Source organism: Halobacteriovorax sp. ZH5_bin.2 (assembly GCF_043196375.1).
In the GTDB taxonomy this organism is placed as follows: domain Bacteria; phylum Bdellovibrionota; class Bacteriovoracia; order Bacteriovoracales; family Bacteriovoracaceae; genus Halobacteriovorax_A.
Genome location: NZ_JBEBMJ010000001.1, coordinates 712,098 through 769,768, shown reverse-complemented (window position 1 = coordinate 769,768; position 57,671 = coordinate 712,098). Strand labels below are relative to the sequence as shown.

The window sequence follows — 57,671 nt, the reverse complement described above, 5'->3', positions numbered from 1 at the left end:
TCAAGATATTCATATGCTTCTGTTAAGTTATTAGATGAATGAACCTCAAAGCCAAAGCCTTCTAAGTGTTTCTTTACGATCTTAATGAATCGATTATCGTCATCAACAACAAGTATACTCTTACCTGAAAAATCCACTTACTCTCCTTTGCTTGCAAGCACTTTATTAATCAGCTTTATGACACCATCTTTTTTTACTGGCTTAATTAAGTATTCATCACATCCAATTTCAAAACAACGCTCCTTATCTTCTTTTAAGGCATAAGCTGTTAAGGCAATAATTGAAGCTCGACTAATATTCTCACTTCTTTCCAAGTCTCTAATCTTTTCAATCGCCTCAAAGCCATCCATGATAGGCATTTGTAAATCCATTAAGATTATATCAAAGTTATTCTCTTTCTTATAAAGATCAAATGCTTCTTGGCCATTTTCGGCTTCGATAATAGTCGCATTCTCATTTTTTAAATAAACCTTAATCAAATTACGATTATTAATAGCATCATCGACGAGAAGTATCTTGAGTTCACTAGCGTCTAATTTTTCTTCCTTATTAGGGCCTTCATTTTGAACGAAAGGTGCTTGCTGATTTTTTTCAACCTCAAGCGCTAAGGAAATCACAAATTCGCTACCGATGCCTTCCCTACTTTTAACATGGATACTTCCTCCCATTAACTCCACTAACTCTTTAGTAATGGCCAGCCCTAGGCCTGTGCCACCATGCTCTCGAGTTGTCGATTTCTTCCCTTGGTCAAATGCCTTGAAAATATTATCTTTCACATCTTCCGGGATACCAATACCAGAATCAATGACATTAATAATTAAGTTCCCAGGAAGATCGGCGCTTGTATTTTCTTGGACTTTAACAAGAATACTTCCCTCGTCAGTAAACTTAATAGCATTACTAATTAGGTTAATTAAGATTTGCATGATTCGAGAAGAATCGCCGATGAAAAAGTGAGCTAAGCTCTCTTCGATAGAATAAGAGAGGGAAATATTTTTCTTCTTGGCCGGCCATGTAAAGATATCCATCACTTCTATTAATAAGTCTTTTAAGTTAAAAGTTCTTTTATCAAGAGAGATGGCCGAGGCTTCAATTTTTGAAATATCTAAAATATCATTTACAAGATTTAATAAAACCTCACTAGAGCTTTTAAGAGAACTAGCATATTCGACATACTCATTTGAAATATCGGCCTTCGATAGAAGATCAGAAAAGCCAACAATTGAGTTAAGTGGAGTTCTGATTTCATGGCTCATATTCGCCAAGAATAAAGACTTTGCCTTTGAAGCCTCCTGCGCACTCTTTGTTGCATCTCTTAGGCTTTTTTCATACTCTAGTTGTTTAGTCGTATCGAGATTAACACCAATATGGCCATAAACTTGACCATCGTTATTTCTTAAAGGGGTTGCAATTGTTTTTGTGAAAGTTATTTCACCTGTCTTTACATTACAAAATTTAATATCGAGATCAAATTCTTTAGAGTTTGCAGCTGCTTGTGCCCACTTCTTACCAACCTCTTGCCTTTGTTCAGCATAAATTGCCTTAATCCAACCTTCACCAAGGGCCTCTTCTTTTGTCATCCCTGCATATTCGAGCCAACGTCTATTCTGATATCGGGCCAAACCATCTTCTGTTGTTAAGAAGACACCAACAGGGAGTAGTTCAGACAGTGTTTGGAATTCATTCAAACTTTCTTGCAGCTCAGAGAACGCCTTCTCTCTTTCTTTTAATGCATTCCAAACTTCAATTTTCTTAGAAATAAGCTGTGATAAAATTTCAACAAACCTTACCTCTTCTTTACTGAAGCCTCTTTTCTTTATAATACGTGATGAATAATTTAACGTTCCATAGATTTCATTATTAACTCGTATTGGTGTCCCAATAAAGGACTCGAGCTTCATATTTACGTAAACAGGGTGAGCACACATTTGCTCATCTTCACCAACATTCTCAAAAACAATTGTCTTATTCTTTTTTATGACTAGATCACAATACGTATCCGTTATACTTGCTTCAAAGCCCTTCTCGATTTGATTATCAGGACCAACAACTTCCACAACATGATAAATGCCATCGTTAATATGACTAATGATACCGTACTCTAAATCAAGAACATCCACTCCCCTTGATAAGAAAATTGGAAAAAAGTCAAACGGATCACCTGTTGAAGCAAGATTCAATCGTTGAATCTCCTCCATCATAAGAGAGAATTTACTGACATTATTTAAGTCACTTCTAAGTCTTAGGAGTTGACATATTTGATTGGCCAAAGTCTTTAACATCGAAATTTGAGATTCATCTAAGCTTCGAGGTTTTGTATCGATAATACATAATGTACCTAAGCGATGCCCATCTAATATCTCAAGAGGAAAACCTGCATAGAAGACTATTTTAGGGCCATCGCAAACAAGAGGATTACCTTTAAACCGATCATCAACTCTAGCGTCTTCTACAATCAAAGGTTCACTTGAGTGAATTGCATGAGCACAAAAAGATAACTCACGTTGCGTTTCACAAATATCGGCCCCTACTTTTGATTTAAACCATTGCCTTTCCTTATCAACAAAGGAAAGTAAGGCAGTAGGAGTATTCGTTATTTCAGAAGCTAATTGAGTGACATTATCAAAAACATCTTCATCTTCTGTATCTAGTATTTTCAAAGACTCTAGTAACGATAGTCTTTCTTTCTCATTCTTTGTTTCTTTGGCCGTTATCATTTTTCTACTTTCTTAAAAAATACTACTCTACTTCACACCATTCTTAATTTCTTCAACCACTGATGGGTCAAGAAGAGTTGAAGTGTCGCCAAAATTATTGAAGTCATGGGCCGCAATCTTTCTAAGAATTCGACGCATGATTTTTCCAGAACGTGTCTTTGGAAGTCCAGGAACAATTTGAATTTTATCAGGGCGAGCAACCGCACCGATCTCTTTCACAACTGTCGCATTAATTAGCTTCGTTACCTCGGCTTCGTCAGTAAGGTCAGTCACAACGTAAGCATAAATACCTTCACCTTTAACGTCGTGAGGATAACCAACAACCGCACTTTCAGCGATAGCATGATTCTTTCCAATGGCGTTTTCAATTTCTGCTGTCCCGAAACGGTGTCCAGAAACATTGATGACATCATCCACACGTCCAGTGATTCTAAAGTAGCCTTCAACGTCACGTTTTGCGCCATCACCTGAGAAGTAATAACCCTTATACGTTCTTAAGTAGGCATTCATAAAACGCTCATGATTCTTATAAACCGTACGTAGCATTCCAGGCCACGGATACTTAATACAAAGCTTTCCTTCGGCCATTGTTTCACCAATCTCATGGCCATTATCATCAACTAGAACAGGAACAATTCCAGGAAGCGGAAGTGTTGCCTTACAAGGCTTCGTTTTAGTGAGTCCTGCAAGTGGAGAGATTAAAATCCCACCCGTTTCAGTCTGCCACCAAGTATCAACAATTGGACATTTCTTCTTTCCAATAAATTCATTATACCAGTGCCAAGCTTCGGCATTGATTGGCTCACCTACTGAACCAAGAACCTTTAGGCTTGAAAGGTCGTACTTAGCTGGAATATTATCTCCTGCTGCCATAAGAGCACGGACTGCAGTTGGTGCAGTATAGAAATGTGTCACCTTATTCTTTTCAACGATATCCCAAAAACGTCCAGCATCTGGATACGTTGGAACACCTTCAAACATCATTGTTGTGGCACCATTTAAAAGTGGCCCATAAGTAATATAAGTGTGACCAGTGATCCAACCAATATCGGCCGTACACCAGTACATATCTTGCTCATCGACTTGGAAAACATTCGCAAATGTATAAGCGGCCCAGATCATGTAACCAGCTTGCGTATGAAGAACACCCTTAGGTGTTCCTGTTGATCCTGACGTATAAAGAATGAATAATGGATCTTCGGCGTCATGTTGTGGGGCCTCGTGTTTGTCTGATGCCTTATCAAAAAGCTCATGCCACCAAACATCGCGACCTTCTTTCATCTCCACTTCATTTCCTGCACGTTTGTGAACTAAAACGCTCTTTACGCTTTTGCAGGCCTTATCTTCAAGCGCCTCATCAACAATTGACTTAAGCTCAGTCACTTTTGTTCCGCGAAGTCCTCCGTCATTTGTAACAACGAGATTACACTGAGCATCTTCAATTCTTCCGGCCAGAGCTTGGGCAGAAAAACCACCAAAGACGACAGAGTGGATTGCGCCAATTCTTGCACAGGCAAGAACTGTAAACATAAGCTCTGGAACCATCGACATATAGATACAAACGCGGTCCCCTTTTTTAACACCAAGTCCTTCCAGCATATTTGCTGTTTTACAAACTTGAGCATGAAGTTCTTTATAAGTAAATTCTTGGTTAGCTTCATTGGGATCGTTTGCCACAAAGACCATCGCCTTCTTATCACCACGAGTTGCAAGGTGGCGATCAAGGCAGTTTTCAGTGATATTTAATTTCGCTCCATGAAACCAACGGATATCACCGTCTTTAAAATTACCTAGAGTTACTTCATCCCATTTTTTTGAGAATTGAAAATTCTCAGCAATTGATCCCCAATACTCAGATGGGTTATTCTTGGCCTGCTCATAGGCAGCTTCGTATTCTTCGAAAGTTTTTAGACGAATATCCATATTCATTACCTCACTTAAATTCTTTAAATAGAGGTAAATTTTCTCGCAACTTTTAAGATTCGTCTAGTAAACGTATGGATTCTTAACTTCTATTATCTTAGATAGTAAGGCCCTTAAATCGTTCATTTGCCCATACCAGTAATTTGGCGATTCAAAATAGCCAAAAGTATACTTAAATGAAGGGTCATCCCAACGTTTTGCGATCCACGCACTAAAGTGAATTAGCCTTAGAGCACGTAGTGAAGGGATCAGCTTAAGTTGCTCGTATGGGAATGAGCGAATGCTATCATACGCTTCTAAAAAGATATTGCGATCGATAACAGACTGCTGATCATCACCGGGGCAAATTGGCCAAACGTCTTGAACGACAGGGCCCATTACCATATCGTCGAAATCAACAAAGAATGAGTCATCACCTCTTAAGATGATATTTCCCTTATGAAAGTCACCGTGGACTCTTTGATAATTTACATTTTCAAAGAGCGGTTTGGACTCACTGATGATTTGCTCGCAAATTGTTAAGAAGTGCTCGCGAATATCGACAGGTATATAATTTGTGGAAGCAAGAAATTTTAAATTCGCGACTCCATAAGTCTCAGGAGTCAGCTTAATTCTGTGATCTGCATTTTTTAAAGCACCGACACTATGAATACGGGCCAGAGAACGCCCCATAATTTCAAGCTGTTCGATATTCATTTCCTCAGGGTTTCTGCCCCCTCTCTTTTCATAGAGGCAATAGAAAATCTTGTGATCTGGCATCTCAAATAGAGTTGTGCCCTCAATTTCAAGTGGGGCGATCACAGGAATCTCCGCATCATCAAGATCCTTTATGAAATTATGCTCATCAATGATCTGATCCTTCGTCCAACGTCCAGGACGATAGAACTTGGCAACAATAAAGTGGTCACTTGGGGAATTGATCTCAGAGTCAGGGCGGTCCACCTCAATCTCATAGACTCGGTTTTCGATACTATTTAACGGTAGGCAGCGCCCCGTCGTCTTAAAACCGACTGCATCAATAGCATCTAAAATGGCCTCTGGATTTAATTGGAAGAAATATTGGGTCTCTTCGCTGCCCCATACATAATCACTCATGTAAAAAATCATATGCTTGCGCACAGTGCCATGGCAATAAAAACCTCGGGTGCTAGAAAGCCTTATACTTAGGAGAGATTATGTACAAATTTGCACTTTTAGCACTTATTTCAACTTTTAGCTTTGCCACAACTTTTGAGTTTGTAGGCCCTTGTAAAAGAGGCGCACTCTTTAAAACAGAGATGCAGCTAAAAAATGGTTCAACTGTTGGAAGCGCGACGATTGATCTTCTCAATAATTTTGGTATTGCCTACAAAGGAACTCAAAGGGCGATGAACTCGATCTTTGATACGCCAACGGGGCTTGATGCCATGGAAGTTTTAAGTGACACTCAAATGAATGCACATGGTTGGTGTTATTCAGTAAATGGCCAAAGCCCAGAAGTATATCCAGATGAAGTTCCACTAGGAAACGGAGACCACGTGATGTGGTGGTTTGGCTATGCACACTACGACAGCGGTGAATGGCTAACTCAATGTGAGCCAACTTGGAAGCGTGCTCCTGCTCAATTTTGTCATTAACTAGAACAACTCAGAGTCGAGCAACCAGGCCTTGATGTCGACCAATCAGGTGCCTTAACAAGAAAAGGCCTTGTGAATTCATTTAACTCGTATGGATTTGCAATGGCCTTTTCAAGATTTCTTAGAGATGCCTCATCCCCTTTTTCTAAATCATCTAAAACCATCTGCACAATATAATTACGTGGAATAAAAACAGGATTTGCTTCGTTCATTACTCCAAAAGCAATCATTGGATCGATTCTTTGAAGCTTCTGCTCTCTTTGCCACTTAGCGACCCAAGTACTGATACGAGAAAGATCAGAGTCACTTAAATCTTTATAGAAAGCATCTTGCCAAGAGACTTCCTTGCCTTCCATCACAGATATAAGTGTTCGATAAAAGAGAGTCATATCAGCTTGTAGCTCATATTTTAAATCAAATAGCTCATCGATAAATTCACGCGTACAAGTCTTAAGCCCTAGCTTCTTTGCCACACTCTCCTGATAAAAGCCGTGAAAGTATTCTGGAAATTGGTCAAAAACTTCATCTAAGCTTTCAAGGCATACAGTCTGCAGAGCTTCTTTAAGTTGCGCAAGATTCCAATAAGCAATGCTAACTTGATTAATAAAGCGGTAGCGTCTTTCCCTGAAGTCCGTTGTATTTGGTGTCCAATTCGGATCAAAGCGATCTAGCCATCCATATGGGCCATAATCAATTGTAAGTCCTAGCATTGAAAGATTATCAGTATTCATCACTCCGTGAACAAAGCCTACACGCATCCACTCGCTCATTAAAAAAGCTGTTCGACGAGTAACTTCCTTAAACATCTCCTTGATGCTCATCCCTGGAAAATAATTATCAATGGTGAAGTTCACAAGCTCAGTTAGTTCTTCTAACTCGTGATTGGCAGCATGGATCTGATAGTGGCCAAAGCGCAAGAAGCTTGGTGCGACACGAGTACAAATGGCCCCCTTTTCATAGGCAGCATTTCCATCATAGAACATATCACGTAGGACCTGCTCACCTGTTTCAACAAGGCATAGCGCTCTTGTCGTTGGAACACCTAAGTTAAACATGGCCTCCGAACAAATATACTCTCTTAGAGACGAGCGTAGAACTGCCTTACCATCAGCACCTCTTGAATATGGTGTAAGGCCCGCGCCTTTTAGCTGAACCTCAAGTCCATTATGAAGACCTAAAGTCATGGCCCTGCCATCACCTAATTGTCCTGCCCAGTGGCCAAATTGATGTCCTCCGTAGCGAGTTGCCACAGGAGCAGTATGGTACTCTTCTTGATTACCACTTAGAAGCTTTAGCCAACTCTCTTTGTCAGTCTCATTAATCCCCATGGCCTTAGCAAGGTCCTCTGACCAGCATAGCTCTTTAGGAGCGGGAGACTTCTCAGGAGTGACACGACTAAAGTGTGCCCCTGGAGTTTGTTGTGGGCGACCCGTAAGATCTTTAAATTCACGCAGGCCCTTATATGCTACTTCTAGTTTAATCATAATTACCTAATAATGTGGTGGTTTGAAATCTTTGAGATTCTCAAGAGTCATTTGTTCACCAGAAACCTCTCCCTGATTGGCCAGAAGATTTCTAATATGGACGACAAGCTCATCAATGATGAACTCTTGTTTAGTGACAACTTCATTTAGTTGGCCAAGTAAATGATCTTGGTGACAAAATTTTTCTTCTAATGCGATTAATTTCTTTTCAAGTTCTTCATTATTCATGTCTATAAACTACTACATTACTCAACTAGCGTCTATTTCTTAGTCGATGAATACTGTAGTTTTGGGCGCTTACAGCTGTTAAAAATATTAGGATTTTATTAATATGGCCTTTTCCAATACGTGGTACAATTACTGCCATGAAAAAGAAGTGGAATATTGCCACAAATTTCATCTCCATCCTTCTTGTTGGGTTCATTATTTACAAGCAGGCCCCTGCTGTACTCAATAACTTTAAAAAAGAAGGAAGTACTCTTGCTCCTAAAGAGTATGTGGATCTTCGCACAAATAAGAAGCTCGAGTTCCCAAGTAAGGATCTACAAAATAGAAGCCTCGCTATCTTCTGGGCCACTTGGTGTGGGCCATGTAAAGTCGAGATGAAACGTCTTCATCAATCAGTCCTGGAAGGAAAGCTTTCAGCTGATCAGATTTATGCCATCAATTCATTTGAGAATGAATCAACAATCAGAAGATTTATTGGGCAATCACCTTATGAGTTTCGCTTTATCTCTTCACCATACGCGGTACAAGCACTTGATGTTAAATCAACTCCCACAACAATTCTGCTTGAAGGACCTCATGTCAACTCAATGAGCTCAGGTCTGAGTTTTATCGGGATTTGGCGCGCAGAGCAATACCTCGCTAAGAAGTAGTTTTCTCGACAAATAGTCACTCTCTGGCTACTATTAACAATACTTTATTTTTAAACGAGGATTCTATGGGAAGAAAATGGGCCAATATCGTCAAGAAGAAAGGCGCTCTTGATAAGGCAAAAAGTCAGATTTACACAAAGCTATTATTTGAAGTAACAAAAGCAGTTAAATCAGGTGGCGACGACCCAGGCTCAAACTTTATCCTTAAAATTGCTCTTGATAAGTGTAAGGCAAATAATGTTCCTAAAGATAATATCGATCGTGCCATTAAGAAAGGCCTTGGTGGAGAAGACGACGGTTACGAAGAAATCAACTATGAAGGCTATGGGCCAAATGGTGTTGCGGTATTCGTTGAGGCCTCAACAAATAATCCGACTCGTACCATTGCCAATGTAAGAGTTCATTTTAAAAAGGCCGGTGGTTCAGTTGGAACAACAGGAACTCTTCAGTATGTCTTTTCAAGAAAGGCCCTATTTGAAGTTCCAGTTGCAGAGCTTGATGAAGACGAGTTCACATTAGAGATGATTGATGCTGGTGCGGAAGATATTGAAGTCGAAGATGGCTACTTTTCAATCACTGGGCCAATGGAAGTCTTTGGCTCGATCTCTAAGAAATTAGAAGAGATGGGAATTACACCAGAAGAAGCAACACTTGAACAAATTCCACAAACCTTCAAAGAAGTTGATGATGAGACGTATTTAACTATAATGAAGATGGTGGATGGACTTGAAAGTGATGAAGACGTTCTAAAGGTTTACCACAATATTCAATTTGATGAGCGCTTCGAAAATTTATAATGGATAAAGCAAAACTAACCTATACAAATGAACAAGGACGAGAGGTGAAAACCTCTCAATTCCTTAAAAACCGTGGTTCTTGTTGTAAGACGGCCTGTCTTCACTGCCCTTACGGTTTTACTTTAAAGAAACATGGCATTCAAAGCCAAGAAGTTGCTACGGACAAAATTGCTAAAGCACAAGCAATTTTAGATGCCAATCAACAAGAGTCTCCCTCTGTTGCCTCCTCTTTAATGGGAGCGGCCTTTGGTGGAACTAAGCCTAAGAAGGTAACAATTTCAGAAGCAAACTCAAGTGATTTTGCGTTTGTTGAGCTCAAAGGAGAGACCTTTGGCCTTATCGAAAAAGGTAGCGTCCAGGCAAAGAAGCTCTATCTTAAAGAGCAATTTAAAGAGCAAGGACTTGATCTCGATACAGTAAATTCAATTATATAGAAACTGTTCACTATTTTTACATACTCTTCTTTTTTTCAATTTCTCTGTGAGATAGCTGTAATCAATTTATATTGAAACAGATTAAACGGAGAAAATATGAAGAAGATGACTCTACTTTCAGTAGTGCTTACGGCACTTCTTAGCTCACTGACAACTCAGGCCAGACATGATGAATCGTACTTTGAAAAAAGGCAGCGTGAACGTATGGAAGAGCGTAGAAAGCAAAAAGCACTTGAAAAGAGGGCCAATCAAATCAATTGGGGAGCAAATTACCAAGATCTTCTTAATGAGAACTCTCGTTTTTTCAAAAGACTTTTTGAGCGCTATGAGAATGGGAATATCATAGGCCTAGAGCTTGTGATCGCTTCAAGTTCTTGGTCAAATATTGAAAGTGGCTTTGGTCACACCATGCTACGTTTTGTGGACAATGTAGGTTCAGAAGCTGACGACGTCGTTCTAAGCTTTGTTGCCAATGTCGACACCCTAAAGCTCAATTACTTTAAAGGAATCTTTGGCGGCTATCCTGTATTTCCTCAAGTTAAGAGTCTTCGTATGTTTATGGATGAATACAATAATAAACAAAGACGAGACCTTGATCGCTATATCATTATTTCAAATGAAGAAATTAGAAAAAATATTATTAACGAACTAAGAAATCAGTGGGAACAAGTTACTAACCATCGTGTCGAAACACAAAAGTCAGTTCTACAAGAAACTCTTGAAGAGCTTAACCAGTTTTCAACAAAGAAGTATGGAGAAGGTAACTACGGAATCCTTCCTCTGCGTTCAGGAACAGGATCAGTCTTTGCTCTTACTCCAGTACCAAATAACTTAACATCAAATTTTAAGACGACAGTTGAAGAAGTATTTCCTGTTAAATATGAGTTACCAGAAAGTAGCGAATTAGGAGATTACACATTCTTCTCTAATAATTGTGCTGGTGCACTTGTTAACTTCTTAAAGCAAGTTGGCTACCCATATCACAAAAAGATGGGGTTCAAGGGGCGTATCCCACTTGCTCTTCCAGACTACCTTCAAAGAGCATTAATTAACCCATACCCTATTATTAAGATCCACTCGCTAAGAGAGCTTAAGGATAAAGCAGCAAGTATTCTTGAATTAAAAGATGAAAGTTATCTGCAATACGATATCAACACAGACCAAGTTAAGAAGCTTCAAAAAGCTCTTAGCTTAAATGAGTTTAGAAAGCTTAATGAAATTGCAACTCTAGATCTTGATGCTTTTAAATACTATGCCTCTCAGATTCAAGAAACAAAGGCCGTCTCCTTTGATGAGCTTCACGGAATTACAAAGGCTCCAAATGCACTTTATGAAATATGCAATAACTCTAAATGTGAACAAGATGTGATTAAAGGACTTGAAGAGTTTTATGGAAAAGGTGCCTTTTCTAAGATTAAAGAAATCAATAAGGAAAAGTCACTTAAGGCCATTACAAAGTGGAGGCATGACCACAGCACAAAGAGAAGAAAAAAGGTCATCACTCGCCCTTACAAAGGTTTATTAGTTAATAAGAAAATATTAGATCATCAAAAGAGATTCTACCTACTCGATTCGAGATGGTAAGAAATAGGAGAAACCATGAAAAAGATTATGCTTTTAACATGTCTTATATCAATCCTAATGGGTATTAGTGCTAAAGCATCATGCCTAGAAGTTTATAAAGAAAATCATCGTGCGCCAGACTACCAAGATGTTGGAGCGATGGCCGGTATCTCTTCAACAATCGCAGGAGTTACTGTAGCTGGTGGAGAATTTGCCCTAGGCCTATCAACAACGAGTGCCGTTGGAATCCTTCATCCAGATAGTGCCCTAAGTGAGCTGACGATTTCTAAATCAATTAAAGGTGGTGTCTCATCGACAGTTGACTCTCTTTACTACGGAGCATCTAGTACATCTGCAGCAATGGGAATCATCAAAGATCGTGACTATAGAAAACAACTGAAACTTATCCAAGCATCAGAACTAGCACCTAAACTGATCAGTGGTGACATTATCGAGATGACAGGAAAGATCAATGATAATCGTCCAGTGGATAAGAGGGTTTCTGTAAATGAAATTGCCAGTGAAATTCAATTAGCAAATGAAAGAATGGATTTCTGTCTTGATAGCGAAAATCTTATGACAGTAGATGAAATTCAAAAATATATCGAAGAACAACTATAGAAGGAGAAAACAATGAAAAAATCATTAATTGCCCTAGGGCTACTTTGCTCACTAGCAGTTTCAACACAAGCATCATGCCTTGAGCTTTACAAAGAAAGAAATAATGCACCTTCAGACAGAGCGCTTGCAACAGGAGCAGCACTTAGTACAACAGGTGTAGCTGTCATTTATGGTGGTGTTGAGCTAGCTTCAACAACTATTGCTGCCGGTACGGCCTTACTTGAAGACTCTGATAATATCATTATTGATCTAATCGCTCTTGATATCATTGAAGATGGCCTTTCGTCGTCAACTCACGCTGTTTATCACGGCTCATCTAGTACACTAGCAGCGACTGGTGTAATTGACGATAGCAAGAGAAACTTCAGAGGACAGATTGAGCTAATTCAAGATGCTCAGCTATCTCCAAAAGTAACAGGATCAACTCTTGCAGAGTTTACTGAAGACCTAAATGATAGAAGATCTTCAGGAAACAAGGTTTCTGTTGAGCAAGTTGCAGATGAAATCCGTGTAGCTGATGCACGTGGTGAGTTCTGTATGGATGCGGATGATATGATGTCGATGTCAGAGATCCGTAACTACATCAACAACCAACTTTAATAAGTGTTTAAATAATAGGCCCTATCAAGGGGCCTATTGTTTAACTTCTAGACACTTCCCTCTTCCAAGGCCCTTAAATCACATCATTTAATTGGCACCATCATTGCTCTTTAATATAGATATCAAAAACTAAATTAGGAGAGAGAAATGAAAAATGTCTACTGCTTGGGACTTCTTGCCACTCTAATTCTAAGCGCAAACGTTAAGGCCGAAAGCTTTCGCGGTAAGCTCTATGATAAAGACGGACAAGCAAGAGCTATTGTTAAAGTAGATGGACAAGAGCAAGACCTATCTCTTAAATTTGATCAACGCTATCACAAGTACATGGATAAGGTTCTAAAAAACTCTCCGGCCTACGTCTTTGAATTCGATGGAGAAATTTCTGGAGACAAACTAGCAATCGATAAGATGCCAAGAGTTGTGGCCGACCTTGAGGATCGAATAGGAACACTCACAAGAGCAAAGGATGGCCGCTACTATATTGATGACCAACTTGTGGAGTTTGGCCGCTCGAAAAAAATCTATGGAAGTGAATTCGACTATATTTCTCGTCACTACTTTGAAAATAAGAAAGTTCATACTCAAGGACATATGAAAGATGAGACCTTTATCATCAATGCAATTATTCCAGCAGATCTTTTTACAGCTGGTGAAAACTCATATCCAGCAAACGAGAAATTTAATAAGAACCCACTTAAGTACATCTTAAAAGAGATGCCAAAGAATAAGAACTCACAGTCTAAAATGCCTTTCAGAGGAACAATTAGACACCGTGATAATTATGAGGCAACTCCAGGAGACCATGTCTTTATCGTAACTCTAAGCGGACGCCAAGGAGATGAGCCTGGGGCCGCAGCAGGACACTTTGCCATTGGAATGGGACAAGTTCAAAATGATCTTTCCATTAAAGGAGAAACTTTTAATTTTTACTTTAAAGGTGAAAAAGAAGTTCTAGCGAGTAATACTGACCTTGTAAGCTACTATGGACACCTCATTCAAGGACAAGTTAATTATAGGCCGACTTACACGCTAATTGGTTATGCCCGATCTAAAGAAGATATGCTTAAGGTTAGGGATATTTTTGAAGAACAGTTACACCGTGTACGCACTGAAGAAGGCCTTGAGATTACACCTTTCTATAATTGTACAACGACATCAAATGATACGATGAGAACAATAGGAATCAAAGGAGCTCATGAGTTTGCCATTAGCAATATCTTTGACTACCAAACTTACCTTCCAATGAGCTCCAAAGCACCGAAGGACGGAGTTAATGCTTCGACTCTCTCTCAACTACGTTATATCTTAAAAAGAGATACTGAACACTACGTACCGAGAAAAGCATTTGAGTCCTTTGCTAAGGCAATGGTTTATCAAAGTAAAAGACTAAAGCTTAAGAGAACAGATTATATTTTCTTACCTCAAACTCCTTCCCAGAGACCAACAGGTGGAATCTCATATGATGAAGTCCTATCTGAAGGTAAGAAGATTATCGACTTCAAAGAAAAGCGCCTCCTTAGACTTGAAAGAGAAGATAATGCTCGAAAAACACTAGAGAACCCCAATGCTTCTGCGGAGCAAATTGAAGAAGCAAAGACAATTTTAGACAATGCTCCTACGAAAGAAGAAGATCAAAAACAAATTAGCGAAATCCTATACAGAATAGATTAAAATTAACTTTCTCCTAAACTACTATCTTGAGAAGATGGAGTTTAGGAGCTTTCATGTATAAAATCTTAGTCATCATACTCTTATTCATCCCACTATTTTCTTATGGAGAATGGAGTACTCACCGCTTCTCTCTTGGGCTTGGTTATACCTATCACGACACAACAATTCAGGTTGGAAAGAAATCCTTAGGGGCGTTTATTTTAAGCACCGAAGACACACTTGGACTTGATGATACACAATCATCAGTACGTTTAAGTTATGAATGGCGCTTTAGTAAGAACAAAAAGCACTCCCTCACAACTGGCCGGTATAGACAACACCGTAGTGCACGAAGAGTTCTAGATCAAGATATAAAATACGTGGACAAGGATAATAACGAAGTTATCATTAGTGCCGGAACATCTGTCGATACGCTTTTAAACTTTGATATAATCCGACTCGCCTACTCCTACTCATTCTTCTTAGATGAACGAATTAATATATCAACAGGAGTTGGTTTCTATATAATGCCTTTAGAGTTTGCCATTGGAGAAACAGGAAAAACCCAAACTCAAAGTGACTTCATTGCACCCTTGCCAACTTTTCAGCTAAAATCAGAAGTTAAGATTACACCAAAATGGACACTGTCTAATGAGTTTAATATCTTCTATATTCAAATCGGAGATTATACCGGAAGTATAATCGCAACAAACCTATTTATCGACTATCAATTCTATAAGAGATTTTCAGTTGGCCTTGGCTTCGAGGCCTTTAAGTTAAAAGTTGATATGGAGGAAACATCAGATGTATTTGATGCTGAAGTTGGAGGAGAATTGAATTTTGGTAATAACTCGCTAGTAGCTAGGGTGCGCTACGAATTATAGGTGCTTGATAAATTTTCAGATAAAGATCGATCCAATTTAACAAGTCCCTTCTCTTTTTATTAAATTGTGCAACTTGCTCCTTATTCAATGTCTTTGAGAATTTATTGAAGAATTTAAAGAAAGACTTATTTTGCATTAAGACTTCATTTAAGGAAACAATATCTTGAAAATTCTTTTTTAAAAATTTTTGATAAGCTTTTTGATCTTTTAAATTCAAGGCCTTGACAAAGTCATGATGCCAACTACTGCCTTCAACTCGAGTACTTTTATACTCCTTCGCAAAGTCATTAACAAGTTTCACTTGATCAACAGAGAGCTTCCCAAAGACATTCTCAAGTCGCTTTATACCTCTTTCCTCATAGCTTTCTTCATATTCCTTACGATCATCGATGCGCTTCTTTACAAGCTTCTGCCTTTGTTCAAAGCTAAGGTTTGACAAAATTTCAATCGATATTTTATTAACCTTCTTCATAATTCTTGCATAAGGAGGGTATCCCTTAACAATGACCTCTTTAAGAGAATCTTTCTCAACATGGTAATTCTCAACAAGCTTCTTTAACTCAAGGACTTCCTTATGATGTTCAAAAAAAGCATTTGTTACCTTGATACGTAGCTCTTTTTCTTGTTCGTCATCAAGGGAGAGATAATCATCAATCTTTTCACTTAGGAAATCCGGTGCTTTCTTGAGTATAACTTCGCGGTAACTACAGCTGGTAAGAAAGAATAATGATAATAAAAGAGAGATAAAAGTTAATCTTTTGGACACTCAACTTCCTTCCATTTAGAATCGTTTGTATAACGAAACGTAGGTGCATTTTCAATACCGGTATCTTTTAGCCAAACATCCCATCCCCACTGTCTTATTACTTTATAGACTTCAGGGTATTCTTTACTCGTGAGACAAGTATTCGGTTTTCTTCGAATCACAAATTCAGAACAACCCAAAAGAAATAGAAAGGAGAATAGAAAGCAAAGCAAGAATTTCATTTAAAACCACTTCTCCACTTGAAAAATAAAATCTAAATAAGAATTGTCCGCAACATAGAGATCACTATTATCAACTTGTAAATCATAACGATCAATTCTTTGGTTAACTTTAAAAGTTAGTATTCCAATTCTATCTTCATATTTCAGATAATCAAACTTAAGAAAAAAGTTTTGTTGAGTTGATTTCTCAACATTAACTCTTTGCGACTGCCCAGTTAGAGTAAAAGTATCCGCAGATAAGAACGACATCCCTAAGCTTGCTTTGAAGTATTGAGAAAGATCAATTTGTCCTTGAAATCCAATAACAACTTGATGACTATCCTCGGCCTTTAAGTTTTCATTTCCAAATTCAAATTGATTTATTCCACCATTGTAAAAAAAAGCACCAACATAGCTCATTAAGTAGAATGTATTAAAATCAATACCAGCTATCGCATTAATTTGATAATAGTCCTGGCCATCAAATGGGCTAACAGTCCTACTAAGTGGAGTCTTTGCGGAGTTTGTCGTCCCCCAAACAACTTTCGTACTGACATCAAAAAACACTTCATCTTTATCGATAAAGCGATATCTTAACTCAATTGCAGGATCATAAATTCCAAAAGGACTCTCCTCTGGAGTCTCTTCATCCAGTTCGTTTTCAAGATGAGTTTCAAAGTCTGCAATTTCGGCATGAGTACTAAAGGCCGCTAAGAATTTATCAGAGAAAGCATAGCGGTACTCAAGGCCCGCAACGAGAACCGAGCGATCAACCTCAAAGAACTCTTCAAGCCCAGCACTTCTATTATCAAATTCCATTTCATCAAGTGACCAATAGAGCGAATACGTTAGAACACTCTCGCCCTTATTTGGGAAACGGTACAAATAGTCCAAGCGGTTAACGGCAAAAGCAGAGAGTGCTATTAAATAAACTAATAAATACTTCATAACATCATTCCAAAGCTTAGAGCGTAGCGCTCATTGATAATATCAAGAGATGGTGCAATAACGATCTTACTCTTTTTATTAAAGCGGTAGCGGCCATTTTCATCAAAGTGAAAGTCATACATGAGATAGCTAGTTAGACCACCAATGAATGCCCCCATAGAAACATCGCGAAAGCTGTGCTTCTTTGCATCGATTCGACTCCATCCAATATAAGTTGCGTAAACGAGAGGGAGTGAGGCAAGCAAGTAGTTGCGATGAAATCTTTTACTATTAAAGATATCCTTACTCATCCACATCCCTACTGCGAAGGCATGAGTTGTATGACCACTTGGAAATGAAAGGTAATTTGAGCTATCTGGTCTTTCTTTATTAGCAGAATACTTAATACCAAAAGTTATCCCTTGGGAAATAAGCAGTGACTCAGTAAAAACAAATGCTTTCTCTAGCGCATATTCATCACGACCAAATAGATAGTAACCATACATTCCAGCAGTCAATAACTCTGGGCCATGATTTCCCAACTCATATAACCACGTCGGTACGGAGAGATCGTCTTCATTATAATCATAGTCTCCTCCCTCAAAATCTGTTTTAACAAAGGAAGGTGAAATTATAGAATAAGTAATCAGCTCTAAAGCAAAGAAGGCCGACATAAATTGAATTTGAATGGGAGAAATATCCCATTTAGATTTTCTAATATGCTCAGAAGGAGCAACAAAGGCCTGAGCACTTAGAGAAAGAAATAGAAGAGTAATAAATGTTTTAAACATCTATTAATGAAAACAAAAATCACCTAATTCGTCTATTTATTTTACTTTAAGGACGATAAATAAAGATAGAGTACTACAAACTAAGAAGCCTATTGCAATTGGCGTTACATCACCACTATACATTTGCCCAATTAGCCCTCCAATTGTCGCAGAAATGATAATTTGAACAGAGCTAACAACAGAGTTTGCAGTTCCAGCAATATGGCCCATTGGCTCTAGCGCGAGGGCGATGAAGTTTCCAAAGAGAAGACCAAAGCTAAAAAGACTTAGCAATAGGAAGCCATAAAATAGAAAGAATGGAGGAAGGCCCCCAGTGAAGAGTAAAATAATATTGAATGTAATTGCGATTAAAGAAATCGTCGTTAAGGCCAAGCGACATAACTTCTTCATACCAAATTCTTCAACAAGCCTAGAGTTTAGAAATGAAGAAAGGCCAATAAATGAAGCTAGTACACCAAAAGCAAGTGGAAAGTCCTCTCCTAGCCCGTACTTAATTTGTAAAACTTGTTGAGAAGTATTTAAATAACCAATGAATGCTCCAAATACTAATCCCGAGGCAAGAGTGTAGCTAATCGTTACGGGGTGACTAAGAGTCTCAACAGCAGCATCCTTAATCTTCTTATATGACAGCGGCCTACGATATTCTTCATGTAGTGTCTCTTCTTGTCTTAGGGTAAACCAAGTAAGACAAACGACAGCAATAACTAGCATAATTAGAAAGATATCACGCCATCCCCCAAAACTTAGAATGACTTGTCCAATAGTTGGAGCAAGAGCTGGAACGAGAACGAAGATGATCATAATCAAAGACATCGTCTTGGCCATGAGCTTCCCACTAAAACGATCTCTAACCATTGCAGTTGAAATAATCTTTGCGGATGCAGCTCCAAGGCCTTGTGTAAAACGGCCGACTAACATCATTGTAAAAGTTTGTGCGTTTAAAGAGATAAGTCCACCGATAAAGAAAATCGCAATACCAATATACATGGCAGGCTTTCTTCCAATAGCATCGGAGATTGGGCCAAAGAAAAGTTGTCCAACACCCATTCCCAAGAATATGAAAGAGATTATCATTTGGTTATCATTAGGATTTTGTACACCTAAGCTTTGACCAATAAGGTTAAGCGCCGGCAACATTGCATCAATTGATAATGCAGCAAATGACATAAGAGCGGCCATAAGAGTTATAAATTCACGACGCCCTATTTTTTTTTCAACTTCTTCTACTGATAAATCCACTAGCTTAAATGTCCCATTTTTCCTGATTGATAATCTTCAAAAGCTTGTACGATCTCTTCTCTTGTATTCATCACAAAAGGCCCATGTGAAAAGACTGGCTCATCAATAGGCTCACCATTTAAGATCAACAGCTCTGCGCCTACATTACTTGATAACTCAACCTCTTGGCCATCCCTTTCAAAGATCACTAATTGGTGTTCGTTAACTTGATTACCATTTATTGCAACACTTCCTTTTCGTACTAGAACAAGTAAGTTTGTTTTATCATCCAATGAAAGTAAGAAGTTAGAATCCTTATCCATTTTTGTTTGAATAAGATTTATTGGAGTAAAGGTCTGACAAGGGCCTGTTTCTCCAGAATATTTTCCTGAAACTAATTTTAACTCAACACCTTTATTTGGATTAATAACTGGAAATTTCTCATTCTTAACGCCTTGATAGCGAGGAGCAGTCATCTTATCCTTCTTAGGAAGGTTTACCCACATTTGTACCATTTCAAAGATACCACCTTCTTTTGCAAATTTTGGAGAATGAAACTCCTCATGCACAACTCCACTTGCGGCCGTCATCCACTGCACATCACCACTTCCAATGATCCCGCCTCCTCCAGCAGAGTCTCGATGTTCAATCTCACCTTCAAAGGCAAAAGTAACGGTCTCAAAACCACGATGTGGATGCTCTCCCACTCCTCTCTTTGTTTGCGTTGAAGAAAATTTCTTCGGAGCTGCAAAGTCCATCATGAGAAATGGAGACGTATAATAATAGATATCATAACCAGGATGAAACATCGTATGGACATGAAAGCCATTTCCTACCCAATGCTTTTGCGGTGGATTTAAAATATATTTAATTGCTTTTTGTTTCATTTAATTATCCTTAAAAAATTTCACCTGGCCCTAAGGCAACTATACGATAGGGATTCAAATCATCGTGACTGTAATAGTAGTGTCTTTTAATATGATCAATATTTGTCGTCTCTTTAATTGCATCAATTGAATAAAGGTCTCTTACGTAGCGAGAAAGGTTTTTATAATCTTTGATTCGTCTAATGTTGCATTTGAAATGTGTCACATAAACACAATCAAATCTTAGTAAAGTAGGTATTAGTCTTAAGTCAGCTTCTGTTAACCTATCTCCTAATAAAAACCTTTGACCTTCAAGAACCTCTTCGAGATGATCAAGAGATGTGAACAATTTTGTTACTGCTTCTTCATAAGCTTCTTGAGTTTTCGCAAAACCACTACGGTAAACGCCATTATTGATATCGGGATAAATAAAATCATTTAGCTCGTCAATTTTTGTAGCTAATTCCTCAGGATAATAGTCCTCATCATTGCCAGTTAGCTCATTAAACTCAGAGTTGAATATTCGAATAATTTCAGAAGACTCATTATTAACAATCGTTTGGGTTTTCTTATCCCATAGAACAGGTACTGTTACAGTTGTACTCACTTTAGGATCGGCCTTTAAATAGAGTTCTTGTAGATAACTTAAACCATATAACTCATCGCCAGTTGCACCCTCAAACGACTTATCAAAACTCCACCCCATCTCTAACATATCAGGAGAGACAACGCTGACTCCAATATGAGGTGCAAGTGACTTTAATTTACGATAGATAAGCGTACGGTGTGCCCATGGACAGGCGTAGCTGACATAAAGATGGTAGCGCCCACTTTCTGGTTGAAACGTAGGGTGGCCACTACTTATTGTCTCTCTAAATGATCGCGGTACACGGTCATAAGCTCCACTTTTGTTACTTGTAATAACTGAAGAATTGATCCATTTTCCATCGACTAAACGTCCCATTATTAAACCTTTGTTTGATTAATACAGGAATAGAATAACGAACATATGGATCGATTAAAAGATCATTTACCTGATCGAGATGTACTAATTACAGATCATTTGGTATTGAGTTGCCCACAGGCGGCAAGAACATCGTCACCCTTAGTGGTACGCACCATTGTTGGAATCTTATACTCTTCTAGAATTAGCTTGAACTGATTGACACTTTCTAACTCTGGCCTTTTGTACTGAGTACCAGGAAATTCATTGAATGGAATGAGGTTAATTAAAGCTCGTCGATCCTTAAGAAGTTGCCCCAAGGCCACTGCATCTTCTTGGCGATCATTTAACTCTTTAATAATGAGATACTCATACGTCACAAATTGTTTATGGCGAAGAGGTATTCCATCGATATAGTCCAGAACTTCTTCTAGCGGATACTTTCTATTAATTGGTATTAGTTCATTTCGGATTTCATCAAATGGAGAATGTAGAGATAAGGCGAGATTAACTCCAGGAATTTCATCCTTCCATCTTTTCAACCCCGGAATATAGCCACTTGTCGATATGGTAATTTTTTGATGGCCAATAGAAGTTCCATATTGAGATGTAAAAATATCACATGCCTTCTTCACTTCATCAAAATTATGAAGAGGCTCGCCCTGTCCCATAAAAACAATATTAAGAATTCTCTCTTCACCCGGACGATTCTCTCTTAACCAATGCCAGGCCGCTAAGAATTGCCCAATAATCTCTGCTGCCGAAAGATTTCTCTTTAGTCCCTGTGTTCCAGTAAAGCAAAAAGAGCACTTCATGGCACAGCCAACTTGTGAAGAAAGACAGATAGAATATTTCTTATTAAAAGGAATTAGAACACTTTCAACTTTAGAACCATCAGACAATTCAAATAGAAATTTTACCGTTTTATCTTCGGCCTGCTGAACTTTTACTGCCTTTGGTAAATTAAAACTAAATTTATCATCGATAAAGGAAAGAGTCCCCTTGGCAATATCAGTAATGGAATTGCTGTATTCATTTTTTCTTTTATAATACCAATTATAAAGAAGATTCGCGGCCGAGACATTGAGACCGTTTTGTTCCAACAACTGCTGTAACTCATGGAATGTAAGTTGAAAAAATGACTGCTTCACAAGCCTAACATTATAAGAATTAACACATATAGTCCATGCCAAAGAAGCAAAAGGGGTCAATAATGAAAGTTTTATTAATTAGTTTTTTTTCAATTCTTACTTTCGCCCAAGAGTTAGGCCTTGGTATAGGTACAAAGTCCCCTAACCTAGAAATTAAAAATATCGAAGGCAAAGAAATCATTCTCGATGATGTGGATAAGAAAACAGTTCTCGTATTCTACCGTGGTTCTTGGTGTCCATATTGTATGAAACAACTGCAAAGTATTCAAAAAGAGATTATGCCAAAACTCGATAAAAACTCTAAGCTAGTTGCCATTAGCGTTGATCAAAAGATCATTGCGAAGAGAATGCAAAAAAAATACGAGTATACTTTTGATATTGTCTCAGACCCAAAGGCCGAGCTACTTTTGGCCTTTAATATCGTCAACAAACTCGATGATAAGCTTGTCAAAAAGTATAAGCAATCTTACAAAATTGATATTGAGGGAGACTCAGGTCAAACTCATCATATGGTCGCTCATCCAGCAGTCTTTGTTATAAAAAATGCAAAAATCACCTATCAGGATATCCATAAAGAATATAAAGATCGAACGAAGAATGATGATATTCTTGCTGCTCTTGAGTAAGGACTATTTTGAAAAGAAAGTTGCGATTCTTCCTTCCACCAGAACGAACTGTTCATTTTCATAAACGGCCATGGCCTTAAAGTTTCCTTTCGGTAATTTTATAGCACCAACAAATGCTGCGGATTCATTATCAAGAATAAGTATTTCATTACTATTTGGCTCCAATCCAAATAAAACAGAATCGATAATCTTGAGACTAGAAACAACAGGGCCTAAGTCATTATCATCAATAAAGATCTCTTTCTCACTATTTAAAAGAAAATCAGTTATTGAAAACCTTGTGGCAATGACTCTATTATTTTTCTCATTTGGAATTGAGAGGATCACTAACTCTTGAGTTTTCTTATCATAGGCAAGACATCTGATATAAGCATATTTTGATCGAACACTAGATAAACGACCACGACCTTTTTCTTCAACACCATTAGTTCCTTCTAAGAACCCCGCATACTGATCCACAATCTTTGCTCTGTCATTAATTCGAATAATAACGAATGATTTATTAAAACCTATCACCATAATACGTCTTGGACTGATAAAGCTAACACCCACAAGAGACTTAATATCAATACTATAGAGTGGATCAATACGGACATAGTAAAGAATATTTTCCAAATTCTCATCTAATAGATAAAGATAAAACTTATCCGTTACAATAGCAAAAAGCTTAGACTCAACATGATAGTCGATATCTCTAATCTCTCCCCTAATATTACTTGGAAGAGTAATATCCTTAACTTTAACTAAATCATCACCACTTTGAAACATGGCAATTTTTCTTCTTACATCATGTTTAAAATAGGGCCTCTCAATAGAATAATTTCCTCTAAGACTAAAAGGCTTAAGAAGACCATTCCAATTCTTAGTTGACCAATCCCAGTTCTTTGGAGTCCATGAGAACCTCACAGGATCACTATGTCCTATGAATGGCGGAGGCCCGACTTGAGTAAATGCTTGAATAGAATTTAAAAATAAAATGACAAAAAAAGAGACGAAGGCCAATGATTGAAACTTACTGAGGTAGCGAACTTCACCATCTTCATTATCGACAAGATTATTCCCAAAGAAGAAAAGAACAAAGGAGAGGATTAATAGAATTGACCAAAAGATAACAACTCCCCAAGTGTAGGTATGTAGTCCAAAAATCTCAAGTGAAAATCCTTGACCTATATCCCGTAAGAAATGCCCTCCCGTATGCCTTAGGGCCATAAAAATACCGATAGTCGAATAAAAAATTAAAAGGCCTAGATATTTTGGTCTGGGCCCATAACGCATGATAAAGAGAGTCGTTAATGTGACAAACATAAGGGCCACCCTCTCCTGCCAGCATAGAATACAAGGATTATCACCAAGACCAAAGCCTAATATGACACAGGCAATTCCAACAGGTAAGATTATCAAGGCCATCGATGCTAAGGCTACGACATTGTAAAAACGCTCAGACTTATCTGTCATAGACATCTCAATAGTTTCCTGGTGGAAGTATCATAGACTTAGTTGCAACAAACCAAATAAGTAACATAAGAATAGTAGCACTATAGAGTATTTTTTCTGCTTGTTTCTGATTTTGTGGTTTTTTCCACACAATGAAACCGGCAATTATTAACAGTATTATTTCTAAAAATTCCATGAAGACTCCTTCTAACAGCCCGATTCGGCATAAGTAAAAAGTTAGCTAAGTTAATTTCCCTTAAATTTAGCTATGAAGTAAAATAAATAAATGACTAAAGGAGTAGTAATGAGAAGTGCTAAGCTAATTATTTTAATGCTTATTTCAACTGCATCATTTGCAAAATTCGGAGCTAAATCACAACCACTATATTACTGTGTAAACTACGATAAGAGCTCTATTGTGACAGATGCTATTATTCATCAGTCTCAATTTGGACGTGGCCCACTCTTTCATGAAATTGAGGTATTTGTTGAAGACATAAACCAAGATAGAGAATTCTCTTACCGCAAGAAAGTCAACTATATTCCAAAATATGATGCAAAGGTGGAATCGTTCACCGCAGGAAGTTTTAGAATCAGACTTGATCATGTCGTTGGTGGAATTAATGGAAATATCTGGGCATTCGTTAGGATTCCAGACTATGGAATTCATTCGTTTGATTGGTCATGTAAGGTAGTAGAGGGACACTAAATGTCCCTCTCAAAAAATTAAACTTTTTTAACTTGAGTTGCACAAGGTCCACGCTTACCTTCCCCAAGCAAATAAGTTACTTTATCGTTATTATTTAACTTATTGCCACTTTCGATAGCTGAGATATGGACAAATAAATCACCTTCTCCACTATCTGGTTTAATAAACCCAAAACCCTTTGTTTCATTAAAAAATTTAACTTTACCTGTTTGCTCTGTATTCATATTCTTCCCTATTTTTCCAAAACCGACAATCAGTTGCCGGGAACTAAATTAACAATAGAAAAGTTATCGCCAATACAACGAGATTTGAGAATTTAAAATAAGTTAAGATTTTCAAATTGAAATATTTTTAAACATCTTGCCCCATTGATATGACAAGATCACTTTCGATTTAATAAGAATTGACTTGACGTGAGAAAATCTAAATAAGTCGCACAAATTAAGCGCGACTCATTTTTATATTCACTAAGAGTGGTAGTAATACTATTGGAACAATTGTAAAGACTACCACAATAATTGCACCAGCTGGTAGATCGTAGAAATAACTAAATGCCATTCCTAGTAAGCTTAAAACTAACCCAATCCCCCAACCAATTAAGAGTTGAGATCTAATACAATGAGAGAGTAAAGTACTAATAAGGGCCGGTACGACTAAGAATGAAAACACAAGTAATATTCCAGCAATACCAACAGATGATGTAATGACAACACCAAATAGAGAAAAGAAAACAAAGTCCCAAAAGGCAGAACTATTATCTTTATCGAGCGTAGATCTTAGAATCTGTTTTCTGAATATATAGTGAATTGTAGCAACAATACTATAAATAGCACCGGTTTTAATAACATCGGCCCAGGTTACCCATAGTATTTTTCCAATAAGAATTTCTTTAATATGTTCTGCACCATGGGCCATCATGTTTACGACAAGTATGACAGCTGAAGAAGCGAAAGCATAAACTAAGGCAATTAAGACTTCCTGTGAAATGTACTTTTCAAACTTCTTGGCCCAAGCAAAGTAAGCTGCGGCCACAAAAGTGAAGCCTAATGAAACAAAGTAATTGAGCCCACTATGGTGATCAAGGTGCAGGAGTAATGCGACCGTTGAGCCAAGACTTGCAACTTGCGCGAGTGAGAGATCAACAAAAATCACCCCTCTTCTTAGAACATGAAGTCCTAAGTAGCAGTGAATTCCAACTAAAATTAAGCACATGACAAACGGTGCAGCTAAAAAAGAAATTACTTCCACTAATCCTCCAGTGCTTTTGCGAGAATATTATAAAGAGAGAACAAATCACGTGCCTCAGGACTTCCATCGACTGCAACAGGGACATTTCTAATCTTTACATCTTTGATCGTCGTACGAATTCTTTTTGCCACACTATCATCAAAATAATTTTCAACTAAAATGTGACGAATCCCTTCCTTCTTCATCTCTTTAATAACAGCGATTATATGAGATGCCGTTGGAGGTATTCCCGGCTTAGGCTCAAGAACATTTTGAACATGAATACCAAACTCATCTAAAAAATAAGTAAGCGTACGGTGATAAGTTATGATCTTAGTACCTTTCTGTATTTTCGCTCTTAAAGCTCTAATTGTTTCTTGCGTACGTTTTTCATACGCTTTGTAATTGGACTCATACTTTTTCTTATTCTCACTATCAAGTTGAATTAGTCGATCGCGCACCCCCTGAGCAACTAGTAGGGCCTTACTTGGTGATAGCATGAAGTGTGGATTCCCTTCGGGGTGAACATCACCATGCGCACGAGTAAGCTTACCTTTAACTTCATCAGTAAGTGAAACCAGAGTATAGGCTTCTAATCTTCCAGCTTGTCCAATTCTAAGCTTAGGATTACGGCCACCTCTAACAACAAGAGGTAGCCAGCCAACTTCAAGACCTGCGCCAATACTTATTAATAAATCAGCACGTGCAATTTTAAAAGTGTAGCTAGGTTTGGCCTCAAGAAAGTGTGGATCTTGAGTTCCTTTAGCAAGAGAGTGCACATTCACACTCTCTCCACCAATTTTCTTTGCGATATCGGCCAAATTTGTCGTCGTTGTTACTATATTCAACTGAGCATAAGAGCTCATACTTAGAACAAGAAACAATCCTATAATAAATGTCTTCATTTTAGCGACCTAGTACTGGTGTGCCGGATGGGCACCGATACTAAAGCTCAGTTGAAGGCTCAGCCTTTTCTCTGGGCGATCCTCACCATCATGAATTTCATCATATTGCATTCTAACAGCAGAGAACTCAGTTGGTACAAATGCTAAAAGTGCAGTATATGCGTTTTGATCAGCAATAGACTCATCTTTTGCTACACCAAGGAATTCATACTGAGCTTGAGCAAACCAACGTGGTGCAAATTGATAACGCAAGAATGTCGAGTAACCACCATTTTTCACTTCATTTGTTCCCTGAACATCTTTGTGGATAAACTCAGTTGACCAAACAAATGATGAATACTTACCTTTTTTCACAGGACGCCATTTTAGAGTTAAATCTGTTCCTAAAACAGTCGACTTTTCATCTTGCTCTTTATAGTAAAGACCTGAAAGTCCCCACTCTAAAGTAAGTGACTCAGATAAGTCCCAAAGGTTCTTTAGGTTAGCAACTGTAGTAATTGAGTGTGCATCTTCAACAAATAGTTCTTCATTTGTTGGCTGAAGAAATTGAACTGTTAAGTCAGAGTACCAAGGTAGTGGTGCTAAGTACGAAACACCTACACCAACTTCATTTAATCCCTCTTCTCCAAACATATATTCTTGAACGAGACTGCGATAAATAAATGGTTGAGCATGTGTATGCACCATATTGTACTTACCAAACTGTGCATAGAACTTCCCTAGTTTTACCGTAACATCAGGAATAGAAATTGTTTCAGCAAATACTTCTTCTGGCTCAAATGCATAGCCGTGTTCTTCCTCTCCACCCTCTTCATGGTGTTCCTTGTGTACTGCAAATGTAGCTTCTGCTCTAAAATATGCATCCACATCGGCACTAAACTGAAGTTCGGCTTCTTGTAGCGAGAATCCATCATGATCATTATCACGAGAAGAGTTCTTATAGATTGTCAGGGCGTTTAGTCCAATGGCCGGATTAAAGCCATTTCCTCTAGAGTTATCAGATAGTGATTGTGCAAAAGTATTAGAGCTTAGTAATAAAGCAGAAATATAAAATAAGTTTTTCAAAATAAACCTCATTGAAAATTAATTAATTAAATTAAAAAAATAAAAAGTGAATGTAATTAGATTAACAATGAGCTGGAGGCCCGCGAGGAGCTGTTTGAATGAGAAGAGATTGATAAGTGTGACCAACCAGTGTCTGATAACTTTCGGCCACAAGAAAGAGAAAGCTCGCTTCGATGGCATCAGAAAGGTCAGATCCAGTTACATCATAATTAAACTGAGATACTTTAATACAGACCTGGCAAGCTTGATGCAACTTAGTACTTTCTTGCTCGTCATGATAATGAAGAGTCGTTGTAAGGGAACTTACAAAAAATAATGTACTAAATAGAAAGCTTAATAAACTCTGCATTTATGTAATTTTAGCAGGACTAAAATTAGAATGTCTTGTTTTTTATATAATAATCTATTTAAATACTTAACATCTGCCCAATATAGAGACTACTAGATCTTAATGAGTTTCTCTTTTTTATTTGATAAGTGGTTGTATTGTAGAGTTTAGCGATGCGTGTTAAGTTATCTCCCTTCTTAACACGATAGTGAAAAACCCTCACCCCCTTAGTTACATCAAGCTTTTGACCAACGTATATATTATTGCCATGAATCCCATTTAGCCTTCGTAAGTAAGAAACACTTAGGCCATAACGTCTAGCGACTCGTCCTAGATAATCATTCTTTTTCACAAAGTAGAACTTCTTACCAACAACACCCTTGTACTCATTTGCTCGCAGGGCCAGCCTTTGACCAGGATATATACGACTACTTCTCAAATTGTTAATTCTCTTAAGCCTGTTAAGAGAGATTTTATAACGGCGCGAGATTTTCGTTAATGAATCTCCCCTTCTCACACGGTAATGAGTTGGAAATGATTTGAGTTTCCCCCACTGTCGACTACTAGCAAGTTTATTTTGAATCTCTTCAATATTTTGATAGTCTTTGCGAGGAAGCCAAATTGCATAATGTTTAATCCAATTAGGAGTGCGCTGATATTTTAGTGCAGGGTTAATTTTTTCAATCTCATCCCTCTCAATATTAAAATGTCTTGCAACGTCTTTAATATGAACACCACCAGGAACTTCCACTAATTTTAAGTCAGGATAAGTTGGAGATTCTGCAATAATCTCTTCATTAAAACCAAATTTTGATAAGTTCTCTCCGACATAGGCAGCTGCCAAGAATTTAGGAACGTAATTTCTTGTCTCTCTTGGAAGTAACTTTCGATCAGCAAGCTCCCAAAAGTCACGAGTCCTTCCCTTCATAATGGCGCGTAAGACTCTTAACTCACCACAATTATAGGCTGCAATTGCGAGTTCCCAAGAATTGAAAACCGTATATAAATCCTTTAAGTATTTCGTTGCAGCTTCGGTACTATGGACAGGATCTCGTCTTTCATCAACAACACGGTTAACAGCAAGGCCATAACGTTTTCCAGTTGCTTTAATAAATTGCCATGGGCCAACAGCGCCGGCATGAGAAAGAGCTGTCTTATTATAACCACTTTCAATTAACGGAAGATAATAGAGTTGATAAGGAAGTTCTTCTTCTTCAAGAACTGTTTGAATTACCTCTTTGTAATACATTCCCTTTTTAATGAATTGCTCAAAACGAACACGGTCTTTGACAGCAAAGTAGTTAATCCATTTTTGGACTCGTTCATTTTGATAGAGCTCCAGTTCATGCTTAATGCTATCTTCATCTTGATATGAAATGGTATTGCTACCTGCCGGTGCCTGACCAACACTCTCCTTCTCTGGTGAAGCACAAGAGAGAAGAGTTATTGAAAGTGTTATAATTGATAAGTACTTAATTGAATTCAAAGAGTTAATTTTTTTCATACAAAAATTCTACGGGAATTTGTAGGAATTTACATACACTCAAGACCAAATTAGTTTTTTTCGAATCTAGTTTAGTAAGTCATCGGAAACATCAGAAACTTCGATCTGGAGATCCACATCTTCGTAGCGATCCGGCACATTTGATAGCTTTGACTGAAAGAGTTCTTGCAGCTTACGGATAGAAATCAATCCTTCATCTGACTTTTTCCAAATTGCATAAAGAGACATACGGATTGGTTCACCTAAATGGAAAGTCTTCAATCCTAAATATTCCTCCAAAGGATTCTTTGGTAGGAACATCACACAACGACCTCTTAGACAAAGTTTATGAACAAAGTCGATGTGATCGCTATACACCTTCTCTTTAGGGATCACTCCATTTTTTCTAAGATGTTGATAAATAATACGGTTGAGATTCTTATCCCAATTACTTTCGGCAAAAGGAATATTTACCAGTAAGTCTTTTTCATCTCTAAACTTATCATAGAGCTCAGTTGAGCAACAAAAGACAATTTCAAAAGAACCAATTTCAGCGACATTTAAACTCTTTCTCTTAGGCTTTCTAAGAGAAATTCCCCAATCAATATTACCGTGAAGAATATTATCCACAAGTACGTCGTGATCGCCCTGTCGGATGGTATTTACTGTTCCATACTTTGTATAAAGATCCCAGTATTGAGAAGCAAACTCAGTTGCTAGATCATAAGAGATCGTCTCTTCAATTCCAATTGATACAGGATAGCCACCAACAACATCTTCAGAAAAGTGTTCTAGGAGCTTACTTCCCTCCTCAAATATTCCCTTAGTTCTCTCAAATAATTGTAGGCCTTCAGGTGTTAAAGAAAGACCTTTTGAACTACGGTTAAAGAGTTTCATATTGAATTTGTTTTCTAGACGCTTAAGCTGTTCACTAAGAGTTGGTGAAGAAGTACCGATGATTTCAGCACCTTTTTTAAGTGATTGAACTTTGGCCACTTCATAAAAACAGTAGAGATGATTCCAATTGATATCTTTTAGTTTTTCCAAGCATATTCCTCGATTCATTTAACTTTGCTCCTTACCTTAACAAGTCCATCACCAATTAGCAAAAACCGAACAGCTCTTAAAACTCATAAGTACCTAAGACTCGGAAGAGAGTGGAAAAAACTGATTTAAAATGAAAAGGATCATTTTTATAAAGTGTTCAAAAATCTTATATATTAAATTCATCATATCAACCTCTTATCGTTTTTAACTTTTAATATTGAGCTTATGAAATTCAATCTGTGCACTTTGTAACTCAATATAGAGTTGCGTGCGCATATCATTTCTTAGCTCCCATGCATCACTAGGGTTCTCTGCCCATGCGGCCAACCAGCACTCAATGGCGTCCTTATCTAGCTTCATTACCCACATTGTTGGCTCTTCAACATCACAAAAGTATTCGGATTTTTTTGCGACTCGATTTGCAATCTCACGAACTAACTTAAGATCAGAGTCTGGCGAAACAAAGAATTCTATATGAGTCCACACAAAGTGATCATTCATTGTGAAATTTTGTATTTCTTTTTGGAGTAACTTAGAATTTGGGATAACGAGTCTTACCCAATTCCATTTCTTAACAACTGAATAGGTCAGCCCAATCTCTTCAATAAGTCCGTAGTGCCCATCAATAGTGACGGTATCCCCGATCTTAATTGATCTAAAAAAGGAAATAATCACACCCGCAAAAAGGTTCTCTAAGAATGGCCTTAGGGAGAAACCAGCAATAACAGAAACAATAGCAGCAATAATTGAAACATAGACTGTTGGAATCTTTCCGAGATAAGGAATAGAAACAAAGAGAGACCAAAGGATAAAGAAGAGAACAGGAAGTGCTCTCATCATAAATGAGAAACGACCTTCAATTCCTTCAACACCATGTGATTTTAACTCTTTTTCTTGATCATCAACTGGTGAATCTGTTTCAACAGCATCACTAATATCTCTTTTACGGATATTCTTTAGCTTTCTTTTTTGAACTCTTCGAATATTTAAGAGAGCAAGAAAGTACCCCCCTAAAAATAGGAGGGTAATGGTAATTGGGTATAAATAGTTTACCAAGGAGTTAGCTATTGGCTTCATTTATAAACTTTGAATTCTTCATTCTATTATCAACTACCTTATTACCAGGAACGATATCATTTAAAGGCGTATGAGATAGAACAAAGTATGTAATTAAACCGGCCATGATACCTGGAGCAACTTCATAAATAGTTGCGCCGTAACCAAGGTTCATCCAAACAACAGTAACAATTCCACCAATGAGGACCATTGAGATGGCCGTAATTTCAGATACCTTCTTACCAATTGCATAGATAAAAATTAATGGACCAAAGCAAGCTGCAAGTATTGACCACGACAATAAGACGAGTTCAAATACGTTCTTACTTCCAAAAAGGGCAACAACTAAAGCAATAATAGTCGTCCCAGCAGTTGCAAGCTTTGTAAGATAAATATTGTCAGACTTCTTCGGCAAGATATCTCTTGTAAAAGCTGCTGAACAACTTAGTACTTGAGAGTCGGCCGTTGACATTGTTGCGGCAAAGATCCCCGCGAGAACGACACCAATTAGAATCTCTGGAAGAAGTTGTTGACTCATTAAAGGTAGCGCTAATTCTGCATCAAAATTAGCTGAGTTTGGAAGTAGAAGTCTTGCTGTTAGCCCTACTCCAATAGTCATAATTGTGAACGCAATAAACCAGGCATAATAGTAAATTCTCGTCTTATTCATATTCTTAGTATCATCAATTGTCATAAAACGAATCATGATATGAGGCTGACCGACAACACCAAAACCAGCAAAGACCCAACCTAGAATAAATAGTGAAATCCCTGTTCCACCAGGAACATTAAGTCCAGTTGGTGTAAAGCTTAAGAAACCAGGTGATACAGCAGTTAGTTTGCTTACATAAGCATCATAACCACCAACTTCATTGATCCCAACAAAGAATAAGATCCCCATTGCAATAATCATAACAAATGACTGGGCAGCATCTGTCCAAATCGATGCTCTAATACCGCCAGATAGGCAGTAAGCAAATACAATAACAGCACCAATAATTGCTCCAGTACTATAGTCCCATCCAAATAGAACGTGTAATGCCTTAGAGCCGGCCTTAAATTGGGCAGCAGCATAAACACCTAAGAATAGAATTGTGATAATACCAACTAGAAGTCTTAGCTTTTTAAAGCTAGTCCCTCTTTGCCATCTCGAAAGAACTCCCCCAAAACTTAGAAGATTTTCTTTTTCAGTTACTTGTCTTAGCTTCTTGTGAACAAAGAAACTCATGACAATATCACCAATAATCCAACCAATCATAACCCATGATGCTTGAAGGCCACTCGTATAGGTATAACCAATGAGTCCGATGAACATATACCCACTATTATTGGTTGCAACTGCAGATAGAGCTGCTAACCACGGTGGAGTACTATGACCTGCAAGCAGGTAATCCGAATTATTTTTCTTACTTTTAAAACTTGAAGAAACTCCAATCAACACGAAGAGGAGCAAAAAAAAGAGGAAACTGTAAACAATCATTTAACAATCCTTTTTTTGGCATAGCTACCCATCCACTAAAAAAACACAAAGCGGTAGCGGACAAGATAGCTCTTGCTAATTAATAAAATACTAATTTAAAAACTTATTATTTAGAGTACTGAGAGGCAATTCTCTTCATCTTCAATTAGGCTTCGACGAAGAAAAGATGACTCTCTTAACGCCTTACCGTGCCCCTCTTCACAAATAGAAGTCTTTTCTTGTACTTTAGATGTGCGGGACTGCTTACTATCAACGACGCTATAACTTACTAACTGTACTAACTTTTCAGATTTCTTATTGTTCATTTAACTACCTTAACATTCTATATATTCATTAAGAATTGATTAATTCTCTAATTAGGTTATCCCTAACCTCTTCGTAATTCACTTGAGCGTTGAACTGCTTTATCCACCCCCATTTTTACAAAGGCATCGATTCCGCTTTGACGAAAGCTCTCAATGGCCTCAATTGTAACTCCCTTCTTAGATGTAACCTTGGCAATTAAGTCATCGAGTTCTGTCTCACAATTAATTAATGCGCTCTTAGCACTACCTCTAAATAACTGACTCGTGATTGCACGTGACTCTATTGCACCAAGGCCCCACTCTTTCAAAGAGTCTTCTAATGCATTCATAAAAAAATAGATAAATGCAGGCCCTGATGCTGAGACGACAGTCACTTGGTCAAAGAGTTCTTCTGTCTTCATTTTCAAGATCATCGAGCTTTCACTAAGGTGTTCTTTTAAAAACTCAACCTCATTTTCTTCTACTTGCTCAGTTGTGCTTAACAAGCAAATTCCTTCTCCGTACTCCATTGGTAAGCTAGGCATTAGCCTAATTACTTTTGAGGTGCCTAATAAATTGCTAATTCTTTCTTGGTCGATTCCGGCCATGATTGAAATAACAACTTTATTTGAGAGGTCGATATCCTTAAGTATTTTAGAAAGCTCTTCAAATTGTTGTGGCTTACAACCAATTAAGAAATAGTCTGCATCGGACGCTTCCTTTAGTTCAACAATGGCCTCACCTTCTACCTCTTTAGCAAGTTCAATTGCTCGTGTGCGACTAGGGGTATATGTGAGATATTTGTTTTTAATTTTTTGGTCCTTATACATTGAACGAACAACTGCACTGGCCATATTTCCACAACCAATAACGGCAATTTTCTTCATGATAACTCTCCTATTTTCTTTAAACTAAGATCTAATCTGCCCATCACCAACAACGACGTAGCGAGACGTCGTCATTTGCTCAACTCCCATTGGACCATAGGCATGTAGTTTTGTTGTCGAAATTCCAAGCTCTGCCCCAAGCCCTAGCTGTCCACCATCGTTAAAACGAGTAGAGGCATTTACCATGACACAACTTGCATCAACACTTTGTAGGAATTTCTGGCAATTTTCTTCATTATTAGAAACGATACACTCAGAGTGATTACTACCGTATTCATCAATATGATCAATGGCCTCATCAAGGGAAGAGACTGTTTTTATTGAAAGAATATTATCAAGGTATTCAGTTGACCAATCCTCTTGTGTCGCCTTAATAAAAGTGCCTTTTGTTTGATTTGCAAACTCTTCATCAACTCTTAGCTCACAACCTTTTGCAAGAAGCCTTTTAGAAATTTTTTCATTTACCTTTGGTAAGATATCCTTATGAATAAGTAGCGTTTCAATGGCGTTGCATACACCAGTTCTTTGAGTTTTTGCATTTTCAACAAGTGATACGGCCTTTTCAATATCCGCTTCACTATCAATATACATATGACAAAGACCTTGGTAGTGAGCAATCACAGGCATCTTTGCATTTTCAAAAACATGGTTAATTAAACCGTGTCCACCTCGAGGGATAACAACATCGATATCATCCTTAAGATTTAGAAGGTCATTTAAAACTTCACGGTTATCTGATGCTAGAACCTCTACAACATTCTTATTCACATATTTAGAGATCGCATCCTGGATGATTTGACCAAGAACCTCATTTGAGTGCTTTGCTTCTTTTCCACCTTTTAAAATAATGGCGTTAGAAGATTTAAGAGCAAGGGCCGCACAGTCTACAACAACATTCGGGCGACTTTCAAAAATCATTAAAATAACTCCAAGCGGGACTCTTTGACGCTTAATCTTTAAACCTAGATCATTTGTAAATTCATTATAGAAAGAACCAACGACTTCAGGTTGTTCCTTTATCGTCTTAACTCCTGAGATGATGTCATCTATTCTTTCATTGGTAAGTTTTAAGCGGTCAACCATTGCCTTCGAAAGATCGTTTTTAAATGCTGCATCTAAGTCGAGTTGGTTTTTTTCTAAGATAAGCTCACGATTTTCATCTAAGGCCTTTACTAAATCATCAAAGATTAGATCCTTAGTTTCTTTATTTAACTTTAAAAGTTCTTTTGAGGCTTTTCTTACAGTACTAGCTAATTTTTTCATCGATTATATCCTTTTCTAAAATTAAGTTAATTGTATGGACGACTTCAATTGATGTTCTAAAGCCAATTAGGTCTTCAATTTCATCACTATGGCGCCCCATAATTTGTTCAACTTCACAATGCCCATATTCACAAACACCAGAAGCAAAAACTTCACCATCGCAAATGATATCGACGCAGTCCCCTTTATAGAACTGACCGTAAACATCAACGATACCTTTTGGAAGAAGAGACTTACTCTCATTAAGGGCATCAAATGCACCTCTATCAACTTCGATATAGCAATTTGGCTTCTTCATTGAAAGTAGCCATGCTTTTCTCTCTTCTGGATCATAAGCATTCTTAGGAGCAAAATAAGTACCGAGCTCCTTTGTGAGAGGATCCAAAATAAGTCGCTCATTATCCATCGAGCTAATAACGGCCTTAATACCAATAGGTGTGATTTTTGTGATAGCGTGAACCTTAGACTCCATTCCACCTTTACCAACTGCTGTCTTCCCCTGATAATTCACATCTTCCAAGACATCACTTCCAAAGGGAACCGTCGCAATTCTCTTAGCATCTTCATACGCCGGATCCTTATCATAGAGGCCATTAGTTGATGTAATCATTAAAAGTGCATCGGCATTAATCATTTGTGCTGTTTGTGCGGCCAAGTGATCATTGTCGCCCAGTGCAATCTCAGTAAAAGAGATTGTGTCATTCTCATTTAAGATCGGGGTGATATTGTTCTTTAAGAGAACATTGATACTTTGTTTGGCATGTAGATTTCGTTTACGATTTCTAAAATCGTCATGTGTTAGAAGAATTTGTGAACAGATCTTTTGATTCTCTTCAAAAAGTCGAGAGTATGTATTTAGAAGTCTTGGCTGTCCAACGGCACTAGCAGAGTGCTGAAAGTCTATTTGACCTCTTCTTGGTAAGTGCTCTTTAAGAAATGACTTTCCAACACTGACGGCACCAGAGCTGACAAGGACAACCTCGATCCCCTCATCAATTAATTCACAGATATCTTCAACAATTTTTCGCACCTTCCTAGTGTCTAGCTTTCCATTTCCTTTTGTAATAACATTACTTCCAACCTTTACAACAAGGCGTTTTACACCCTGCAGTTCTTTACGAAGTCTCATTCTATCCCCTTATCTTGTTAAAAAACAACATGTCACAAATTCCAAAAAACCAAAAGCGACTCAAGGACAAATTAGGCAATGCCGAACAAATGCAAAACCGAGCGCACAAGTCAACATATAGCTAAAAAATATTTGCAGGCCTTAAAATTTTAATAAAAATCACAAAATATTCGCTACATGAGAAGGGTTTGAGATTATAATATTTCCATTAACTTATGCTTTAAAAATACAATTTGGAGAGAACTTGAAAAGAAGAATTGAAGTTATTAAGCCTGATAATTTTGAACAAGAAAATCACTTTTATCCTAAGGTACTAAACGCGCAACTACACCCTTTAGTAAGCCATTTTTTTAACTTGGACCACGAAAGGATTATTAAGAGATATAGTCACCTTAACCCGCAAATCTGTACAGACACTTTGAGAGATATTCTCTCGTATGAGTGTAAGCACTTTTTCTGGGGAGGCTCTGACTTGTTCTATGTAACAACACAAGCTGGAAATAGACGTATGGTTGTTCTTGAAACAAACTCATGTCCATCTGGCCAAAAATCAATGCCACCAAGAACAGATGCTGATGAGCATAGAGGATATAAATTTCTTATTGAAAATTCTTTTCTACCAGCACTTAAAAAAAGAAAGAAGAGACTTCCACAAGGTGCACTTGCTGTTATCTATGATAAGAACTACATGGAGACATCTGGGTATGCTTCAACAATAGCAGATCTAACGGGTGAAGATGTTTACCTCGTTCCACACTTCAATGGTGAAGAACAAATGGCAGATTTTGAAAATGGTGTTCTACATATCACTCTTGAGACAGGAGAAAGAATTCCAATTAGAGCGGCGTTCCGCTATGTTACACAGAAGCCTTGGAATCGCATTCCAACAACGTCAAAGACATTTATCTTTAACTCAACGCTTGTATGTCTATCAGGTGGACGTAATAAACTATTAGCAAACAAAGCTTACGAGCTATATAACTCAGAGATTGCTGAATCAGGCCTAAAGATTAATATGCCTGAGACGATTAAAGACGTTAATAAGTTGGAGATTCCACTTTGGGTACAAAAGTTTGGTGGTAAGGCCGTTATTAAGATCCCTTATTCAAATGCAGGACAAGGTGTTTTTACAATTACAAATCAAGATGAGCTTGATGCCTTTATGCAAATGGATTACCCATATGATCAATTCATTGTCCAAAGTTTGATTGGTCACTACGAATGGAGCTCGACAAGTGAGCACGGTAAGTTCTTTCACATCGGTACAGTACCGAATAAGAAGGGAAATATTTATATTGCAGACTTAAGACTTATGGTCTACTCATCACCAAAAGGTTTTATGCCATGTGCAGTCTATGCTCGTCGTGCAAGAAAACCACTTGAGGCAAGCTATCCAGAGGACAGCTGGGAAGTTCTAGGAACAAACCTATCAGTAAAAACAGGTGAAAATCAATGGGACTCAGATACGTCAAGACTGATGCTTATGGATCAAAAAGATTTCAATTCTCTAGGTATTGGTACAGATGATTTAATCGAAGCCTATATTCAAACGATTCTTACAGTTGTTGCAATTGATAAGATGGCAGAACAACTAATTAGTAAGAAAGGGACTTTCAGAACTAAACTCTTTAGAAGTTTAGATAACGATAAGTCACTCTTTAACGAGATCATGATCTCATAGCATAGGAAGTATTATGGGTGCAATACAAGTCATTAAGACTACTGAAGAAATCGATTTAAACTCATTTACGCAAGGTGAGATTCACCGTTTACAAATACACCTCTCAGATAATGCTCTCGGTGTACCTTGGCGTGTACCTATCATCATAATGAAGGGTGTTGAGGATGGCCCTGTACTTGGTATTACAGCTGCTGTACACGGGAATGAGCTAAATGGTATCTCAACAATTTTTAAACTAATTGAAGAGGTCGATCCAAAAAAACTAAAAGGAACAATCGTTATGGTTCCAATTAGTAACGTTCCAGGCTACCTAACAAATCAACGTCGATTTATTGATAATATTGATTTAAACAGAATCATGCCTGGAAAACTTACCGGAAATCCAAGTAATCTCTATGCACATTACTTTACACAGAAGATCGTTTCTAAGTTTAATTACCTTCTTGATCTACATACGGCAAGTCATGGCCGTGTAAACAGCCTCTACCTAAGAGCTGATCTAGAGAATGAAGAAACGAGAACTCTCGCCTTCTTACAAAATCCACAAATTATTGTTCAAAAATATGATGAAGAAGGAACTTTGAGAGCTTGGGCAAATGAGCAAGGAATCCATGCTATTACTGTTGAAATTGGAAATCCAAATGCTTTTCAACACGCCCTTATCGACGAAACACTGGATGGTATCAAGAACACACTTCGCTACTACTCAATGATCGAAGGAGATGTTCAAGATATGATTACCGATGCCACAATCTGTGACCACTCTTATTGGATCTACTCAACAAAAGGTGGAATTGTTGATGTACTCCCAAAACTTACCCATCGTGTAAAGAAGGGTGAAGTTATTGCAAAGGTTTATGATGTCTTTGGCCAAGTAAAAGAAGTCATCTGTGCTGATCGATCAGGTGTTGTTATTGGTAAAAACGTGAGACCTAACTGTGAAGCAGGACAAAGAATACTCCACCTAGGTGTTGACCTTAAGGAAGCACTTCCTGAAGAAATTCCTGGTCATGACGATTTTGAAATATCTGAAAAATAAGAATAAGAAAGGGGGGTTTAAATCCCCCTTTTTTTTATAAATTTACATTCATCGTTAGGCCAACATTTGTTCTGTCAGCTCTAATATCTTCCGCAATAAAGCGCATATTTGGTGAAATCGAAATATCACGAGTAAAGAAGTAGGTCATCGCTATCGTTTGCTGAAGAACCTTCTCATTAATACGTTCACTTCTAAAGTGATCGGCCGAGTAAAGATCTGTAATTAGTCTTAAAGAAAGGGAGCGCGAAAAGTAAAGCTCTCCAGCAAGACTTAATGAGAATGAACGATTTACTTGCCTATCTTTACCAGCAATCTCCATCCCATTAAATGATATTGTACTCTTATCATAAAAGTACTGTGTCGCATTACCTGAAAGGGCAATATAAGCGGCCTTCCACACTTTGTAGGCCAAGGAGTGACTAATATTAAAAACAGAGTTAATACCTAAGTCTTTGTAGTAGTCCCACGTTGCATATTGGTACTGTAGGAATGTTACATTTTGGATTCCAAAAAGATAATAAGTTTTAAAGTAGCTTAGAACTGGGTTATCAATATTTAAGCTATCACCATAAGTATCTAGCTCATACTGAACCATTGGATTTTCAGAGTCAACACTTCCATGAAAAGGGGCCTTCTTCTCAATACCAACCTGAAGAGACAGGTTATCTGTTTTGGAAAGACGATACTTTACACCAAAATTACCAGTGAAATTCGTTAGCGATGTTGTATTACCAGCATTTCTAATATTAGGTCTTTCAGCATCATTGAGATTATCAAGAGCACCAGCATTATATTTGAACGAAGAGTAAAAAGACCATCTCTTTAGCGATCCTGATAATGTCTTCAATGTTGGATTATCTAGTACTTCTTCCTTCGTATTGAAGCTCTTTGTTTCAACTTCACCTTCAGACTTAGCTGCAGGAGCTGCAAAGGATAAAGTTGATATTAACATGACTATCAATAATTTCATTTTTTTCTCCATTAATTAAAAAAAGCTAAGAAAGCTTTCGCTATTATTTGTTGTGGTATATTGTTTTTCACCGACAAGGTCATTCGCAATCATGGCAGAGCGCCAAGACATCAAGCTAGTCTGTGGGTCTGCAACACCATGGCCATGACGACTAAAGTTCATTGAATAGATTTTTCCATTCTCAATCGTTGTTTGAATACTATAGTCCTGCCCTACTATAATTCGCCCTTGAGCATCCTTAGCGATTTTATCTGATAGCCCATCTAAAAAGCTTGGTAGAATACTCTTAAAGCCTGTTGCTAAAATTACAATATCGGCTTCAAAAACCTCTCTATTTTGATTGAGAAGATTATCAACCTTAAGCTTATAGGACTCACCTTGCTTTTCAATTTCATTAAGCCAACGCATTGGAGAAATGGTGTAGTCAGGAAGCTTCTTTAAATAGAAACGATCAAGATATAACTCGTTATACATTTCCTGTAGGTACTTGGGAGTGTTTCCATCACTAGCAAGAAGTTGACTTTGAGTATATGCATCTTTCTGCTCTTGCTTAAGTGAGTGAAAATTTAAAACAAACTCAGGTGTGAAAATTTCATTAGTAAAGGGAGCTTCATCAAGAGGTTGTAGATTATTTCTTCCACTTAACAAAGTAACCTTTTCTACTCTACCCCACATTCCATTGAGTGCATTTCTAAATGTCTCGACTCCTGTTTGCCCACCGCCAACAACAACGACTTTCTTACCTTTTAAATCAAGTGACTTCATTTGCTTAGACTTTGCATGAAATAATGTATTTGAAAGGAACGGCCTCGCACACTCTGGAATATTCTTAGAAGGACCAGATGCTACACAAATATTTTTCGTGTAGTAGCTACCTCCCTCTTTAATGACTTCAAATTTCTCACCATCGTGTTTGATGTCGATTACTTTAGAATCAAAATCAATGTCATGTCGAAGTTGTTTTGAAACCCATTTACAATAGTCTTGAAACTCGTAACGATTTATTGATTTTCTGTCTGTATTTAAAAAGTGATAGAATTGTCCATTTTCAACGAGGTAATTTAGAAAACTAAATTTACTCTTAGGATCAACAGGTGTCACGAGATCTTTTAAGAAAGATGTTTGCATCATAGCATCTCCAAACATCAACTCAGGGTGCCAACTAAACTCTGGCTTATTATCTAAGAACTTACTACACACTTTACCTAGAGGATTTAAAAGCGCCGCTAAGCTTAGATTAAATGGCCCTAGGCCAATTCCAACAATGTCATATATATTCTGCATACTACTACCTCAACTCAACCCTAACTATTTTTCACAAGAGGATTTTTAATATTACTTCCTAACATTGGCTTAAGACGCTCACCTGTTTCACTATAACCAGCAACAAAGCGAACAGTATTAACCAATACTTTTTCAAATTCATTTCTTAATAAGTTAACCTTTTTAGCAACCTTACGATCACCTTGATAATTTGAGACAACCTCTCCTAGTAAGTGATAAAAGTCTCCTTCTTTAAAATCGAGAGTATCTTCCACAATTCTAGATAAATAACGTAACACTGTAATAAAATGACCAGTGATAAGATCATGAATTAAATACTCTGCTGGTAACTGATCAAGCTCAACGCCAAAGTCATCACCTAAGTGCTTTGAGTTAGTTGCCATTCTAAAATCACCATGAAAGTCCTTTATAATTAATCTTTGTGGCCTTGCCTCTTTCAGAACAAGAATGGTATTTTGTCCATGGGCCACTAGACCTAGTCCGTGCTCAACTTGTAGATGGTAGAGAGGAATAACAACAACAGTGAAGTACTCTTTGATCCATTCCGAAACACTTAAACCTGATGACTTAATATACTCAGCAACCAGTGCATTTTGATCTTTAGTAAAGAGAAGTGCTGCTGTTGGAATAGCAATTTCATTGCTAGTGATTTTATTCTCTACGCTTTCTCGCCAAACGCAGCCTAATAATTCTTTATAGCGATATGAGCAACCTTTGATACGATTAAACTCTGGTAAAGGACAGCTTACAGCGGCAACTTCTTTTAAGACATCAACCTTATTCTTAAGGAAAAGATCAGAATTAATAATCTTTTCAATTTTTTCAGATAAGAGGTAGCCTTTCTTTATATATTTTTGCGGGATCCCTCTTACACTTGAGGTATTTAATATAGAGATGGCAACTTTTAAATCATACTTACTTGCATCAGAGCTAGAAGATAAGGTCCTAATGGATACCTGCGGTGTGTATTCATTCCCTAGCATCCCAAGAGAAATAATACTTCCTTGAAAAATCAAGTGATTAAACTGAACACTAATATATTTACTCCACTGCCATGGATGAATCGGAATAAGGATATAGTCATCAAAATCTCCCGAATTCTCTTGAACTTTCTTTTTTGCAAAATCTACTTCATCGTCACTAAGAGAATCGCAATAGAGATCGTCAACCTTATGTTGATTGAGGTTCATTCCCCATTCAAGGCAATCTTTCTTGATCGCACACCAATGGAGCTGATAACTATTTCTAGACTCTGGAGCATATAATGAAAGTTCATCACTTCCCCAGCCAAGACGTCCTTTGTTCATGATAATTTTCGGATGTCCTGACAAAATTTGATCAATTTTTTTAAAGTTGAATTTAGCTATATCTTCAATAGTGATATTCTCTAATGAATTAGATTGAATAATATCTCCATAAATTGTCTGATTCCCCTCTTCAATAAACTGAGCGAGTGTTTCATCACTCATCTTGCATAGATTTCTTACCTCAAAAAAGAAGTCTGCAAGAGTATACTCATCCACAATTTTTTCAGCACTATACTTCTTAAATGTTTCTTTTTTTATTTGAAGATTTCCCCAAACACTAATGCGGCCTTGAAAGCTATAGTAGGTCTCATCAGTAATTCTAAAGCAGAAGCGATCATGGCAATACTCAACATCAAAGAGCTCTTCAAATTGAAGTTCTTCAATTGCTTTAATGACAAGATTCTTATGAAGTTCATAAAACTTTTTCGTATTCATCATAACTCCACCTCGCGGTAAAACCTTGTACGGTCGGCCTCTAAAAGATTAGACGTTTTATGAGGAAAGCTAAAGACTCCTTTGTGTTCCCAGCCAGGAAGAAGTCTTGCAAGAGTTAATACTTTTTTATTATCCACACGAGGCTCCCCCCACACTTTTTGCGTTCTACTATCATCTTCAAAAAGAAACTTTGTTAAATGAAAGATAGAGTCAAAAACAGCACGAGTACCAAGAAACTTTTCCTCTCCAATTAGAATATGAATTCCACGATCATATAAATTAGCGTCACAATAAGGTGCAATTCTATCGTCAAATCCCCAGTAGACTTCAAAGTACCCGGCCTTCACGCCATCGATTTCAACAATAATTGGTAGCTGATAAGGGGACTCCTTGAGTCCTTGCACATATTCTCGAAGCTCCACTAAAGACTTATTCATTTCCCAGAATTCATAAATATATTTCTTATTGTGCCACTCGTGAAATTTCATTAAATCTTCGTTCATATCAAAGGCACGTAAAACAATTTCATGGCCATGCTTTGACATTTCACGGTACAACTCACCTTCATAGGCACGAGGTTTTCTTAAAGTAGAGCTAATTGGATTTGTTATTTTATTATAAATATCCCACGGATTATCAATTGTGTTTTCATTTTGATTAGTTACGCAACATCTAAAATTGCCTTTTTGATAAAGGAATTCACTATTAACGAGATAGTTCAAAAATGATGAGTCTTTGTGTCTTTTATAAATGAAATTTCTAAACTGAGTTAGATGAAATAACTCAGCTTTTTCATTACCATTGGCCAAAGAAATAATCGTATTAAATACTGAGTTAATGATTAAATAATAAGTATAAACCTTATTAACATCGTCAGGATTTAAAATATTCCCTTTAGTATTACCAATAAAGTCATACTTACTGCCAAATTGTTCAACACTCTTTGTGGTAAATCCTGTTCCCTGGCAATCGCGATAAATAACACCCACTGGTAGTCCATCTTCCATCTTTAGGATGATATTTTGCATATGGGCCCCAAGAAGGATTCCATGTTCTTCAGAGAGACTAATAAACTCACCAATGACATTTTCTAAAAATGCATCAAACCAGTACTTTCTAGCAAGAAAGATATTACCGCAGGCCTTTTTAGCATTGGCCTCCACAAGGGCCAATAAGTGAGATTTAGCGGTATAAGGATTCTCTTCAGCAAGAGTACCTAGTAAGAAGGTTTCACATGTATCAAAGTTTTCACGAAGTTGAATAGTTGACTCAACAATGGCACTTCCATCTTTTGCTTTAAGTGCAACATAGAATGGCTCATGGAGAATTTTTAACTTATCACTAAATTCAGCGATAGCTTCATTTTTAAATACTGTCTCCATCTGCATTCCACGAACGGCCTCTTCAGGCTGAAGGTGTCGAATCGAGTTCGTTAGTTTTACATCCATAGAGAACTTTACTAAGTAAGGTGCTCCTGGAGTATATAATGACCTAAGAGATGAAAGTGCAAACCAATCATTTTGCCCATCCATCACCTCAAGAATATCACCACCAAGGTCTTTCTCTCTTAAACGACGCCACTGCCATGGATGCATTGGGATATAAATGAAAGATTCATCAACGCTTAATAAATCAAATTTTGCTAATTGATTCATTGCCTTTGCAACATCAATATAATCTCCATTTGTATGAATAGAATCCTTCTCACACTTAATCCAAGTCAGTTTAAAGCCTTTAGAAAACTCAGGTGAGTATAATTTAATATCCCCTTCATTCATTCCCTTCTTGCATTTTGGATAAGGATGAAATGGATGCCCTAAGAGCATTTTTTGTTCACTAGCGAGGTAGTTATCAATTTTAACTTCCGGATTGTGCTTTAGGATAAGTTCAATATTATCTCTCGAATTAATAATATTTTCGATAAACGTTGGGTCAACATCAGGAAAGCTGCTAATTAACTCAGGAAGCATTTGATCAAATTCAATGGAAGAGCCATTTAAATAAATTTCTCCCGTATAGCGATGGCCACCTAGAGGAGAAAATGAATCGAGCTCAAATGAGAGATTTCCTATTTTCACTAAATCCCTATCATGATCAATCTTAATAAGATTATCTTGCGAATAATCTCTTACCATCGAGTTAATCAGAGATCGAATACTATACTTATTTGCAAGTTTCCTGATACTTTCACTAACCATTGGTTACTCCACCAAAATTCTCTTCAGTATAGAAAGTGTTATATTTTAAGCTTATAAAAACTGCTGCCATCACCAGAGCAACAAAGAAAAGAAGTATATAATTTGTAAGTTGCAATTTGATTATTAATCCAGACGTAAGCGCCCCTAGTGCATTGCCGAGTGTTTGATAGAAGCTGATCTCACTGGCAACAATCTGTTTAGAAACCGCAGAGCTAAGCTTATAAATTTGTCCCATATAGAGAATAGGAATAATTGCAGCTCCAAATGAGAACAGAATGATGAATCCATATAATGTTCTTAAATCGTCTATTCGATAAAAAGAGTAGAAGCTAGCGATAAGAGCAAAGATTGCTAATAATGTGACAAATTTAGAAGTGATGAGATTCATTTTTTTTAGGAACAATTGAGTGAGAATAATTACAAGAGATGCAACTGTTAGAGTCCAATAAATAGTAGCAGATTGCTTAATTTGCCCTATAAAGAGATCACTAACAATATTTGTCATACTCATATGAAAGAAGGAAGTCATAAAAGTAAAGGCCAATGGAATCATCAGTAGTGGCAGAACAACAAATTTTGAACCCTGATCTTCTTTAGCTGAAATAAACTCGATATCACTTCGACCTCTTTCAAAACCAAGAAGAATTGATAGAACGATTAATCCAATTAAAATCACAAGTCCCATATTTAGATTGAATGCCAATAGGCCGCCTAGAATTAACCCAACAAGCCTTCCTGTATTTAAGAAAACAGTAGTTTCTAAGACACCTTTTTGAGCATCTTCAAATCGAGCTATTTTAACAACCTGAGAAAATGGAATAATAGAGCTAGCAGTCATTGCATAGATAATTCGAGACAAAATAAAGCACACTAATGACAACTTAACATTACCACTAGTAAATGTTGCAAGAAGAGCAAGTGTTGATAGAAGAAGCCCATATTGTCCGATTCGGTAAATATTCTTAGGCCGAATATTTGAAAAAAGTGCGGCCCACTCCTTTGTCATAAAAAGAAAGAAGAAGATTGAAAACCCATAAATAATAAGAACTGAAGTGATATCCAGATTTGTTACCATGGCAATTTTCGGTATTAGACCAAGAAGAATTGTTTGGGCCGCACCAAAAACAAAACAAAGGCATGAGATGGCCTTAGTAAGGTTATTAATTTTTAATTTAGAACTCAAGGTACTCTCCCCTGTGAACTCTTCACCTTTTTGCTAAAAGTGATTAGATAAATAAGGAGATCACGCCAAGAAAAGATTAAATAAATAAGAAAGAGAGCACTTAAAATCCATTTAAAATCAGATGTGATAAAGAAGATCACAAAGATAAACATCGATGGAAGTAAGACCTCAGATACTGAAATATTTGTATCACTTAAGAGATTTCCATCATATTGGCCTGCTTTAGTTGTGAGATATTTCCTTCTAAATAAGAAGATATAGATCCCACTGATAGGAATAAATGAAGAAATAATTCCAAAAATACTCCAAATAATTTTTAAGACAACTCCGCCGTAGTCACCAAAATGTAGCGGCTCAGAAAGAATTAGAAGTTCTAAGTACCATGGCAGTGACACAGTACGATTCAACTTACCTGTTATGCCATCAACATATGCGATCTCATGATGATGCTCCTCATTCTCCATTAGAACAACAAATTGGTTGGGAACTGAGAATTCATTATCAGGAAAAGAGATAAAGTCATATTCTAAATGTGGAAGCTTTTTTTCAAGTTCTTTAAGAACTGTCGTTACTGATACATATTTTGCATTTTCTATGACGATAGCATTTGCTTGATGTGTCCTAACGTTCTCCCTTAAAAAGAGACCAATCAAAGTGCTATTGAATGCGAGAATCGATCCTGTGAAAGTGACGATCAAAAGCCATGCAAGTGTCTTGACTCCAATGATTTTATGAAGCCGTCCAAGCAGGATACGAGAATTCATCGTCTTTACATTACGGTAGAATTTATTGGCAATAAGAGCACCACTTAGCAGAGCAATAAGAAAAAATAGTCCCATAAGACCAATAAGAATTTTTCCTTTTCCTCCTAGAAGTATTTCTCTATGAAGCTTTAAGATAAAATCTATTAAGATAGTTGGCTTCACTTGATTTGAAGAGATTGCATTTCCAGCAAGGTCGAATTTTAACCTTGTTGCTCCTTTGAACTTTTCTATGCCTGGTTCTGTAACACGTGCTTGAATGTCTCCGTCATCGCCTTTAAAAATTGAAAGTACTTTTTTATCTTTATAATTTTCGTTTACCGATAAGTAATTTTCAATTTTTGAAAGTGATGATTCTTCTGAAATAAAAACACTCATTTGCTCAACTGTCTGAACAGGAGAGAGCTCATGGCGCCAAACGAGAATGACTCCAGTTAGACCAAGGACAAGGAAATTGACCGCTAGGACCAAACCTAGAATGCGATGTATTTTTAAGAATTTTCTAATTATTGAACTCATATAAAATAAAAAAAGCAGGGAAGCTAATACTCCCCTGCTTAATATCAAGGATTTTTTATAGTTTCTTATAAACCATAAAATCGATTCCAATATGTGTTGCCTCGGCCCCACAAACATCAGCAGCACCAGTTGCTGGAACCATGATCGTTGCGTGGTGAGGGTGTCCCCAGTAAAGGTAGTCATTGTCTGCAAGTTGAGCATCAAGAACTGCTTTACCTTCAGAACAGTCAGCTGAAGCATCTACTTTTGAAAAAGCTCTTGAATCAACAAGCTCGATTGTTGAAGCTGCGTTGTCTGCAAATAGGATTGAAGAGTAAGAACACTCAACACCATCAACATTTTCAAAAGTTGCCTTAATTAGAATATTATCAAGTGTGTAATCAGTAGAAAGCTTTTCAAATTTAACATTCATGTTGTTGTGAGTAGCAGGTGCATTCGTGTAGTCAGTAAATGCTGCACATACATAACCTTTATGCTTTGCAACCCATCTCTCCCCTTCAAGAACTAGGTCAGAATTTGCAATTGCTGAAACTGATAGAAGTGATAATAAAGTTATAAGTGATTTTTTCATCATGTTTATTCTCCTTTATGTTTATGAAGAATAAATATCCGAACTAGTTTGACATGTCAAACTATTATCAACACATTTAAACAACTGATTGCTAATAGAGACATATATTGTAATAAGTACATGAAATTTGGTGAAAATAGGCCCTATTTGGAGACATAAATAGGGCCTTATATAAGATTTAGCGGATTGGATCGCGCCCTTCGATTTTACTAAGGATGCGAGTTTCGCCAGATTTCTTATACTTTGACTTGAGGGAATTAGTAGAATGAACCATTTCATTCTCTAGGTTTTGATGTGAGCTCACCTCTTGTGAATTATTCTTATGTTCACAAAGGGACTCTGCTGACGCTGAAAAACTCATCATACTTGCACCAATAATTAGTGTCGTAAATAATGTGTGTACTTTCATATCCATCTCCTTTGATGATTGATTATCTGATAATTCATCATCGCAAGAAATAGGATTGAAATAAAATATCGAGTCTTTATGACATCATAGAGATTTCCTATTAGGCCATGAAATTGACTTCATTCCATTTTTCACGAGGCCTAGATAGCTTTTAATTCGATTATTTTGAAAATTATGTCTTTCACCAATAAAAGAAACAACTTGTTTACGATTAAATGCCATGGCCCAGTCGTGAGCACTCATCCCTGAATCATTTAATTCACCGAGCTTTGCACCATATTGAATGAGTAACTTAACGATTCTTAAATTACCTTTTAGAGAAGCAAGCATAAGAGCGTTATTACCAAGGCCATCTGTTGCCTTAGCGCAGGCACCGGCACTCAATAAGGTATGACAAAAATCAAAATGACCATTCTGGGTAGCTTCAAGAAGAGGGGTATATCCCTTTTCATTAGTAACCTCCAAATTACATTCTTCATTTGTTAATAAGAAAATACTTAACTCGCCAATATCACCATTTTGGGCCCAATCAAAAATTTTAGACATAACTTCTCCTAATAGATAATTCTACGGAGAAGTCATCTCTACTTTAAAGTGAAGATGAGATAAGTTTAATTAAGCCTCTTAATTGTTATTTGAGGATTATTTGTTGATTTAAGCTATATTGGCGCTCCATGCAAAAATCTTTCTTGTTGTTTATTAAGATTTTATTAAGAAATCAATTGATCTTTCACATCAGTCTTTAGACAATATTAGTCTATAAAAAAACATACACATGGAGTGATTATGAGAACAATTGTTAAAAGTTCAAAGTTACTTATGCTAATTCTAGCAGCTGCTATGACGGTTCAAACTCATGCTCAAGAAGAAGCAAAAAGTAAAAAAGATGGAGACATCGACAGTGAAATTACAAACGCAAGACTAAGAGCACAGTCTGGTTCAAAATCTGACTACAGCTTAAGTCTTTCACTAGGTTACAATGGTGGTACACTAGATGATATTTTTGGTGAAGAAAGACCAGATATTTATGGTGATCCAGAAACAGAAAGAAATACATCTTTTGGTGGTAGCTTCGCAGGTAGATACCGTTTCAACAAAAATGACAGTATGACAGTTGGTGCAGGTTTTTCTGTACTAAACCCATGGGGACACTCAGAAGGTAATGTTGATAACCCATACGTTGGTTACTCAAGAATTTATAAAATTGGTGACTTTCAAACTTCAACTTCTGCCAGTATCACATTTGGGACATCTGAGTCCTTTAAGAATGTTGACCTAGGTCAAGTTGTAAGTATTTCACACAATATGATGAAAAACTTTGAAGGCACAAACCTAACAATCGGTGCCTCTGTTTCTTTTGGTGCTTACTTCTATGGAAATAATCCAGAAACAGTATTTCCAAAAGATCAACTTACAGAACTAGAGATTGGCCTATACCCACAACTTGAGTATAGATTTAACGATACATTCTCATTTAGAACTGTATTTGGTTACTTTAACTACCAAAAGTCTAGAGGTGAAGATTCAAACTTCTTAAGAGCATATGAATACCAATCAGTTGGTGTCGGTATTTCTGTAACAAGAGATATCTACGTTTATCCAAACGTACAATTCCTTGCTGATGATATTGATGCAGACAAGACAAATTTTGCAATCTCTGCAGATATCAATATTCTTTAATTAAATTAAAGTATACTTAGGCCCGGTTATCCGGGCCTTTTTTTTTGCCTAAATTCTAAATACTCTCTATAATTTTAATATGGAAATATTTAAAGGCTTAAAGAATACACATACAGAGATCAAGCGTATTAATGGCTACCTAAAAGAGGTTGTTACCTTCTTAGATGATACTGGAAAGCCAATTGGTCATGTTATCAACCCTCTTATGGTTGAGCTTCGACTACGTGATGTTTCACAAATATTTGTAGGGGCCTTTCTTGTCGCTTCACCACTTTGTTTTACTGAAGAAGTATGGAATTTAAGTGTTTCTCTTAAATTTAACAATATCTACTACTTACTAGTATCTTCAATTGTAATTGTGATGTGCTTTGTTTATTTCAACTTCTATCGATTCAAGTTAAAGGGAAATGTCGCAGAGTTTGTTAAGAGGATTATTGCAATTTACTTGATTACAACTTCTAGCGTTGTCTTTATCTTATTTCTTATTGATAAATTCCCTGTCATGACCGACCCAATTCTTGCTTTTAAACGCACAGTTATTATTGCATTTCCAAGTATCTTTGGAGCGGCCATCACAGACTATTTAAAGTAATTAAAACTTTGTATCTTTTTGTCCACAATGAGGCATATTTGAAGCATATGGATTATGAACTTTATCCTGCTTCGAAGAGTTTTGTACCCATTTCTTTTTAACCATCGGACATGAGTAAGCATTGTACTTTTCCCCTACATCATATGTATTAATGATATGAATAAGGGCCATTGAAACAAGGTGATAATTTTGATTGTTGTCAGCAGTTGATTTTGATGCCTGAATTTCAGAAAGCTTTACCTTAGAGAAAGTTAATAGCTTTTTAATTTTCTCATCGCTAATTTTGTCAATTGCACGAGATAGCTTCTTTGCAGCTTCCTCTACTTTTGCTCCATCATATTTAAAAAAGCTTGAGTGAAGATCCTCATTAAGTTCAAGAACCTTAACGACTTGTTTCTTTGTATCCTTGGCCATCTCAATACGACCGGCAGCAAATAAATTAAAAGCAATAAAACTTACAATAATAAATTTATTCATGTGTTTCTCCTTTAAGATTTCTTTGTTCAAAATATGAATATGTAATAGGCACGACAAAGAGTGTAATTAACTCAACGAGCATCCCACCAAGCGTTGGGATTGCCATCGGTTTCATGACTTCGCTTCCTGTACTTGTTGACCACATAATTGGAACAAGGGCGACAACAGTCGTCGTGGTTGTCATAACAAGAGGTCTAATACGTCTTGATCCAGCATTAACAATGACTTCCTTAAGCTCCTGCCAATTATTAGGTTTGATGGACTTAAACTCTTCTTGCAGATAGGTCATCATGACGACTCCATCATCGACAGCAATACCAAATAAGGCAATGAAACCAACCCACACAGCAACAGAAGTATTAAAGCCACCAATCCATAAAAGGATTAGACCTCCAGCAAAAGCAATTGGAACTGCACTAAAGACAATTGCTGCATTTCTTAGGTTTTTAATACCAAAGTAAATAATGATTAGATTAATAACTAAGGCCAGTGGGACAAGAAGCATTAAGCGATTATTTGAGCGAACCTGATTTTCATATTGTCCTGCCCAAACTAGTGAGTAGCCTTTTGGTAGTTCAACCTTCTCTTCGACGGCCTTTTTAGCTTCCTCAACAAAACCGATTAAGTCGCGATCTTGAACATTTAAAAGAACAAGAGAGCGCAACATTCCGTCCTCAGACTGTATCATTGCTGGTCCTGTTACAACTTCGATCTTAGCAAGTTGTTCTAGCGGTATATGCTGTCCAAGAGGACTTGGAACTAGAACCTTTTTTAATTCATCAACACGATCTCTTAACTCTTTCTTGTAGCGAACGCGAATTGGAAAACGCTGTCTTCCGTCATAGAATTGACCAATCGTCATCCCACCTACGGCAGTTTGAAGTATTTTATTAATTGTTCCAGTATTTATACCGTAACGACTTGCTGCTACACGATCAATATCAAATTCAATATAAGGCTTACCAGTGATTTGCTGAGCATAAACACCACTTGCTCCTTTAATGCCTTCAAGTACATGACCAATCTCTTGTCCAATTTTTTCTAGTTTTTCTAGATTATCCCCGAAAATCTTTACACCAATTTGCGTTTTAATCCCTGTTGAAATCATGGCAATTCGATTTTCAATCGGGAAAAGCCACGCATTAACTAGCCCTGGGATTTGAAGTTGCTCATCAAGCTCTGCCATAATGTCATAGATAGATGTTCCGCTTGGCCATTGATCTTGAGGAACAAGCTTTACGACTGTTTCAAACATGGCAACTGGTGCAGGATCTAATGCAGTCTCTGCTCGTCCAAGTTTTCCAATGGCACTTGCAACAAGAGGATGCTTTACAAGCTCCTTATCAGTATATGCTAAGAGCTCACGTGCTTTCGTCATCCCTACGTCTGCAGTCGTGACAGGCATATAGAGAATTTCACCTTCATTTAAAGAAGGCATAAACTCTTTACCAAGTTGAGAGTACGCAATACCACCAAGAATAAAAATAACAGTTGGAAAAATTGCAAAAAGCTTACGGTGATCAAGCATCCATCTAAGAACTGGCTGATAAGTATTTACAATTTTTAAACTTACAGGGTTCTTGTCAATTGGCTTAAGCTTTCCTTTTAAGAAGTAAACACTTAAGGCCGGAACAAGAATGATCGCAACGACAACTGATCCAAACATGGCCAGAGTCTTTGCCCACGCAAGTGGACCAAAGAGTTTCCCTTCACTCCCCTCAAGACCAAAGACTGGTAAGAAAGTGACAATCGTTGTCGCGACAGCGGTAAGAATAGCAGGTCCGACTTCACGTGCAGCCTTAATAACGATATCCACACGTTCTGACTTTGAGAGATCTCGATCTTCATTAGCAAGACTCGAATAGATATTCTCAGTCATGATAATACCCATATCAACCATAGAACCAATGGCAATAACAAGTCCTGATAGACTCATTACATTTGAGTCAATCCCAATAAACTTCATAAGAATAAAGCTTATTCCAACTCCAAATGGAAGAGTTAGTGAAACAAGAATTGAAGATTTAAAGTGTAATAAGAAAAGAAGAATCACAATAACAGTGATAAAGATCTCTTGCGCAAGTGCCGAGTAAACGGTTCCAATTGTTCTCTCAATGACTTCTGTACGATCATAGAAAGACTTAAACTCGACTCCCTTTGGAAGACCGGCCCTAACAATATCAATTTTCTCTTTTACATTATCGATAACTTCTTTTGGATTTTCACCAAAACGCATTGTAACGATACCACCAACGGCCTCCGTCCCATCTTTATCGAGGGCCCCACGGCGAAATGCCGGGCCAGTTCCAACACTGGCCATATCTTTAATGCGAATCGGAGTTTTATTCTTAACAGCAACAACAACATTTTCGATATCAGCAAGAGACTTAAAGAAGCCTTTTCCACGAACAATAAACTCGCGATCACCATCTTCAATGACCTCTGCTCCAACATCAATATTGCTGTCTTGAATTGCATTTATAATGGCAGTCAGATGAACATCGTAAGCAATCAATTTATTAGGATCAACATCAATTTGATACTCTTTAACAAACCCACCAATACTTGCAACCTCACTAACTCCTTCTACACTTTGTAGGAGGTAGCGCACATAGAAGTCTTGTAATGTTCTTAGCTCTTCTAGAGAAAGAGGCTTGTCGTTATCAGCAGAGTTTTCAAGCGTGTACATATAAACTTGTCCCAGACCTGTGGCATCTGGCCCCATTGCTGGGTTAACACCGTCTGGAAGTTCATTTTTCGCACTTGTTAGCTTCTCAAGGACACGAGATCTCGACCAATAGAAGTCGACATCATCATTAAAAATTACATAGATCGTAGAAAAACCAAATGCTGATGTTCCGCGAATATTCTTTACACCAGGAATCCCCTGAAGCAGTACACTTAGAGGATAAGTAATTTGCTCTTCAATATCTTTAGGAGAGCGTCCGGCCCAATTCGTAAAGACAATTTGCTGATTTTCACCAATATCTGGGATTGCATCAATACGTGCAGTCGATAAGCTAAATACCGATAGTAGTGCTACTAAAATAAAAAGAAGAACTACCGTAACACGATTTCGGATGGATAATTCAATAATATTCTTAATCATTAGTATGCCCTTGATGAGGATCAGATGTATTCATATCCTCATATCCACCAAAAAGTTGTGCTTGAGCATCAAGAAGGAAGTTACCTTCGATGACAACTTGATCCCCTTCTTTTAGACCTTGCTTAACTTCAACATAGCCTTCGGACTCATGTCCTGTTTTAATAATTACTGATTTGAATTCTTTGTCACTTTTCTTCACCCAAGCAACCTTCCTCTTTCCTGTATCAATAACTGCAGAGCGTGGAATAACAAGAGGAAGTCCCTCTAATTCAAAAGTAATTTGAGCATTCGCAACCATTCCTGGTTTAAGCTTTCCTTCTTCATTCGTAATTGTTGCACGAACTTTTAATGTACGAGACTGTTGGTCTAGGACAGGACTTACAAAATCAATCTCGCCAGTCGTTGTCTTTCCAGGTAGAGCAATAAACTCTAACTCAACCTTTTGACCTAATTCAACGAGAGCTGAATCTTGTTCATAAACATCAAGCTCGACCCAGACATCGCTTAAGTTTGATAATTCAAAGAAGTTTTGACCTTCTTTAAAGTATGTTCCAACAGTAGCGCTTCTTTTTTGGACAATCCCTGTCGCAGGAGAATAGATAGTAATCTTATTTGGCACAGAACCTTTCTTCGCCCATGCTTCATATTGTTCTTTCTTAATCCCCCATAACTCTAGCCTTTCCTGACTTTGTTTATAAAGGTCTCTAAACTCACGCCCTCTATTTTTTAGATATGTTTTACGAGCAAGAATATATTCTTCCCCAGCTGTGATTAGCTTTGGACTGTAAATATCAACTACAGGGTCACCAGTTTTTACAAAACTTCCAGTTGATTTCACATAAACTTTTTCCACACGGCCGTCAATTCGAGCAGGGATATTACTTTCCTTCTCTTCTGATTGAAGCACCTGACCAAGAAGTCTAATCTTCTTTGTCATCTTCATTGTCGTCACAGGAAAGTATGATGGTGAAAAGTGTTTTAGCTGAGACTTTCTAAGCTTCACACTGGCAACAACTTTGGCCGCACTTTCTTTTCGTATGTTAACTTTTACCATTGGAGTTCCATCCATTGGACAAACGTCTTCTTTTTCACTTGTTACATCTGGAAAATCAGTACAACGCCAAAGCTCTTTTTCTGGTTCGGCCTGGGCCATTGTCGAATGATCATGATCATCCTCGACTTCAACTTTTGTCAGGTTCATATGGCAGATAGGACACTTACCTGGACCATCCTCTTTAATTTGAGGGTGCATCGAACATGTATAATATGTTTTGACCTTGGATTCACTATGCGTACTCACATCTTCTTTCTGTGAGCATGCAACAAATCCAAGTAGTGTTGAGAATGCAATTATTTTAAGTAACTTATTCATAGAGGGACTCTCCAAGAGTATATTTATAATCTACTTTTGAAGTCGCTAATTGCGCTTCAAGCATAACTTTCTTTAATAAGATTGTTTGTAACCTTAATTCACTTTGTAAAAGCTCTATATAAGAACTATTTCCGCGCCCATAAGACTTAGAAGTAATTGATCTCGAGTTTTTAGCGAAATTAACTGATTTTTTCGTAATGATATTTAGCTCAGCTTTTAGTTTATTAATATCATCCTGAATAATATTCAGATCACGTCTCTTCTTTAACTTGTAGTCCTCAAGTTTCTTAGTCGCCGCATAATGTGTGGCAACAGCGGCTCCCTTACTACCTCTTTTGTCATCTGAGATCGGTATTGGGAAAGAGATTTGAGCACCGATGTAGTCGCCATTCTTATCAATCTCATCAGAACGAAATGTATATCCCAAAGAAACAGTAATATCTGGAATAAAAGCAAGGTTTGCTTGTTCAACAGCAAACTCTCCTGCGATTTTCCCCTCTTCGAGTGCCTTTAAACGATTGTCTTTTATCTCTGCTTCTTTAGTCTTATCTAATAAAAACCAAGGAGTCGTTTTGTAATCAAAACTTACGGCACGATCTCCAAGTAAGTAGACGAGTTGTGCTTTATTCTGCTTGAGTTCAAAAGTTTTATTACTTAAATCACTTTCAATCTCTGACTTTCTAATTTGAATATCTAATAAGGCCTGTTGGGTAATTCTTCCATTAGAGTAAAGTTTCTTACTAACTTTTAAAATATTATTAATCCACGCAAGATTTTCTCGTAAGATCTCTAGTTCATGCTCGATTTTTCGATTTCCGATGATATTCCCCCATAAGGCCTTAACAAGGGCCTGCTCATAATCAAGAGCAGAAAAATTCATTGCTCTGGCCTGAGCATTCATACTTTCAGCTGCTTTTGCGTACTTATTAGAAAGAGCAATTTTTTGAGAAATACCAAGCTCAACCCCAGTCATAGGCGTCTGGTTATAATCGAGGGTTTCAACAGGAAAATTCTTTGCAGCGACCTTAAACATTGGGTCCCCCCAAGAGTTTTTTTGTTTTGAAGATTCAACTAGAGATTTTGCACTTCCCTTGATCGCTTCAACACTATTGTGTCTACTTAATTCCCCTAC

Annotated in this window: 57 protein-coding genes (2 of these 57 cut by a window edge); 15 read left to right on the top strand and 42 right to left on the bottom strand. The window is 37.3% G+C overall.

The window, feature by feature from the left end; translation table 11 throughout:
* The 4 genes from ABMA76_RS03770 to ABMA76_RS03755 form a co-directional block, all read right to left on the bottom strand.
* On the bottom strand, positions 1–137 hold the start of the coding sequence (locus ABMA76_RS03770) for a PleD family two-component system response regulator (RefSeq protein ID WP_392909156.1). Its footprint begins 244 nt before the window's first position; 137 of the gene's 381 nt are visible here — the first part of the coding sequence; its start codon is at positions 135–137; the stop codon falls past the left edge of the window.
* Positions 138–2,717 carry a GAF domain-containing protein gene (locus ABMA76_RS03765; protein WP_392909154.1) on the bottom strand — a complete coding sequence of 860 codons (2,580 nt, stop codon included), beginning with the start codon at positions 2,715–2,717 and terminating at the stop codon, positions 138–140.
* A 27-nt stretch (positions 2,718–2,744) separates the two neighbouring features.
* On the bottom strand, positions 2,745–4,640 hold the full coding sequence (gene acs, locus ABMA76_RS03760; protein WP_392909547.1) for an acetate--CoA ligase: 1,896 nt from the start codon (positions 4,638–4,640) through the stop codon (positions 2,745–2,747).
* 63 nt (positions 4,641–4,703) lie between these two features.
* Positions 4,704–5,735, bottom strand: coding sequence for a serine/threonine protein kinase (locus tag ABMA76_RS03755; RefSeq protein ID WP_392909152.1), 1,032 nt, complete (start codon positions 5,733–5,735; stop codon positions 4,704–4,706).
* An 80-nt stretch (positions 5,736–5,815) separates the two neighbouring features.
* Here ABMA76_RS03755 and ABMA76_RS03750 point away from each other — a divergent pair, with 80 nt between their 5' ends.
* Positions 5,816–6,256: a DUF4430 domain-containing protein gene (locus tag ABMA76_RS03750; protein ID WP_392909150.1), complete on the top strand. Its 441-nt coding sequence runs from the start codon at positions 5,816–5,818 to the stop codon at positions 6,254–6,256.
* Here ABMA76_RS03750 and ABMA76_RS03745 read toward each other — a convergent pair.
* Together ABMA76_RS03745 and ABMA76_RS03740 are read right to left on the bottom strand one after the other, a co-directional pair.
* Positions 6,253–7,740, bottom strand: a complete 1,488-nt coding sequence (locus ABMA76_RS03745) for a YdiU family protein (protein WP_393060983.1) — start codon at positions 7,738–7,740, stop codon at positions 6,253–6,255. The genes ABMA76_RS03750 and ABMA76_RS03745 overlap by 4 nt on opposite strands.
* Positions 7,741–7,746: 6 nt before the next feature.
* A complete protein-coding gene (locus ABMA76_RS03740) occupies positions 7,747–7,968 on the bottom strand; it encodes a SlyX family protein (RefSeq protein WP_392909146.1) in 222 nt (73 codons plus the stop codon).
* 137 nt (positions 7,969–8,105) lie between these two features.
* Between ABMA76_RS03740 and ABMA76_RS03735 the strand changes: the two genes are divergently transcribed.
* The 8 genes from ABMA76_RS03735 to ABMA76_RS03700 all read left to right on the top strand — a co-directional run bounded on the left by ABMA76_RS03735 (position 8,106) and on the right by ABMA76_RS03700 (position 15,167).
* Complete coding sequence (locus ABMA76_RS03735) at positions 8,106–8,618, top strand: TlpA family protein disulfide reductase (protein ID WP_392909144.1); 513 nt, start codon at positions 8,106–8,108, stop codon at positions 8,616–8,618.
* 65 nt (positions 8,619–8,683) lie between these two features.
* On the top strand, positions 8,684–9,415 hold the full coding sequence (locus tag ABMA76_RS03730) for a YebC/PmpR family DNA-binding transcriptional regulator (protein ID WP_392909142.1): 732 nt from the start codon (positions 8,684–8,686) through the stop codon (positions 9,413–9,415).
* Entirely contained in the window at positions 9,415–9,849 is a 435-nt protein-coding gene (locus ABMA76_RS03725; RefSeq protein ID WP_392909140.1) for a DUF5522 domain-containing protein, read from the top strand. Before ABMA76_RS03730 ends, ABMA76_RS03725 begins: the two co-directional genes overlap by 1 nt.
* Positions 9,850–9,945: 96 nt before the next feature.
* Positions 9,946–11,433 carry a DUF4105 domain-containing protein gene (locus ABMA76_RS03720; protein WP_392909138.1) on the top strand — a complete coding sequence of 496 codons (1,488 nt, stop codon included), beginning with the start codon at positions 9,946–9,948 and terminating at the stop codon, positions 11,431–11,433.
* Positions 11,434–11,448: 15 nt separating this feature from the next.
* Entirely contained in the window at positions 11,449–12,033 is a 585-nt protein-coding gene (locus ABMA76_RS03715) for a hypothetical protein (RefSeq protein ID WP_392909136.1), read from the top strand.
* Between the two features lie 12 nt (positions 12,034–12,045).
* Complete coding sequence (locus tag ABMA76_RS03710; protein WP_392909134.1) at positions 12,046–12,633, top strand: hypothetical protein; 588 nt, start codon at positions 12,046–12,048, stop codon at positions 12,631–12,633.
* Positions 12,634–12,780: 147 nt separating this feature from the next.
* On the top strand, positions 12,781–14,304 hold the full coding sequence (locus ABMA76_RS03705; RefSeq protein WP_392909132.1) for a hypothetical protein: 1,524 nt from the start codon (positions 12,781–12,783) through the stop codon (positions 14,302–14,304).
* Between the two features lie 53 nt (positions 14,305–14,357).
* Entirely contained in the window at positions 14,358–15,167 is an 810-nt protein-coding gene (locus ABMA76_RS03700) for a hypothetical protein (RefSeq protein ID WP_392909130.1), read from the top strand.
* On the opposite strand, the gene ABMA76_RS03695 is transcribed toward ABMA76_RS03700, so the two are convergent.
* From ABMA76_RS03695 to rlmN, 8 genes are all read right to left on the bottom strand, one after another.
* Positions 15,145–15,933, bottom strand: coding sequence for a hypothetical protein (locus tag ABMA76_RS03695; protein WP_392909128.1), 789 nt, complete (start codon positions 15,931–15,933; stop codon positions 15,145–15,147). The two genes, ABMA76_RS03700 and ABMA76_RS03695, sit on opposite strands and share 23 nt — an antisense overlap.
* On the bottom strand, positions 15,918–16,094 hold the full coding sequence (locus ABMA76_RS03690; RefSeq protein WP_393060981.1) for a hypothetical protein: 177 nt from the start codon (positions 16,092–16,094) through the stop codon (positions 15,918–15,920). The genes ABMA76_RS03695 and ABMA76_RS03690 overlap by 16 nt, the downstream gene beginning before the upstream one ends.
* Positions 16,095–16,154: 60 nt before the next feature.
* Entirely contained in the window at positions 16,155–17,081 is a 927-nt protein-coding gene (locus tag ABMA76_RS03685; RefSeq protein WP_392909125.1) for a hypothetical protein, read from the bottom strand.
* Positions 17,078–17,851 carry a phosphatase PAP2 family protein gene (locus ABMA76_RS03680; RefSeq protein ID WP_392909123.1) on the bottom strand — a complete coding sequence of 258 codons (774 nt, stop codon included), beginning with the start codon at positions 17,849–17,851 and terminating at the stop codon, positions 17,078–17,080. The genes ABMA76_RS03685 and ABMA76_RS03680 overlap by 4 nt, the downstream gene beginning before the upstream one ends.
* A gap of 36 nt (positions 17,852–17,887) precedes the next feature.
* On the bottom strand, positions 17,888–19,090 hold the full coding sequence (locus tag ABMA76_RS03675) for a multidrug effflux MFS transporter (protein ID WP_392909121.1): 1,203 nt from the start codon (positions 19,088–19,090) through the stop codon (positions 17,888–17,890).
* A complete protein-coding gene (locus tag ABMA76_RS03670; RefSeq protein WP_392909120.1) occupies positions 19,090–19,956 on the bottom strand; it encodes a pirin family protein in 867 nt (288 codons plus the stop codon). The genes ABMA76_RS03675 and ABMA76_RS03670 overlap by 1 nt, the downstream gene beginning before the upstream one ends.
* A 10-nt stretch (positions 19,957–19,966) precedes the next feature.
* The gene (locus ABMA76_RS03665; protein WP_392909118.1) at positions 19,967–20,899 is read right to left on the bottom strand and encodes a glutathione S-transferase family protein; all 933 of its coding nucleotides are present in this window, start codon (positions 20,897–20,899) and stop codon (positions 19,967–19,969) included.
* Positions 20,900–20,994: 95 nt separating this feature from the next.
* Positions 20,995–22,029 (bottom strand): 23S rRNA (adenine(2503)-C(2))-methyltransferase RlmN, encoded by a 1,035-nt coding sequence (gene rlmN, locus ABMA76_RS03660; protein ID WP_393060979.1) that lies wholly within the window; start codon positions 22,027–22,029, stop codon positions 20,995–20,997.
* 62 nt (positions 22,030–22,091) lie between these two features.
* Here rlmN and ABMA76_RS03655 point away from each other — a divergent pair, with 62 nt between their 5' ends.
* On the top strand, positions 22,092–22,655 hold the full coding sequence (locus ABMA76_RS03655) for a peroxiredoxin family protein (RefSeq protein ID WP_392909114.1): 564 nt from the start codon (positions 22,092–22,094) through the stop codon (positions 22,653–22,655).
* A gap of 3 nt (positions 22,656–22,658) precedes the next feature.
* Here the strand turns inward: ABMA76_RS03655 and ABMA76_RS03650 are convergent, their stop codons facing one another.
* Entirely contained in the window at positions 22,659–24,116 is a 1,458-nt protein-coding gene (locus ABMA76_RS03650; RefSeq protein WP_392909112.1) for a disulfide bond formation protein B, read from the bottom strand.
* A 1-nt stretch (position 24,117) separates the two neighbouring features.
* Positions 24,118–24,285 (bottom strand): hypothetical protein, encoded by a 168-nt coding sequence (locus ABMA76_RS03645; protein WP_392909110.1) that lies wholly within the window; start codon positions 24,283–24,285, stop codon positions 24,118–24,120.
* A gap of 90 nt (positions 24,286–24,375) precedes the next feature.
* Here ABMA76_RS03645 and ABMA76_RS03640 point away from each other — a divergent pair, with 90 nt between their 5' ends.
* Positions 24,376–24,798: a hypothetical protein gene (locus ABMA76_RS03640; protein WP_392909108.1), complete on the top strand. Its 423-nt coding sequence runs from the start codon at positions 24,376–24,378 to the stop codon at positions 24,796–24,798.
* A 17-nt stretch (positions 24,799–24,815) separates the two neighbouring features.
* Here the strand turns inward: ABMA76_RS03640 and ABMA76_RS03635 are convergent, their stop codons facing one another.
* The 13 genes from ABMA76_RS03635 to proB all read right to left on the bottom strand — a co-directional run bounded on the left by ABMA76_RS03635 (position 24,816) and on the right by proB (position 36,952).
* Complete coding sequence (locus ABMA76_RS03635) at positions 24,816–25,022, bottom strand: cold-shock protein (RefSeq protein WP_392909106.1); 207 nt, start codon at positions 25,020–25,022, stop codon at positions 24,816–24,818.
* A 217-nt stretch (positions 25,023–25,239) separates the two neighbouring features.
* The gene (locus ABMA76_RS03630) at positions 25,240–26,046 is read right to left on the bottom strand and encodes a metal ABC transporter permease (protein ID WP_392909104.1); all 807 of its coding nucleotides are present in this window, start codon (positions 26,044–26,046) and stop codon (positions 25,240–25,242) included.
* Positions 26,046–26,930 carry a metal ABC transporter substrate-binding protein gene (locus ABMA76_RS03625; protein ID WP_392909102.1) on the bottom strand — a complete coding sequence of 295 codons (885 nt, stop codon included), beginning with the start codon at positions 26,928–26,930 and terminating at the stop codon, positions 26,046–26,048. Before ABMA76_RS03625 ends, ABMA76_RS03630 begins: the two co-directional genes overlap by 1 nt.
* A 9-nt stretch (positions 26,931–26,939) precedes the next feature.
* Entirely contained in the window at positions 26,940–27,995 is a 1,056-nt protein-coding gene (locus tag ABMA76_RS03620; protein WP_392909100.1) for a hypothetical protein, read from the bottom strand.
* A 61-nt stretch (positions 27,996–28,056) separates the two neighbouring features.
* Positions 28,057–28,344: a hypothetical protein gene (locus ABMA76_RS03615; RefSeq protein ID WP_393060977.1), complete on the bottom strand. Its 288-nt coding sequence runs from the start codon at positions 28,342–28,344 to the stop codon at positions 28,057–28,059.
* A gap of 58 nt (positions 28,345–28,402) precedes the next feature.
* Positions 28,403–29,827 (bottom strand): LysM peptidoglycan-binding domain-containing protein, encoded by a 1,425-nt coding sequence (locus tag ABMA76_RS03610; RefSeq protein WP_392909096.1) that lies wholly within the window; start codon positions 29,825–29,827, stop codon positions 28,403–28,405.
* Positions 29,828–29,893: 66 nt separating this feature from the next.
* A complete protein-coding gene (locus ABMA76_RS03605; protein ID WP_392909094.1) occupies positions 29,894–30,871 on the bottom strand; it encodes a LysR family transcriptional regulator in 978 nt (325 codons plus the stop codon).
* 186 nt (positions 30,872–31,057) lie between these two features.
* Positions 31,058–31,930: a mechanosensitive ion channel family protein gene (locus ABMA76_RS03600; protein WP_392909092.1), complete on the bottom strand. Its 873-nt coding sequence runs from the start codon at positions 31,928–31,930 to the stop codon at positions 31,058–31,060.
* On the bottom strand, positions 31,914–33,389 hold the full coding sequence (locus ABMA76_RS03595) for a sodium/proline symporter (protein WP_393060975.1): 1,476 nt from the start codon (positions 33,387–33,389) through the stop codon (positions 31,914–31,916). Before ABMA76_RS03595 ends, ABMA76_RS03600 begins: the two co-directional genes overlap by 17 nt.
* 110 nt (positions 33,390–33,499) lie before the next feature.
* Entirely contained in the window at positions 33,500–33,694 is a 195-nt protein-coding gene (locus tag ABMA76_RS03590; RefSeq protein WP_392909088.1) for a hypothetical protein, read from the bottom strand.
* 62 nt (positions 33,695–33,756) lie between these two features.
* A complete protein-coding gene (locus ABMA76_RS03585; RefSeq protein ID WP_393060973.1) occupies positions 33,757–34,560 on the bottom strand; it encodes a pyrroline-5-carboxylate reductase family protein in 804 nt (267 codons plus the stop codon).
* A 24-nt stretch (positions 34,561–34,584) separates the two neighbouring features.
* A complete protein-coding gene (locus ABMA76_RS03580) occupies positions 34,585–35,823 on the bottom strand; it encodes a glutamate-5-semialdehyde dehydrogenase (protein WP_393060971.1) in 1,239 nt (412 codons plus the stop codon).
* Positions 35,807–36,952 (bottom strand): glutamate 5-kinase, encoded by a 1,146-nt coding sequence (gene proB / locus ABMA76_RS03575; RefSeq protein ID WP_393060969.1) that lies wholly within the window; start codon positions 36,950–36,952, stop codon positions 35,807–35,809. Before proB ends, ABMA76_RS03580 begins: the two co-directional genes overlap by 17 nt.
* Before the next feature lie 244 nt (positions 36,953–37,196).
* Here proB and ABMA76_RS03570 point away from each other — a divergent pair, with 244 nt between their 5' ends.
* Together ABMA76_RS03570 and ABMA76_RS03565 are read left to right on the top strand one after the other, a co-directional pair.
* Positions 37,197–38,633, top strand: coding sequence for a hypothetical protein (locus tag ABMA76_RS03570; protein WP_392859645.1), 1,437 nt, complete (start codon positions 37,197–37,199; stop codon positions 38,631–38,633).
* A 13-nt stretch (positions 38,634–38,646) separates the two neighbouring features.
* Complete coding sequence (locus tag ABMA76_RS03565) at positions 38,647–39,672, top strand: succinylglutamate desuccinylase/aspartoacylase family protein (RefSeq protein ID WP_393060967.1); 1,026 nt, start codon at positions 38,647–38,649, stop codon at positions 39,670–39,672.
* A 34-nt stretch (positions 39,673–39,706) separates the two neighbouring features.
* On the opposite strand, the gene ABMA76_RS03560 is transcribed toward ABMA76_RS03565, so the two are convergent.
* The 9 genes from ABMA76_RS03560 to ABMA76_RS03520 form a co-directional block, all read right to left on the bottom strand.
* Entirely contained in the window at positions 39,707–40,642 is a 936-nt protein-coding gene (locus ABMA76_RS03560; protein ID WP_393060965.1) for a hypothetical protein, read from the bottom strand.
* Between the two features lie 15 nt (positions 40,643–40,657).
* Entirely contained in the window at positions 40,658–41,926 is a 1,269-nt protein-coding gene (locus ABMA76_RS03555) for a lysine N(6)-hydroxylase/L-ornithine N(5)-oxygenase family protein (RefSeq protein ID WP_393060963.1), read from the bottom strand.
* Positions 41,927–41,946: 20 nt separating this feature from the next.
* Entirely contained in the window at positions 41,947–43,671 is a 1,725-nt protein-coding gene (locus tag ABMA76_RS03550; RefSeq protein ID WP_393060961.1) for an IucA/IucC family protein, read from the bottom strand.
* Entirely contained in the window at positions 43,668–45,866 is a 2,199-nt protein-coding gene (locus tag ABMA76_RS03545) for a GNAT family N-acetyltransferase (RefSeq protein WP_392909071.1), read from the bottom strand. Before ABMA76_RS03545 ends, ABMA76_RS03550 begins: the two co-directional genes overlap by 4 nt.
* Complete coding sequence (locus ABMA76_RS03540) at positions 45,859–47,049, bottom strand: hypothetical protein (RefSeq protein ID WP_392909069.1); 1,191 nt, start codon at positions 47,047–47,049, stop codon at positions 45,859–45,861. The genes ABMA76_RS03545 and ABMA76_RS03540 overlap by 8 nt, the downstream gene beginning before the upstream one ends.
* Positions 47,046–48,329 (bottom strand): PepSY-associated TM helix domain-containing protein, encoded by a 1,284-nt coding sequence (locus tag ABMA76_RS03535; RefSeq protein ID WP_392909067.1) that lies wholly within the window; start codon positions 48,327–48,329, stop codon positions 47,046–47,048. The genes ABMA76_RS03540 and ABMA76_RS03535 overlap by 4 nt, the downstream gene beginning before the upstream one ends.
* A gap of 55 nt (positions 48,330–48,384) precedes the next feature.
* Positions 48,385–48,903: a hypothetical protein gene (locus ABMA76_RS03530; RefSeq protein WP_392909065.1), complete on the bottom strand. Its 519-nt coding sequence runs from the start codon at positions 48,901–48,903 to the stop codon at positions 48,385–48,387.
* Between the two features lie 175 nt (positions 48,904–49,078).
* Positions 49,079–49,309: a hypothetical protein gene (locus tag ABMA76_RS03525; protein WP_392909063.1), complete on the bottom strand. Its 231-nt coding sequence runs from the start codon at positions 49,307–49,309 to the stop codon at positions 49,079–49,081.
* A gap of 84 nt (positions 49,310–49,393) precedes the next feature.
* Positions 49,394–49,855 (bottom strand): ankyrin repeat domain-containing protein, encoded by a 462-nt coding sequence (locus ABMA76_RS03520; RefSeq protein ID WP_393060959.1) that lies wholly within the window; start codon positions 49,853–49,855, stop codon positions 49,394–49,396.
* 240 nt (positions 49,856–50,095) lie between these two features.
* Here ABMA76_RS03520 and ABMA76_RS03515 point away from each other — a divergent pair, with 240 nt between their 5' ends.
* Complete coding sequence (locus ABMA76_RS03515; protein WP_392909059.1) at positions 50,096–50,989, top strand: hypothetical protein; 894 nt, start codon at positions 50,096–50,098, stop codon at positions 50,987–50,989.
* 79 nt (positions 50,990–51,068) lie between these two features.
* A complete protein-coding gene (locus ABMA76_RS03510; RefSeq protein WP_392909058.1) occupies positions 51,069–51,581 on the top strand; it encodes a DUF2391 family protein in 513 nt (170 codons plus the stop codon).
* On the opposite strand, the gene ABMA76_RS03505 is transcribed toward ABMA76_RS03510, so the two are convergent.
* The 4 genes in view from ABMA76_RS03505 to ABMA76_RS03490 are tightly spaced (each overlapping or abutting the next) and all read right to left on the bottom strand, a layout consistent with a single transcriptional unit that may run on beyond the window.
* Complete coding sequence (locus ABMA76_RS03505) at positions 51,582–52,058, bottom strand: hypothetical protein (RefSeq protein WP_392909056.1); 477 nt, start codon at positions 52,056–52,058, stop codon at positions 51,582–51,584. It lies immediately after the preceding gene.
* Positions 52,051–55,167, bottom strand: a complete 3,117-nt coding sequence (locus ABMA76_RS03500; RefSeq protein WP_392909054.1) for an efflux RND transporter permease subunit — start codon at positions 55,165–55,167, stop codon at positions 52,051–52,053. Before ABMA76_RS03500 ends, ABMA76_RS03505 begins: the two co-directional genes overlap by 8 nt.
* The gene (locus ABMA76_RS03495) at positions 55,160–56,539 is read right to left on the bottom strand and encodes an efflux RND transporter periplasmic adaptor subunit (RefSeq protein WP_393060957.1); all 1,380 of its coding nucleotides are present in this window, start codon (positions 56,537–56,539) and stop codon (positions 55,160–55,162) included. The genes ABMA76_RS03500 and ABMA76_RS03495 overlap by 8 nt, the downstream gene beginning before the upstream one ends.
* On the bottom strand, positions 56,532–57,671 hold the 3' portion of the coding sequence (locus ABMA76_RS03490) for a TolC family protein (protein ID WP_392909050.1). It continues 66 nt past the right edge of the window; only the last 1,140 of its 1,206 coding nucleotides appear in the window; its start codon lies off the right edge, out of view; it ends in the stop codon at positions 56,532–56,534. The genes ABMA76_RS03495 and ABMA76_RS03490 overlap by 8 nt, the downstream gene beginning before the upstream one ends.

What these genes read in the sequence shown, in the direction of transcription:
- ABMA76_RS03535 (WP_392909067.1), bottom strand. Translation starts at nt 48,329, where the DNA reads ATGAGTTCAATAATTAGAAAATTCTTAAAAATACATCGCATTCTAGGT.
- ABMA76_RS03515 (WP_392909059.1), top strand. Translation starts at nt 50,096, where the DNA reads ATGAGAACAATTGTTAAAAGTTCAAAGTTACTTATGCTAATTCTAGCA.
- ABMA76_RS03525 (WP_392909063.1), bottom strand. Translation starts at nt 49,309, where the DNA reads ATGAAAGTACACACATTATTTACGACACTAATTATTGGTGCAAGTATG.
- ABMA76_RS03565 (WP_393060967.1), top strand. Translation starts at nt 38,647, where the DNA reads ATGGGTGCAATACAAGTCATTAAGACTACTGAAGAAATCGATTTAAAC.
- ABMA76_RS03750 (WP_392909150.1), top strand. Translation starts at nt 5,816, where the DNA reads ATGTACAAATTTGCACTTTTAGCACTTATTTCAACTTTTAGCTTTGCC.
- ABMA76_RS03640 (WP_392909108.1), top strand. Translation starts at nt 24,376, where the DNA reads ATGACTAAAGGAGTAGTAATGAGAAGTGCTAAGCTAATTATTTTAATG.
- ABMA76_RS03665 (WP_392909118.1), bottom strand. Translation starts at nt 20,899, where the DNA reads ATGGGACGTTTAGTCGATGGAAAATGGATCAATTCTTCAGTTATTACA.
- ABMA76_RS03615 (WP_393060977.1), bottom strand. Translation starts at nt 28,344, where the DNA reads ATGCAGAGTTTATTAAGCTTTCTATTTAGTACATTATTTTTTGTAAGT.
- ABMA76_RS03580 (WP_393060971.1), bottom strand. Translation starts at nt 35,823, where the DNA reads ATGAAAAAATTAGCTAGTACTGTAAGAAAAGCCTCAAAAGAACTTTTA.
- proB (WP_393060969.1), bottom strand. Translation starts at nt 36,952, where the DNA reads ATGAGACTTCGTAAAGAACTGCAGGGTGTAAAACGCCTTGTTGTAAAG.
- ABMA76_RS03710 (WP_392909134.1), top strand. Translation starts at nt 12,046, where the DNA reads ATGAAAAAATCATTAATTGCCCTAGGGCTACTTTGCTCACTAGCAGTT.
- ABMA76_RS03740 (WP_392909146.1), bottom strand. Translation starts at nt 7,968, where the DNA reads ATGAATAATGAAGAACTTGAAAAGAAATTAATCGCATTAGAAGAAAAA.
- ABMA76_RS03755 (WP_392909152.1), bottom strand. Translation starts at nt 5,735, where the DNA reads ATGAGTGATTATGTATGGGGCAGCGAAGAGACCCAATATTTCTTCCAA.
- ABMA76_RS03655 (WP_392909114.1), top strand. Translation starts at nt 22,092, where the DNA reads ATGAAAGTTTTATTAATTAGTTTTTTTTCAATTCTTACTTTCGCCCAA.
- ABMA76_RS03545 (WP_392909071.1), bottom strand. Translation starts at nt 45,866, where the DNA reads ATGGTTAGTGAAAGTATCAGGAAACTTGCAAATAAGTATAGTATTCGA.
- ABMA76_RS03600 (WP_392909092.1), bottom strand. Translation starts at nt 31,930, where the DNA reads ATGAAGCCAATAGCTAACTCCTTGGTAAACTATTTATACCCAATTACC.
- ABMA76_RS03520 (WP_393060959.1), bottom strand. Translation starts at nt 49,855, where the DNA reads ATGTCTAAAATTTTTGATTGGGCCCAAAATGGTGATATTGGCGAGTTA.
- ABMA76_RS03530 (WP_392909065.1), bottom strand. Translation starts at nt 48,903, where the DNA reads ATGATGAAAAAATCACTTATAACTTTATTATCACTTCTATCAGTTTCA.
- ABMA76_RS03705 (WP_392909132.1), top strand. Translation starts at nt 12,781, where the DNA reads ATGAAAAATGTCTACTGCTTGGGACTTCTTGCCACTCTAATTCTAAGC.
- ABMA76_RS03610 (WP_392909096.1), bottom strand. Translation starts at nt 29,827, where the DNA reads ATGAAAAAAATTAACTCTTTGAATTCAATTAAGTACTTATCAATTATA.
- acs (WP_392909547.1), bottom strand. Translation starts at nt 4,640, where the DNA reads ATGGATATTCGTCTAAAAACTTTCGAAGAATACGAAGCTGCCTATGAG.
- ABMA76_RS03585 (WP_393060973.1), bottom strand. Translation starts at nt 34,560, where the DNA reads ATGAAGAAAATTGCCGTTATTGGTTGTGGAAATATGGCCAGTGCAGTT.
- ABMA76_RS03595 (WP_393060975.1), bottom strand. Translation starts at nt 33,389, where the DNA reads ATGATTGTTTACAGTTTCCTCTTTTTTTTGCTCCTCTTCGTGTTGATT.
- ABMA76_RS03715 (WP_392909136.1), top strand. Translation starts at nt 11,449, where the DNA reads ATGAAAAAGATTATGCTTTTAACATGTCTTATATCAATCCTAATGGGT.
- ABMA76_RS03670 (WP_392909120.1), bottom strand. Translation starts at nt 19,956, where the DNA reads ATGAAACAAAAAGCAATTAAATATATTTTAAATCCACCGCAAAAGCAT.
- ABMA76_RS03560 (WP_393060965.1), bottom strand. Translation starts at nt 40,642, where the DNA reads ATGAAATTATTGATAGTCATGTTAATATCAACTTTATCCTTTGCAGCT.
- ABMA76_RS03550 (WP_393060961.1), bottom strand. Translation starts at nt 43,671, where the DNA reads ATGATGAATACGAAAAAGTTTTATGAACTTCATAAGAATCTTGTCATT.
- ABMA76_RS03730 (WP_392909142.1), top strand. Translation starts at nt 8,684, where the DNA reads ATGGGAAGAAAATGGGCCAATATCGTCAAGAAGAAAGGCGCTCTTGAT.
- ABMA76_RS03720 (WP_392909138.1), top strand. Translation starts at nt 9,946, where the DNA reads ATGAAGAAGATGACTCTACTTTCAGTAGTGCTTACGGCACTTCTTAGC.
- ABMA76_RS03725 (WP_392909140.1), top strand. Translation starts at nt 9,415, where the DNA reads ATGGATAAAGCAAAACTAACCTATACAAATGAACAAGGACGAGAGGTG.
- ABMA76_RS03745 (WP_393060983.1), bottom strand. Translation starts at nt 7,740, where the DNA reads ATGATTAAACTAGAAGTAGCATATAAGGGCCTGCGTGAATTTAAAGAT.
- ABMA76_RS03735 (WP_392909144.1), top strand. Translation starts at nt 8,106, where the DNA reads ATGAAAAAGAAGTGGAATATTGCCACAAATTTCATCTCCATCCTTCTT.
- ABMA76_RS03685 (WP_392909125.1), bottom strand. Translation starts at nt 17,081, where the DNA reads ATGAAGTATTTATTAGTTTATTTAATAGCACTCTCTGCTTTTGCCGTT.
- ABMA76_RS03605 (WP_392909094.1), bottom strand. Translation starts at nt 30,871, where the DNA reads ATGAATCGAGGAATATGCTTGGAAAAACTAAAAGATATCAATTGGAAT.
- ABMA76_RS03635 (WP_392909106.1), bottom strand. Translation starts at nt 25,022, where the DNA reads ATGAATACAGAGCAAACAGGTAAAGTTAAATTTTTTAATGAAACAAAG.
- ABMA76_RS03590 (WP_392909088.1), bottom strand. Translation starts at nt 33,694, where the DNA reads ATGAACAATAAGAAATCTGAAAAGTTAGTACAGTTAGTAAGTTATAGC.
- ABMA76_RS03650 (WP_392909112.1), bottom strand. Translation starts at nt 24,116, where the DNA reads ATGTCTATGACAGATAAGTCTGAGCGTTTTTACAATGTCGTAGCCTTA.
- ABMA76_RS03700 (WP_392909130.1), top strand. Translation starts at nt 14,358, where the DNA reads ATGTATAAAATCTTAGTCATCATACTCTTATTCATCCCACTATTTTCT.
- ABMA76_RS03500 (WP_392909054.1), bottom strand. Translation starts at nt 55,167, where the DNA reads ATGATTAAGAATATTATTGAATTATCCATCCGAAATCGTGTTACGGTA.
- ABMA76_RS03555 (WP_393060963.1), bottom strand. Translation starts at nt 41,926, where the DNA reads ATGCAGAATATATATGACATTGTTGGAATTGGCCTAGGGCCATTTAAT.
- ABMA76_RS03680 (WP_392909123.1), bottom strand. Translation starts at nt 17,851, where the DNA reads ATGTTTAAAACATTTATTACTCTTCTATTTCTTTCTCTAAGTGCTCAG.
- ABMA76_RS03510 (WP_392909058.1), top strand. Translation starts at nt 51,069, where the DNA reads ATGGAAATATTTAAAGGCTTAAAGAATACACATACAGAGATCAAGCGT.
- ABMA76_RS03625 (WP_392909102.1), bottom strand. Translation starts at nt 26,930, where the DNA reads ATGAAGACATTTATTATAGGATTGTTTCTTGTTCTAAGTATGAGCTCT.
- ABMA76_RS03495 (WP_393060957.1), bottom strand. Translation starts at nt 56,539, where the DNA reads ATGAATAAGTTACTTAAAATAATTGCATTCTCAACACTACTTGGATTT.
- ABMA76_RS03645 (WP_392909110.1), bottom strand. Translation starts at nt 24,285, where the DNA reads ATGGAATTTTTAGAAATAATACTGTTAATAATTGCCGGTTTCATTGTG.
- ABMA76_RS03765 (WP_392909154.1), bottom strand. Translation starts at nt 2,717, where the DNA reads ATGATAACGGCCAAAGAAACAAAGAATGAGAAAGAAAGACTATCGTTA.
- ABMA76_RS03505 (WP_392909056.1), bottom strand. Translation starts at nt 52,058, where the DNA reads ATGAATAAATTTATTATTGTAAGTTTTATTGCTTTTAATTTATTTGCT.